Origin of the sequence: Vibrio sp. Isolate30 (assembly GCF_022397975.1) — a bacterium.
GTDB lineage: Bacteria > Pseudomonadota > Gammaproteobacteria > Enterobacterales > Vibrionaceae > Vibrio > Vibrio fortis.
The window spans coordinates 288,358-346,028 of the sequence record NZ_JAKEUS010000003.1; the positions used below are offsets into that span (position 1 = coordinate 288,358).

Genomic DNA, 57,671 nt, shown 5'->3' on the forward strand with positions numbered 1-57,671 from the left:
CAAGTAATGATACGTTAGAGAACAGCCACTTAGAGGCATTGAACAAGATTCTAACTACACCTCTATTAAGCCAACAAGGCTAATTGTTAAGTCATTTTCAAGCACATACAAAAAAGCCCGCAGATTAAGCGGGCTTTTTGATAATTCGAGTTGCTCACATCGACCGTAGCGACGATTACTCTTGAGGTACAACCTTACCGATGTATGGTAGGTGACGATATTTCTGAGCGTAGTCGATACCTACACCCACAACGAACTCATCAGGGATCTCAAAACCAATCCAGTTCACTTCTACGTCAACTTCGCGGCGAGATGGCTTGTCTAGTAATGTACAGATTCGTACTGACTTAGGCTCACGTAGGCTTAGGATCTCTTTTACCTTGTTTAGCGTGTTACCTGTATCGATGATATCTTCAACTAGCAGCACGTCTTTACCTTTGATGTCATCATCTAGGTCTTTTAGGATGCGCACGTCACGTGAGCTTTCCATGGTGTTGCCGTAGCTAGAAGCCGTCATGAAATCTACTTGGTGCGTTAGGTTAATCGCACGTGCAAGGTCGGCCATAAATACGAATGAACCACGTAATAAACCTACCAATACAAGATCTTCGCTGCCTTGGTAATGTTCAGTGATCTGTTTGCCTAGCTCTTGCACTCGATCTTGAACTTCTTGCTCAGAGATCATGACTTCAACTGTATGTTTCATACTGCTCTCATTTTATTTGGTGACTGCGACAAGTGTAGATCGTTTCATCAATAGTGCCGCTGATTTTCGAGCGTAAGTCTAGCATTGCTCAAATACCCACACCACCTCGTGTATCAATTTAAATCACAGTTCTCGCATCAAGAGTCGTATTCTCGGGTTTCGAGTTAGATCGCATTACAACGCCCTATACGGATCACGATTTATGTATCAAGTTTGATGTAATTGTCCATAAAACAAGCACAAATGATTGACCATTTGCATATGCACCATTACACTCATCTTGGCTTAAATAATAATAAAATCATTAATATAATATTTCGTTGGCAAGGAAAACATTATGGACTCAATATCTAAGAGACCTAGAACTAGGCTTTCACCCCTAAAAAGAAAACTTCAATTGATGGAGATCGCTCTTGAAGTATTCTCTCGCCGTGGCATTGGCCGAGGCGGACATGCGGATATCGCGGATATCGCTCAAGTATCTGTAGCAACCGTATTTAACTACTTTCCAACGCGTGAAGATCTGGTCGACGAGGTTCTAAACCATGTTGTTCGTCAGTTCTCAAACTTTCTTTCAGACAATATCGACCTTGATCTGCATGCGAAACAAAACCTAACTAACATCACCAACCAAATGGTTGCGCTTGTTGAGCAAGATTGCCACTGGCTCAATGTTTGGTTCGAATGGAGTGCTTCGACTCGTGATGAAGTATGGCCATTGTTCGTAACAACCAATCGCACCAATCAAATGCTGGTGCAGAATATGTTCGTGAAAGCGATTGAACGTGGTGAAGTTTGTGATCAACATGAACCGAAACACTTGGCGAACCTATTCCACGGTATCTGTTACTCACTGTTTATTCAGGCGAAACGTGCAAATTCAACCGAAGAACTGCACACGCTAACAGAAAGCTACCTAAATATGTTGTGTATTTATAAGTAGATTCGAGATTCGAGATTCGAGATTCGAGATTCGAGATTCGAGATTCGAGATTCGAGAAGAAGTATGAAGGGTTGGCCTAATGGGTCAGCCCTTTTTATTTTTATATACGCGCTCTTCGTATCTCGGAGCGAAGCGTACTCGCATCTCGAAGTGAAACGTTACTGCTCTTTACTTCAGGCATAAAAAAAACCGCTGACGAATCAGCGGCTTTCAAAAACATTAGCGAGTGGCTAAAGGAGAATTACTTCTTCTTTTTAACTGCTTTCTTGTTTGGAAGGTCAGTGATTGAACCTTCGAATACTTCCGCAGCTAGACCAACAGACTCGTGTAGAGTTGGGTGAGCGTGGATAGTTAGAGCGATGTCTTCTGCGTCACAACCCATCTCGATTGCTAGACCGATTTCACCAAGAAGCTCACCACCGTTAGTACCTACGATAGCACCACCGATTACACGGTGCGTGTCTTTGTCGAAGATCATCTTCGTCATACCGTCTGCACAGTCAGAAGCGATTGCACGACCAGAAGCCGCCCAAGGGAATGTAGCAACTTCGTAGTTGATACCTTCTGCTTTTGCTTCTTTCTCAGTCTTACCAACCCATGCTACTTCTGGCTCAGTGTACGCGATTGATGGGATAACTTTAGGGTCGAAGTAGTGCTTCTTACCAGAAATAACTTCAGCCGCTACGTGACCTTCATGCACACCTTTGTGAGCAAGCATTGGTTGACCAACAACGTCACCGATCGCGTGGATGTGTGGAACGTTTGTACGCATTTGCTTATCAACGTTGATGAAGCCACGCTCATCAACTTCGATACCTGCTTTTTCAGCATCGATAAGTGCGCCGTTTGGAACACGACCGATAGCAACAAGAACTGCATCGTAACGCTCAGCTTCAGCTGGTGCTTTCTTGCCTTCCATTGAAACGTAGATACCGTCTTCTTTCGCTTCAACTGCAGTTACTTTAGTCTCAAGCATTAGCTTGAACTTGTTCTTAATACGCTTAGTGAAGACTTTAACGATGTCTTTATCCGCTGCTGGGATAACTTGGTCGAACATCTCAACTACGTCTACTTTAGAACCTAGAGAGTGGTAAACCGTACCCATTTCTAGACCGATGATACCACCGCCCATGATAAGCAGTTTTTCTGGTACTTCTTTCAGCTCTAGTGCGTCAGTTGAATCCCAAATACGTGGATCTTCATGCGGGATGAATGGCAGTTTAATTGGGCGAGAACCCGCTGCGATAATCGCGTTGTCGAAGTTAACCGTTGTTGACTCGCCTTCACCTTCTACAAGGATAGAGTTAGGACCAGTGAACTTACCGTAGCCGTTAACTACAGTCACGTTACGCATCTTAGCCATACCACCAAGACCGCCAGTCAGTTGGTTTACAACTTTCTCTTTCCAGATGCGGATCTTGCTGATGTCAGTTTGTGGCTCGCCGAAAACAACGCCGTGCTCTGCCATCGCTTTCGCTTCTTCAATTACTTTTGAAACGTGAAGAAGTGCTTTTGATGGAATACAACCAACGTTTAGACATACACCGCCAAGAGTGCTGTAACGTTCAACTAGTACTGTTTCTAGACCTAAATCCGCACAACGGAATGCAGCTGAGTAACCAGCAGGACCTGAACCAAGTACAACAACTTGGGCTTTAATTTCTTTGCTCATTGTGACCTCTTGTAGTCATTATCCCTAACAGGCTTGAGAAGATGTTCTTAAATTATTGGGCTTTCAAACAGCCAACATTTTACAGAGATGTTAACAGTGTGAAAGTAGCTTTAAGTTAGCCTGTGAGCTAGACAACACTTCCCTTTCGCTTTCTGAGAAAAGCGGGAACTGTTCTCTAAAAAATACTTTATATAAAGAATTAAGGTGACCCGAAAGCCACCTTAATATTTACTTTCTCAATTACAGTACTAGACGACGAATGTCAGATAGTGCGCTGTTTAGGAAAGTAATGAAGCGTGCACCTTCAGCACCATCGATCACACGGTGGTCGTATGATAGAGACAGTGGAAGTTGTAGGCGTGGTTCGAACTCTTTACCGTTCCACACTGGCTTCATTTCAGACTTAGATACACCTAGGATACCTACTTCTGGAGCGTTTACGATTGGCGTAAATGCAGTACCGCCGATGCCACCAAGGCTAGAGATTGTGAAACAACCGCCTTGCATGTCAGCTGCAGTTAGCTTACCAGCACGTGCCTTCTTAGACACAGCCATTAGCTCTTCAGATAGCTCGTAAATGCCTTTCTTGTTCACGTCTTTGAATACAGGAACAACTAGACCGTTTGGCGTATCTACTGCGATACCTACGTTTACGTACTTCTTAAGAATGATGCTTTCGCCATCTTCAGATAGAGAAGAGTTAAACGCTGGGAACGCTTCTAGCGCTTTAGCAACAGCTTTCATGATGAACACAAGAGGAGTGATCTTCATACCAGTGTCTTTCTTCGCTTCGATTGCGTTCTGCTCTTTACGGAATGCTTCTAGCTCAGTGATGTCTGCGTTGTCCCACTGTGTAACGTGAGGGATCATTACCCAGTTACGGTGTAGGTTAGCGCCAGAGATCTTCTTGATCTTAGAAAGCTTCTGAACTTCAGTTTCGCCGAACTTGCTGAAGTCAACTTTTGGCCAAGGTAGTAGACCAAGAGCAGAGCCGTCACCGCCTTTGCCAGATGCCGCAGCACCAGACTCAAGACGCTTAAGTGCATCTTTAACGTAAGACTGAACGTCTTCTTTTAGGATACGGCTCTTACGACCAGTACCTTTAACCTTAGATAGGTTAACGCCAAATTCACGAGCAAGACGACGAACAACTGGAGACGCGTGCGCGTAATCGTTGTTTTCTTGGAAGTCGTTCGCTGCAGGTGCCGCCGCTGGAGCTTCAGCTTTAGGAGCAGGTGCTGCTGCAGGTGCCGCCGCTTGAGCTGGTGCTGCAACTGGAGCCGCTGCTGGAGCTGCGCCTGCTACTTCAAATACCATGATTAGAGAGCCAGTTGACACTTTATCGCCAGCTGCAATCTTGATCTCTTTTACTGTACCAGCGAATGGTGCAGGAACTTCCATTGAAGCTTTGTCGCCTTCAACAGTAATTAGAGATTGCTCTTCTTCTACTGTATCGCCAACCGCTACCATTACTTCAGTAACTTCTACTTCGTCACCGCCGATATCTGGAACGTTTACTTCTTTGTCAGCTGCTGCCGCAGGAGCCGCCGCAGGTGCTGCTGGCGCTTCTACTGCTGCAGGAGCTGGAGCCGCTGCGCCTGAGCCCACTACTTCGAATACCATCACTAGAGAACCAGTTGTTACTGAATCGCCTTCAGCAATCTTGATCTCTTTAACCGTACCTGCGAATGGTGCTGGTACTTCCATAGAAGCCTTGTCGCCTTCTACAGTTAGAAGTGATTGCTCTTCTTCTACTGCATCGCCAACTTTAACCATGATCTCAGTAACTTCTACTTCGTCACCACCGATATCAGGAACGTGAACTTCTTTTAGCTCTGCCGCTGCTGCCGCTGCTGGAGCAGCTACTGGAGCTGCCTCTGCTGCTGGAGCAGGTGCAGCAGCTGCTGCACCTTCGGCTTCGAAAATCATGATAAGAGAACCAGTTGTAACAGAATCGCCTTCCGCTACTTTGATTTCTTTAACGATACCTGCTTGAGACGCTGGAACTTCCATAGAAGCTTTGTCGCCTTCAACAGTGATCAGAGACTGCTCTTCTTCAACCTTGTCGCCAACGCTTACAAGAATCTCAGTAACTTCAACCTCATCCGCACCGATGTCAGGTACATTAATTTCGATTGCCATTGCTTATTTACCTTCTAGTTAAGCGCTGTATTAAGCGTATTGTGGGTTTGTTTTTTCAGTGTCGATGTTGAACTTAGCAATTGCTTCAGCAACTACTGACTTCTCAACATCACCACGTTTAGCCAGTTCAGTTAGCGCTGCAACTACTACGTAGCCTGCGTTAACTTCGAAGTGACGACGTAGGTTCTCACGGCTGTCAGAACGACCGAAGCCATCAGTACCAAGTACTTTGTAAGACTCAGTTGGCATGAACGCACGTACTTGCTCAGCGTAGTTCTTCATGTAATCCGTTGCAGCGATTGCTGGCTCGTTACCTAGAACAGTCGTGATGTAAGGTACTTTCGCTTCAGCTTCTGGGTGAAGCATGTTGTAACGCTCTGCGTCTTGACCGTCACGAGTTAGTTCGTTGAACGATGTTACAGAGAATACGTCAGATGCTACGCCGTACTCTTCGCTTAGGATAGTCGCTGCTTTGCGCACTTCGTTCATGATAGTACCAGAGCTCATTAGCTGAACTTTACCCTTAGCACCTTCATGAGATTCAAGCTTGTAGATACCTTTACGGATGCCTTCTTCAGCGCCTTCTGGCATTGCTGGCATTGCGTAGTTTTCATTCATTACTGTTAGGTAGTAGTAAATGTTTTCTTGCTCAGGACCGTACATACGACGGATACCGTCTTGCATGATTACTGCTAGCTCGTAAGCGAATGTTGGATCGTAAGAGATACAGTTAGGGATAGTGTTCGCTTGGATGTGCGAGTGACCATCTTCGTGCTGTAGACCTTCACCGTTCAGTGTTGTACGACCAGCTGTAGCACCTAGTAGGAAGCCACGCGCTTGTTGGTCACCTGCTAGCCATGCCATGTCACCAATACGTTGGAAACCGAACATAGAGTAGTAGATGTAGAACGGGATCATTGGCAGATCGTTTGTGCTGTAAGAAGTAGCAGCAGCAACCCAAGATGCCATTGAACCTAGTTCGTTGATACCTTCTTGAAGAACTTGGCCAGATGTTGCTTCTTTGTAGTAAGAAACGATGCCTTTATCTTCAGGTGTGTATTCTTGACCGTGTGGGTTGTAGATACCAACCTGACGGAACAGACCTTCCATACCGAACGTACGTGCTTCATCACAGATGATAGGAACGATGTTCTTACCAATGTTCTTGTTCTTAAGAAGAATGTTCAACGTACGAACGTATGCCATTGTCGTTGAGATTTCACGCTTCTGTGCACCTAGTAGAGGAGCGAACTCTTCTAGCTCAGGAACTTTGAACTCTTGAGTGAAGTTAGGAAGACGAGCAGGCGTGTAACCGTGTAGAGCTTTACGACGAGCGTGCAGGTATTCGTACTCAGCAGAACCTTCTTCCAGTTTTAGGTAAGGAAGTTCAGCTACTTTCTCATCAGAAAGGATGTCTTGTAGACCCAGACGATCACGTAGGTATTGTACGTGAGTCATGTCCATCTTCTTAACACCGTGAGCGATGTTCTTACCTTCTGCAGCTTCACCCATGCCGTAACCTTTAACAGTCTTAGCTAGGATTACAGTCGGCTTGCCACCTGTCTCTTTTGCATTGTTGAATGCAGCGAACAGTTTAGAAGAATCGTGACCACCACGCTTCAGTTCGAAGATTTGGTCGTCAGTCATGTCTGCAACTAGTGCAGCTGTTTCTGGGTACTTACCAAAGAAGTGCTCACGTACGTATGCGCCATCTTTAGATTTGAATGTTTGGTAGTCACCGTCGATAGTTTCGTTCATTAGTTGAAGAAGCTTACCAGTCGTGTCTTTAGCTAGTAGAGAATCCCAGTTGCTACCCCAGATAACTTTAACAACGTTCCAACCTGCGCCTTTGAATAGACCTTCAAGTTCTTGGATGATGCTACCGTTACCCATAACAGGGCCGTCTAGACGCTGTAGGTTACAGTTGATTAGGAAACATAGGTTGTCTAGCTTCTCACGCGCAGCGAAAGAGATAGCACCACGTGATTCTGGCTCATCCATCTCACCGTCGCCTAGGAAAGCGTATACGCGTTGAGCTGAAGTATCTTTAAGACCACGGCCTTCTAGGTACTTAAGGAAACGAGCTTGGTAGATCGCAGAGATCGGACCTAGACCCATAGATACTGTAGGGAACTGCCAGAACTCAGGCATCAGTTTAGGGTGTGGGTAAGATGGAACACCTTTGCCATCTACTTCTTGACGGAAGTTATCTAGCTGCTCTTCAGTTAGACGACCTTCAACGAATGCACGAGAGTAGATACCTGGAGAGATGTGACCTTGGTAGTAAACCAGATCGCCACCGTCTGTCTCGTTTGGAGCGCGGAAGAAGTGGTTGAAACATACTTCGTAGAACGCCGCTGCAGACTGGTAAGAAGCCATGTGACCACCAAGGTCTAGGTCTTTCTTAGAAGCGCGCAATACGATCATGATTGCGTTCCAGCGAATAATCGAACGAATACGACGCTCAAGAGTTACGTCACCAGGGTAAGCCGGCTCTTGTGCTGCTGGAATGGTGTTGATGTAGTTAGTGTTGATACCAGTTGGCATATCAACGCCGTCTAAACGTGCCTTTTCTAGAACTGTTTCTAGTAGGAACTGTGCACGTTCTACACCTTCTTCACGTACTACTGACTCAAGAGCTTCTAACCAATCTTGAGTTTCCAGAGCATCAACGTCATGCTTCATGTCAGACATGGCGATCTATCCTTTTTGTTAGTTGGATTCTACTAAACACGTAAAAAGCCGTAGGATTACGACTCTTTACCCTGTTGAATTCGACGAAGTGAACGCTCGCGACGCGACTCTTCTCTTGTCAAATCCAACAATGTTTCTTCGATATAAGCTAAATGAGAATGTGACATTTCACGCGCCTTTTCAGGCTGGCCAGAAACAATCGCATCCACGATGTTAGCTCGATGTATACTCACTTTTTCCACAACGTCTTTTCGACGATGCAACAGCTTTAGATTTTCTAAGACATTTTGCTCAAGTAACGGAGCTAAACTGCGAACGATATGCAAAAGCACTACGTTATGAGCAGCTTCCGTTAAAGCGATAAGGAAAGCCATCACAGCTGCCGATTCAGCTTCAATATCCGCCTTTTCTTGCGCACTTCGAATGTTATCTTGGCACGCTTGAATTCGAGCAAAGTCTTCCTCGGTACCACGCAGCGCAGCAAAGTAAGCAGAAATTCCCTCCATCGCATGACGCGATTCCAACAAGTCTAGTTGGGTTTCAGAGTGAGTGGACAACAAATTCAGGAGCGGATCTGAAAAGCTCTTCCAGATATTTTCACTGACAAACGTTCCCCCACCTTGACGGCGAGTCAGCAAGCGCTTGGCTTCTAAACGTTGTATAGCTTCTCGGATCGAAGGACGAGACACATCGAACTGCTTAGCCAGTTCACGCTCTGGCGGCAGTTGCTGCCCGGGCGCCAGTGTTCCTTCCACAATCAACCTTTCCAACTCTTTTTCGATAACATCGGAGAGTTTTGGCTGACGAATCCTTTGATAAGCCATAGTTTGCTGTTCTTCTTTTTATTTGCTGGTAATTGGTAATACCAATTTTAATTGGTGCAGAAATTAACATAATTAAAACGCCACTGTCCAGCTCAAAATTGACCTGAATCATAGAACACAGTGTGAATTAACCATGATTTAACAAATGAAATTTAAAACAGCAACCAAATTGGTCTTACCATTTACAGCGTTAATACTTTTGGGGAGTGTTCGTGCTAGAAAGTTTCAGGATAAAAATGAAATATTTCAGATTGATTAGATTGCCTTGATTAAAATTCAAACCAAGCGCACAGATTGGGAATAAATCCTATTAATAAATAGTCACATCTGACCTTTTGAAAGATTCATCACACTCTTGAAGAAATAAAAAAGGCTCGCATCCAGAACGGTTACAAGCCCTTAACAATGACGTAAAAACCCATATGCCAACATATGATTATCAGCAAAACTACAGATTTAAGTGTTGACGGTACTTTACCCAGTCAAATGAGAGCCCTGGATCGGTTTTCCTTAACGGGGCAATATATTGATGGCCGGTAATACGCTCAGCGGTGATCTGTGGAAAGCGCTGCGTAATCGCCTTGGTTAGCTCCGCGAGTGCGCGATATTGAGACTCGCTATAGGATACAAAATCTGTCCCCTCAAGTTCGATACCAATCGAGTAGTCATTACACCGCACTCGACCAGCAAAACTGGATTGTCCTGCATGCCAAGCTCGGTCGTGAAAAGAGACAAACTGCACAACCTCTCCATCCCTACGAATCAAACAGTGTGCCGATACACCCATGTTATGAATCACTTTAAAGAAAGGGTGTTCGTCTGGATGAAGCTTACCAGTGAAAAATTGCTCGATATAAGGACCACCAAACTGCCCCGGCGGTAAACTGATGTTGTGAACCACCAGCAAAGAGACATCATCTTGTTGAGGGCGCGCATCATAAAAAGAAGAAGGCACGTGCTTCGCAGCGCTATACCACCCAGTTTCGCTGATCATCATAAGTGCCATGCTCCTTACTTTTTCATTACTCAATGTATTATGGCTATCAGTGTGAGCTCAACCAACCTCAAGGCGGGCTCAACCCTTTAATTTGCGATGAAGCAAGAGTATCATTCCTACCCCACTCCCTTTCAAGATTAGATTTGCGATGAAAAACACACATAACAGCCAGCAGCGCCTTGACTACTTAAAAGAACAACTTCCATTAGAGATCTCTCGTGCAGTTGCAGAGACCATTAAAGAAGACCTAGGCGGTACACTGGATCCAGCGGCTGATATCACTGCAAGTCTAATTCCTGCTGATGCAGTAAACAGCGCAACCATCATCACTCGCGAACACGGTATTTTCTGTGGCCAAGCTTGGGCTGACGAAGTGTTTAAGCAGTTAGGTGGCGAAGTGACTATCGAGTGGCATGTGCAAGATGGTGACAAGGTTGAACCGAACCAAACCCTTTGCACACTGTCTGGCCCAGCTCGCGCACTGCTTACGGGTGAACGTAACGCAATGAACTTCATCCAGACGCTATCAGGTTGTGCAACAGCAACGGCGATTTACGCAGAAAAAATTGCGCACACAGAGTGTCGTCTACTTGATACACGTAAAACCATCCCAGGTCTGCGCAGCGCACTAAAATACGCAGTCGCATGCGGTGGCGGTTTCAACCACCGTATCGGTGTGTTTGATGCCTACCTAATCAAAGAGAACCACATCATCGCTTGTGGTGGTATTGAGAAGGCGATCTCAACCGCTAAAGAGCTTAACCCAGGTAAACCCGTTGAGGTTGAAACGGAGAGCCTAGAAGAGCTTGAGCAAGCGATCAGCGCGGGTGCAGACATCATCATGCTAGACAACTTCACCACCGACATGATGCGTGAAGCAGTTAAGATCAATGCAGGTCGTGCTGCTCTAGAAAACTCTGGCAACGTAACTCTAGAGACGATTGCTGAGTTTGCAGAAACAGGTGTTGATTACATTTCAGTGGGCGCACTGACCAAGCATCTAAAAGCGATGGATCTTTCGATGCGCTTCAAAGCTTAATCTATTGATTAAAAACACATTTAATATTATGGGCATCGTTTTCTACGGTGCCTTTTTTATGTTCGCAATTCCATTATTGAGACACTCTATTTAACTTGGTCGCATAATCTTATGCAGCATATGAAACAAGTTACCAATAAATTCAAAGCGACTCGCGACCTGCTCTGAACGTCATTCCACACGTAGATATCGACTCTTATTCTCTAATTCATCTGGTGCTTGCACTGTAACTAACAAGAAATGGATTAGAACAATGAAAAGAAAACAAACAAAGCAGAAAGGTTTTACGTTAATTGAGTTGATGATTGTGGTAGCGATTATTGGAATCTTATCGGCTTTTGCAGTTCCCGCTTATCAAGACTATACAAAAAAAGCGACTCTAGCCGAGTTTCCAAAAGCAGCAGCTGCAGTAAAACTAGCAGTCGAACTTTGTGCTCATGAAAATGGACAATCAAATTTCGCTAGTAGCTGTATAAGTTCAACGTCATCGGCGGTAACAACAGTTCCTGCGGAACTAGTTCTAAACGACATCAAGATCTATGCTCAGGTTGGTACTTTAACCTCTGGTGCAGTAGAGGTTATCGCTGAAGCCAATAGTGCAAAAGGGCCAATAGCTGCAGCAGAGAAGTATGTTATGTCTGCTGACTTCCAAGATGAAGGCATTGTTTGGACAAACACCTGCTTTGACAAAAATGATGCTTCACAAACCATATACTGCCCATAATGCTAACCAATCTCCCCACAGTTCTACGTCAGGCTAACCAGCTTAGTCTGACTCAAGAACAAGTTGTCGTGGAACATTTGCAAGCTTCTGGTGGTTCAACCCCAGAAGCTTTGATTGCTCACGGTTTCTTGAACGCAGAAACCCTTGCCGAACACACTTCTCATATCTTCGGCTTACCTTTGATTTCGCTTGCCGACTACGATTATGAGCTGTTGTGTGAACAGCTTGGACTGCGCGAACTTATCACCCAATATCATGCAATACCCGTCGCGAAATCAGCGTCAACACTCACGTTAGCCTCCGCCGACCCAACCGACCTACAAGCTGAAGACGATTTTCGTTTTGCTACTGGGCTGCAAGTTGAGCTAGTGGTAGCAAACTATCGCACACTGGAAGGTGCTATTCGGCGACTTTATGGCAAAGCGATTACTCATGGCGAGAGCAATCGTAAAGAGATCACGCAGGATGAACTCGCTCACTTGGTAGAGGTTTCAGATGATGAAGTGAGTACCGTCGAAGACCTTAGCCAAGACGAATCGCCCGTCAGTCGCTTTATCAATCAAATCCTAGTTGATGCTGTGCGCAAAGGGGCGTCTGATATCCATTTCGAGCCCTATGAAGAGTACTACCGAGTTCGCCTGCGCTGCGATGGCATCTTAGTCGAAACCCAACAGCCCGCAGCCCACCTGAGCCGGAGACTCTCGGCACGCCTTAAAATTCTAGCCAAGCTTGATATTGCTGAGAGACGTTTGCCTCAAGACGGTCGAATTAAGCTAAAACTCAATCAAGAGATTGCCATTGATATGCGCGTCTCTACCTTACCGACACTGTGGGGCGAAAAGATTGTGCTTCGTCTACTCGATAGCAGTACAGCCAACCTTGATATCGACATCCTTGGTTACAGCGAACAACAGAAGACACTCTACCTGAATGCTCTGAAACGCCCACAAGGCATGATTCTTATGACTGGACCGACAGGTAGTGGCAAAACCGTATCGCTCTACACAGGCCTTCGTATTCTTAACACCTCGGAAAGAAACATCTCCACCGCCGAAGATCCTGTTGAGATTAACCTATGTGGTGTCAATCAAGTGCAAGTACGGCCCAAAATAGGCTTTGGGTTTGCTGAGGCGCTACGCTCTTTTTTACGCCAAGATCCCGATATCGTAATGGTTGGTGAAATTCGCGATATTGAAACCGCCGAGATAGCGATTAAAGCCTCTCAAACGGGGCACTTAGTTCTTTCAACACTTCATACAAATTCTGCAGCGGAAACTGTCACGCGCCTTGCACACATGGGCATAGAACCCTTTAATCTCGCTTCATCATTAAGCCTCATCATCGCTCAACGCCTCGCTCGACGACTATGCCCACACTGCAAAATGGCAGATGACGACCAAACCATTTATCACCACCATGGCATCAGTGCTCACCATACCTTCTACAAAGCAAATCCTGACGGTTGCAACGAGTGCAATCAAGGTTATTCCGGTCGTGTGGGTATTTATGAAGTAATGCCGTTCACAGACAAGCTGAAAGCAAGCCTCATCGCTCACCCAAATGCTATCGAGATAGAAAACTTAGCTAAGCAGGAGGGTATGCAAACCCTACGAGACTCAGGGTTAGAAAAACTGCTATCAGGTGTGACTAGCTATCAAGAGCTGCAACGTGTTCTCTATATCTAACCCTCTACATATCTAACCCTTTACCAACATCAATGTGAACCCTATGGCGATCAAACCGAAACAATCACAATTAAAGAACTATCACTGGAGAGGAATTAACAGCTCGGGAAAGAAGGTGTCTGGGCAAACCTTGGCGCTCACTGAGCTTGAAGTCAGAGACAAACTTCGCGATCAGCACATTCAGATTAAGAAGATAAAGAAAAAAAGTATTTCAGCATTCACTCGCCTGACTCATCGAGTCAAAACAAAAGACATCACCCTGCTGACCCGACAATTGGCAACCATGCTGGCAACCGGCGTTCCCATCATTCAAGCCATCAAGTTAGTTTCAGATAACCACAGAAAAGCAGAAATGAAATCGATTCTGTCGCAGATATGCAAAGGTGTAGAAGCGGGTACCCCATTATCAAAGGCGATGAGAACCGCGAGCCGTCATTTTGATGACTTGTATACCGACCTTGTCGCGACAGGAGAACTATCGGGAAACTTAGCTGAAGTATTTGAAAGACTGGCCAACTATCGGGAAAAGAGTGAACGCTTAAAATCCAAAGTCATAAAAGCGCTTATCTATCCGGTGATGGTGGTCGTCACCGCCTTAACGGTCTCATTCCTAATGCTAACCATGGTGATCCCTGAGTTTGAATCCATGTTCTCTGGCTTTGGCGCTGATCTGCCTTGGTTCACCGCCAAGGTGATGTCGTTGTCGCACTGGATGCAAGCTTATAGTCTCTATACCCTGCTTGGCTTGGTTGGCATCGTGCTATTCGTGATTCAAGCTCGCAAACGGTCCTATTCCATAAGGCTCACCATCAGTCGGCTAGGATTAAAACTGCCGATTATCGGTGGCGTTATTGCTAAAGCCTCAATTGCTAAGTTCAGTCGCACGCTATCAACCAGTTTTAGCTCAGGTATCCCAATTTTAACCAGCCTCAGAACCACGGCCAAAACCACTGGCAACGTACACTTCGAATCCGCCATTACTGAAGTTCATAAAGAGACTGCGGCAGGGGTGCCTATGTACATCGCAATGCGCAACAGCCAAGCCTTTCCAGAGATGGTGCTGCAAATGGTGATGATAGGTGAAGAGTCTGGCAATCTCGATGAAATGCTCACTAAGGTCGCCACCATTTATGAGTTCGAAGTAGACGATACCGTAGATAACTTGGGTAAAATCTTAGAGCCGGTCATCATTGTTTTCCTTGGTTCTGTCGTCGGTGGTTTAGTGGTTGCGATGTACTTACCGATCTTTAACCTAATGAGTGTGTTAGGATAGGCGATAATCAATGACACACTCATGGCACTCGCCAGTTAGATCCCAGTGGACAGGACACTATGGAAGTATTTCACTACTATCCTTGGCTATTCCCCGTATTAGCTTTTATCTTCAGCCTACTTATCGGTAGTTTTCTCAACGTTGTTATCCATCGCCTACCCATTATGATGGAGCGAGAATGGCAACAAGAGTGCTCAGAAAGCTTTCCTGACTACAAAATCCCAATGCCAGAAGGAACGTACAACCTTAGCGTGCCTCGCTCGACATGCCCAAAGTGTGAAACACAGATTCGAGCTATCGATAACATCCCTGTGCTCAGTTGGCTACTCCTGAAAGGCAAGTGTCGAAAATGTTCGAATCCTATCAGCCCACGTTACCCTTTTGTTGAGTTGCTAACTGCTGTGATGTGTAGCTTCGTTGCTGTTCATTTTGGCTTTAGCTACTACGCGCTGGCTCTGATCTTTTTTACCTTTGCCCTGATTGCCGCGACCTTTATCGATCTTGATACCATGTTACTGCCCGATCAAATCACCTTACCGTTAGTCTGGTCGGGGATTGCGCTTGCATTGTTTGGTATTAGCCCTATCTCCCTTCAAGACTCCATCATTGGGGCAATGGCAGGCTACTTAGCTTTGTGGTCTGTCTATTGGCTATTCAAGCTAGTTACAGGCAAAGAAGGCATGGGCTATGGTGATTTCAAACTTCTTGCGGCAATAGGCGCTTGGCTTGGTTGGCAGCACTTACCTATGATCATATTGATCTCTTCGCTTGTTGGTCTAGTGTTTGGCTTGATCCAACTGCGACTGAAACAGCAAGGCATCGATAAAGCCTTTCCTTTTGGTCCTTACCTCGCCATTGCTGGTTGGATAAGTCTGATTTGGGGCGAGAACATTATGGCTTGGTATTTTACTTCGGTTTTAGGAATTTAATTTATGGCAACCATTATTGGCCTCACTGGTGGTATTGCTAGCGGAAAAACCACCGTAGCAGACCTGTTTCAAGAGCATTTCAACATCGATATTGTCGATGCCGATATCGTGGCTCGTGAAGTCGTAGCCGTTGGCAGTGACGGACTCCGTCAGATCGCTGAACAGTTTGGTGAAGCGATCCTTTTAGAAGACGGAACTCTCAATCGAGCCAAACTCCGTGAACAGATCTTCAGTAACCCAGAAGATAAAGCGTGGTTAAATGCACTACTTCATCCAATGATCCGCAACAAGATTGAAGAAGGGCTGACAAACATTCGCTCTCCTTATGGTTTACTCGTTGCACCTTTACTGATTGAAAACCAGATGCAAGGTATGGCAGATCGCGTTTTAATTGTTGATGTTCCTACAGAAGTTCAGATTCAACGAACCATGAACCGAGACAATGTCTCTGAAGAGCAAGTGAAAGCGATCCTCAAATCACAAGCTTCAAGAGAACAACGCTTAGCTATTGCGGACGACGTGATTAAAAACCATACTAAAAACCAAGATCTTTTGCCTCAAATCACAGATTTACATCAAAAGTATCTAGCAATAAGCACACAAGATCGGTAAAAATAGTCTTATGTTGAATGAAGGTTTGCTTGATGATCACTCATAAATTTGAACATCCTCTAAATGAGAAAACACGTATCTACTTAAGAGTGGAATCCCTCTTGAGACAGCTCCACTTGTCTTCGACATTTTCAGATGCTCAGCAGTACCAACTGTTCTTTCGCTCAATCTTCGATCTGATCGAAATCTTTGAGCAAATTCAGCTAAAGAGTGAACTGGCAAAAGACATTGAGAAACAGCGTGTGACTTACAAGAGCTGGCTCAATGTTGAGGGCGTCGATCAAGAGATGCTTACTTCATTGCTAGAAGACATCAGCAATATCTACCGTGAATTAATGCTGGCTGAACGTTTTGGTCAATCTCTCAAAGAAGATCGCTTCCTGAGTGCCATTCGCCAACGCTTTAATCTTCCAGGTGGCTCATGTTGCTTTGACTTACCCGCGCTGCACTACTGGCTGCATCTCCCTATCGATAAGAGAATGAACGATGCAAAAGCTTGGATGGATAGCCTACAGCCTCTGTATGACGCGCTAACCCTATGGTTAAAGCTAACTCGTGAAACCGGTCACTTCCAGCCGCAAATCGCTCGTGCGGGCTTCTTCCAGAGCGATGCAGAGGAAGCCAACATCTTACGCCTCTCGATTCCAATGCAGTATGGCGCGTATCCAATGATCTCTGGACATAAAAACCGCTTTGCCGTGAAGTTTATGTGTTTTGAGAGTGGTCAGGCGTGTACTCAGGACATCGAGTTTGAATTGGCTGTCTGCAGTTAAATACCGTATTAAATTGGCTTGAGTCTCGCTCAGGCCTACAATTCTAAAATCACACCCAACTAAGAAACATTATGTCTAAAAAAGTCACCATCGTTAAATGCCCACAATGTCAGAGTGATGTTGAGTGGGGTGAACAGAGTCCACACCGCCCTTTCTGTAGCAAACAGTGCCAGATGATTGATTTTGGTGAATGGGCAGACGAAGAGAATAGCATCGCTGGTGCTCCGGATATGTCTGATAGTGATGGGTGGTCAGAAGACCAGTACTAGATTCGAGATTCGAGATTCGAGATTCGAGATTCGAGATTCGAGATTCGAGATTCGAGATTCGAGAAGAATTATTAAGGGTTGGCGTTTTGCGTCAATCCTTTTTTATTGCCGGTGAATTAGTGTTGGCTGAAAGAGATTCCCTACTCCTTCCTTCGTCAGCCTAGGGAATGACAGTTATACTCAGGCTTGTTCTCTAATCGTCATCAAAAAACTAGATTTCTGATATCGCTGTCTGGAATGACGGCAAAAGTAGTCCCATTGTCAGCTCCTTTAGTTTTAGCTACTAACCTCGCAACTCAAACCTCCCCGTCATCCCCAAGAGTGAGGGGCGAGCGAGTTGGGGAGCTCTTGCTTTCGAAAATCGATATAACACGCACAAAAAAGCGGAGCCAAATGGCTCCGCTTTTATCGATAGAATGCAAAAAGAATTACTTCTTAGCAAGCTTCTCTTTAATACGAGCAGACTTACCAGAACGCTCACGTAGGTAGTACAGCTTGGCACGACGTACTGCACCGCGGCGTTTAACTTCAATGCTATCAACCATTGGAGAGTGAGTTTGGAACGTACGCTCAACACCTTCACCGTTCGAGATCTTACGAACTGTGAATGCAGAGTGAAGACCACGGTTACGAATAGCGATTACAACGCCTTCGAAAGCCTGTAGACGCTCACGGTCACCTTCTTTTACCTTAACCTGAACTACAACAGTGTCACCTGGTGCGAATTTAGGAAGGTCTGATTTTAGTTGCTCTTCTTCAAGAGCTTTAATGATGTTGCTCATTTGTATAAATTCCTAGAATAAACTGATACTAAATTTAATAGGTTACTGCTTGCTTTTCGTTTCAGAGCGATGCTCTTTAATGAATTCAGCCAGTAATTGTTCCTGTTCGTCAGTCAGAGCTAGGTTTTCCAGGAGTTCTGGTCTTCTTAGCCAAGTACGGCCTAGCGATTGTTTTAATCGCCAGCGACGAATGTCCTTATGGTTTCCAGACTTGAGTACCGAAGGCACTTCTTTATCGTCTAGCACCTCAGGGCGCGTATAGTGAGGGCAATCTAACAAGCCATTTGCAAAAGAATCCTCTTCTGCTGACGCGAAATCGCCTAGGACTCCCGGAATAAACCGTGAGACCGAGTCAATTAACGTCATGGCTGGCAGTTCGCCACCCGTCATCACAAAATCGCCAATCGACCATTCTTCGTCGACTTCAGATTGTATGATGCGCTCATCTACCCCTTCGTAGCGACCACAGATAAGAAGTAAATTCTCATTTGTTGCCAACTCCTCAACACCTTTCTGGTCGAGCTTGCGACCTTGAGGTGAAAGGTAGATAACTTTCGTCTTCCCCGGTGATGCTTGCTTGGCAGTATGGATAGCGTCGCGCAAAGGCTGAACCATCATTAACATGCCAGGACCACCACCGTAAGGTCTGTCATCAACAGTGCGATGTTTATCGTGAGTGAAATCGCGAGGATTCCATGTCTCAATCGATAAAAGACCTTTTTTAACCGCTTGACCTGTTACTCCAAAATCAGTAACAGAACGGAACATTTCAGGAAAAAGGCTAATTACGCCAACCCACATGTGTTCTCTCGCTCTGTAATTTTGGAATTAGAATCCAGGATCCCAGTCAACTTCGATCCGTTGAGCTTCGCGATCAACTTTTTTGATCACTTGCTCTTCAAGGTACGGGATTAACCGTTCCTTTTGGCCAAAAGCATCTTTAAGATTTGCTTTCACCACTAGAACATCGTTTGAGCCAGTTTCTAATAGGTCAGTGACCTCACCAAGGGAATAGCCCTTAGTGGTAACAACTTGCATACCAAACAATTCACGCCAGTAGAATTCATCTTCTGACAATTCAGGTAGTGATGCCGGGTCTACAGCGATTTCAAAGTTAGTCAGAGTATGAGCTTCTTCACGAACCTCAAGCCCTTCAAGCTTACACACCATACCTTTGTTATGGCGCTTCCAGCTTTCAACATTGAACTCAACCCACTTACCCTTTTGGTTAATATACCAAGGGGTGTAATCGAATATGCTTTCAGCATTGTCTGTGTAGGAAAAAACTTTCAGCCAGCCGCGAATGCCATAGGTAGCACCAAACTTGCCCATAACAATTTTTTCGTCTTGCTTGCTCATCGTTTCTTTATCCTTCATCGACATAAGCTATGTCTTCTACTTAAAGTAAAATTAAGCCGCTTTTTGAGCGTCTTTAACTAGCTTAGCTACGCGGTCAGATAGAGATGCGCCTTGACCAACCCAGTGGTTAACGCGATCTAGGTCTAGACGTAGACCTTCTTCTTGACCTTGAGCAGTAGGGTTAAAGAAACCTACTTTCTCGATGAAACGGCCAGTTGCTGCATTGCGGCTGTCCGCTACTACGATTTGATAGAATGGACGCTTCTTAGCGCCGTGACGTGCCAAACGAATGGTTACCATGTCGTCCTCTTTGCTTTCTTAATAAATAAATTAACCCCAGAAGCTATTTATCAATAAATAACTTGGGGTCTCGTGCCAAATTAAAGCCCCGGAATTTTACTCTTATTCCGGGGCAATGCAAGGGGTTTAGCTATTTTTTCACCAACAGAGTCTCTGTACACTTTCTGTGACAGAGCTAACACTCTGAAAAGTAACGTAGCGAGCATTTCACTGACTACGCAAACTTAAGCTGTAATAGCTCAAACTTAATAGGAAGAAGAACTTAACGACCGAATGGGTTGAAACCGCCACCCATGCCGCCACCGCCCATGCCACCCATCATGCCTTGCATGTTACGCATCATGCCTTTCATGCCACCTTTCTGCATTTTCTTCATCATCTTCTGCATCTGGGTGAACTGCTTAAGCAGACGGTTAACATCTTGTACCTGAGTACCAGAACCTGCCGCAATACGTTTCTTGCGTGAGCCTTTTATAAGCTCTGGGCGCTGACGCTCTTTCATGGTCATTGAGTTGATGATCGCTTCCATTTGCTTAAACATCTTGTCATCAACTTTATCTTTTACGTTGTCTGGTAGCTGAGACATGCCTGGAAGCTTATCCATCATGCCCATCATGCCGCCCATGTTTTGCATCTGACCTAGTTGCTCGCGGAAATCTTCAAGGTCGAAACCTTTCTTCTCTTTGAACTTCTTAGCCAGTTTCTCTGCTTTATCTTGGTCTACGTTCTTCTGTAGGTCTTCGATAAGAGACAGAACGTCACCCATACCTAGGATACGAGAAGCAACACGATCTGGGTGGAACGGTTCTAGTGCATCGGTTTTTTCACCCACACCCAAGAACTTGATTGGCTTACCTGTGATATGACGAACAGACAGCGCCGCACCACCACGAGCATCACCATCGACCTTAGTTAGAATCACACCTGTTAGCGGAAGTGCATCACCAAAGGCTTTTGCTGTGTTCGCCGCATCTTGACCTGTCATTGCATCAACAACAAACAGCGTCTCAACTGGGTTAATAGCGGTATGTAGCTCTTTGATTTCGCCCATCATCTCTTCATCGATGGCTAAGCGACCTGCGGTATCGACAAGCAGCACGTCATAGAATTTCTTCTTCGCGTGGTCAATCGCTGCATTCGCAATATCGATAGGCTTTTGATCTGCAGACGATGGGAAGAAATCCACACCAACATCGGCGGCTAACGTTTCAAGCTGTTTGATCGCTGCTGGACGGTAAACGTCGGCGGAAACAACCAGTACTTTCTTTTTATCGCGCTCGGTTAAGAGCTTAGATAGCTTACCTACCGATGTGGTTTTACCCGCACCTTGTAGACCAGCCATCAAGATCACTGCTGGCGGCTGCGCAGCAAGGTTCAGAGCCTCATTCGACTCACCCATTACCGATTCAAGCTCAGCTTGTACGATCTTAATAAATTCTTGGCCAGGAGTTAGAGATTTAGAAACCTCAACACCTACCGCGCCTTCTTTAACGCGCTTTACGAAATCACGGACAACCGGTAATGCAACGTCGGCTTCCAGTAGCGCCATACGTACTTCACGTAGCGTATCCTTGATGTTGTCTTCGGTCAGACGACCTTTACCGCTGATATTCTTCAGCGTTTTGGATAGACGATCCGTTAAATTATCAAACATAGTTTTCTCTTCGCTCAATCCTGCGACTATTACCGAGAGTATACATTAGCGTGGAATAGAGTCACACCCGTTGTCTGCGGTTAATAATGACGGTGTGTGATATAGGGCGCTGTTCACTAATAAATGAGTGAGGTTCACCATAGCCCAAAAGGGCGATGCAGGGTATAATTCGTGAATTAGTAATCATTTAAATGGATACCATGGACAGTCTAATTGCGATCGCAGCAGCCTTTCTATACATAATGGCCATATCCACGATCATCCCAGGTCTTGTACACCAAACAGGAATCCGTGCCAAAACGGTACTGGTGAGCGCGTTTCTTGCTATCGCTTTTCATGCTTGGTTGCTGGGCGACTTAATCTTTAACGCCGGCGGTCAAAATCTCAGTATTCTCAATGTTGCCTCATTGATCAGTTTCATTATCTCGCTAGTCATGAGCGGGGCAATGCTCAAAAACCGTTTGTGGTTTATTCTCCCTGTCGTATACAGCTTTGCAGCCCTAAACTTGTTAGCCGCTGCGTTTCTCCCAAGTACTTTTATTAAGCATTTAGAGAACGACCCTAAACTGCTGATGCACATTTCTTTAGCGCTGTTCTCATACGCAACATTAACCATCGGTGCCCTGTACGCAATGCAGTTAGCATGGCTTGATTACAAGCTTAAGAAGAAAAAGGCACTAGTGATTAACCCAAACCTTCCACCACTGATGATGGTAGAGAGACAGCTGTTCAAAATCATTCTTATTGGTAACGGCCTACTGACGGGTACGCTATTAACTGGCTTTATTTTTGTTCAAGACATGTTTGCTCAAGGCAAAGCTCACAAAGCCGTACTCTCTTTTATCGCTTGGGTGATCTACTCGATTCTGCTTTGGGGTCACTACCAGAAAGGTTGGCGAGGCCAGAAAGTCACTTGGTTTGCGCTAGCGGGTGCAACCTTACTGACACTCGCCTACTTCGGTAGTCGCTTTGTTCAAGAAATCATTCTGAATTAATAGTTCGATATAAAAGGCAAGGTACACACCTTGCCTTTAATGTATGGCATACTTTACATTCAGTTGACATCTCGACCTGCATCGGTCATAAATTAATCAAGATACAAATTTAGGAAAGTAATAGTTTTGGACGACATATCTACGGGTATCTTATTTGCGCTACTCGCGTGTCTCATTGTAATTTCTGGTTATTTCTCAGGTTCTGAAACGGGCATGATGTCCTTGAACCGCTACCGTTTGAAACACCTATCCCAATCGGGTCATAAGGGTGCGCGTCGTGTAGAAAAACTTCTGAGCCGTCCTGACCGCCTCATCGGTCTTATCCTTATCGGCAATAACCTCGTTAATATTCTCGCTTCAGCCATTGCGACCATCTTAGGTATGCGTATCTATGGTGACCTTGGTGTGGCTATCGCAACAGGTGCCCTGACCTTAGTGGTTCTAGTTTTTGCTGAAGTCACCCCAAAGACCATCGCATCTCTTTACCCAGAGCGCGTCTCTTATGCCAGTAGTATTGTCTTAACGATCCTGATGAAGGTGCTATCGCCACTCGTCGTACTGGTTAACTTCATCACTAACGGTTTTATCCGCATCATAGGCGTCAAGGCAGATCACGATGCAACTGACCACCTGAGCTCCGAAGAATTAAGAACCGTAGTTAATGAAGCGGGTACTCTGATCCCACAACGCCACCAAGATATGTTGGTCTCCATCTTAGATCTTGAGCACGTAACCGTGAATGACATCATGGTGCCTCGTAATGAGATTACCGGTATCGACATCAATGATGACTGGAAATCCATCGTTCGCCAGCTGACTCACTCACCTCATGGCCGAATCGTGCTGTATCGCGATCAGATCGATGAAGTGGTTGGGATGCTGAGATTGCGTGAGTCATACCGCTTGATGCTAGAGAAGAATGAATTCAACAAAGAGACGCTTCTGCGCGCTGCCGATGAAGTCTACTTTATTCCTGAGTCGACACCGCTGAATATTCAACTACTCAAATTCCAACGCAATAAACAGCGCATCGGACTGATTGTGGATGAATACGGCGACATCAACGGCCTTGTTACTCTAGAAGATATCTTGGAAGAGATTGTGGGTGAATTTACCACCTCAATGACACCAAGCCTATCAGAAGAGATCACACCGCAGAGCGACGGCAGCTTCCTCATCGAGGGCAGCGCCAATATTCGAGACATTAATAAAGGTCTTCAATGGAGCTTACCTACTGACGGCCCAAGAACACTAAATGGTTTGATCCTTGAGCACCTAGAAGATATTCCAGAGAGCCACTTAAGTGTTCAAGTTGCACGTCACCCAATGGAAATTGTGGAGCTGGAAGAGAATCGTATTAAATTGGTGCGTGTTTTCCCGCAAATCATGCAAGAAACCACCAGCTTTAATACTTAGCCACAAAACAGGCTAACGTTATAATCCTTGCTGTCTCATCTGACACAAAAAAGCCCTGTTCTCGTTGAACAGGGCTTTTCATTTCAAGAGCGGTAATAAAACGAACTTAGTCGACCTTAAGCTCTTTTAGCATAGACTCAGGTAGAGCTAGCTCATCATTTTTGTTCACTGAAATACCTGCATCTAGAATGGCTTTCGCGATCTCTTTCGCTTCTTCTAGAGAGTGCATTGCTGCTGTACCACACTGGTATTCATTCAGCTCAGGGATCTTGTTTTGGCTCTCAACTTTAAGCACATCAGCCATTGCCGCTAACCAAGCATCAGCCACTTGCTGCTCTGAAGGTGTACCAATCAGGCTCATGTAGAAACCTGTACGGCAGCCCATTGGAGAGATGTCGATGATTTCAACTTGTTCGCCATTTAGGTGTGCACGCATGAAGCCAGCATAAAGGTGCTCAAGAGTGTGAATTCCTTTCTCTGACAGGATATCTTTATTGGGTGCAGTGAAACGTAAATCGAATACTGTGATCGTATCTCCTTTAGGAGTCTGCATGGTTTTTGCCACACGTACCGCTGGTGCATTCATGCGTGTGTGATCCACAGTAAAACTATCTAATAAAGGCATTCTTCTTCTCCATGACGGTCGGTTTAGAAAAACCAACTCCGGTTGTCTTCCAGTTCTTGGCGGCACTGCTTCAGTTGCCAACCATAATCTTTCGCTTGCTGCTCAACTTTGCGAGCCACCTTAATCAATGACGGCTTGCTGTTATAGGTTTTGCGTTTATAGCCACCACGACCTTCGTGATAAGCCAAATACTGATTGTATGGGTCCCATAAAGAGAGCCCTAATTGACGACGCGTTTCATTGGTATACCAGCCGATGAACATTAATGAGTCATCAAAATTCGTTCGAGAGCCACCATGTCCTGTCGCTTTTTGAAAGTCCTGCCAAGCCGGATCTTGCGCCTGAGCATAACCATACGCACTACTAACATGTCCCCACGGAATAAAACCTAATAAGTAGTCCTTCGGAGGGCGTGCATCATGTCGAAAGCTACTCTCTTGCTTAACAAAGGCCATCGCCACATTAATTGGCGTACCCCACTCTTCTTGCATATCGAGTGCATCGTCATACCAAGAAGGGTTCTCGCGGAAAATACTACACAAGTTGTCCTGTTTCTTAGGTGGAGGGGTTGCACAGCCGGCTAGTAGGCCTACCGCAACCCCAACAGAGATCCAAGATAACAATGGTCGACGCTTGTTTATTGATACAGGTTGATTCCTTTCCACCACAAACTCGCTATTCGCTACGCTTTAAGATACGAAAAATAATCGGCCAAGAAGCTATCAAAGTCTTGAGTGCTCACTTCTTCGACCTGTTTCTGGGCCATTACTGAGCGTGCAACCTCAGACTCCATTAACTCCGCAGAATAAACTTGGTATTGGTGCTCGCGGTGTGTCTGAGCATACTGTTTACCTAGCTCGCAACCAACCTTACCTAAGCCACCATGTTTCTTGGTTTCTTCTAAAAGTTGACCAGAAATTGTCAGTTCAGGATTATCAATCCAAGCTTCAAGGGTATCGCATGTCTCTTGATAAGCGCGACCGCCTTGCTCAGCATCCATCAACTCAGCAATCACTCGCAAGTCTTTAAACACGCGCTTAGCCCAGTCTTGCAGCGACAATTTCTCACCATGACAGCCGATTTGTAGCTCTAGGCCAACTTGACGACCTTCAAGGATCACCTTGTTCCAGTTATCACGCCAGCATTCCAGTTCACAGTTATCCATCTCTGCAGAATCAGAAAGAACGCTCCAAGTTAGGAATAGGTCTAGGAAGCGCACTTGCTGCTCAGTGATACCGATTGAGCTGAATGGGTTAACATCCAAGGAGCGAACTTCAATATACTCAACGCCACCGCGCGCCAGCGCTTCTGACGGTTTCTCACCACTCTTCGCCACACGTTTAGGGCGAATTGGTGCGTACAGTTCATTTTCGATCTGTAGAACATTGCTGTTTAGCTGACGGTATTCATCGTCAACCTTAATCCCAATTTCAGCAAACTCTTGCGATGGAGTACGAATCGCTTTATTCAGCCCTTCAAGGTATTGGTCTAAACTGTTGAAGCCAATCTTAAGGACACTTTGTGCACTGTTGGTGTAACCAAGGTCACTTAGACGCAGTGCTGTTGCTTTTGGTAGGTAAAGCGTGCCACCTAGCTGCTCGAAAGGCAGTTTAGTTTCACGGCCTTTAATGAATGACGAGCACAGGGCTGGTGACGCACCAAAGAAGTAAGGGATCAACCAACCAAAACGGTAGTAGTTACGAATCAAACCAAAGTACGCATCCGACTTAGCATCACTGCGCTCTTGTTCAGTTTGCTCACCAAACAGACTATCCCAGAAGCTTTCTGGGAACGAGAAGTTAAAGTGAACACCTGAGATGATCTGCATCAGGCTGCCGTAACGACGCTTTAGACCTTCACGATACAAGGTTTTCATTTTACCGGTATTCGACGAGCCATATTGAGCCAACTGAATGTCGTCTTCGCTACCTACGTAACAAGGCATCGACAGTGGCCACAATTTTTCACCATCTAACTTAGTTTGAGTAAAGTGGTGAATGTCTGATAACTGGTTCAGAAGTGTCGGAACGTCATTCGAGACCGGCGTGATGAATTCGAGTAACGATTCAGAAAAGTCCGTTGTTACCCACTCGTTGGTTAACGCAGAACCTAAAGCTTCAGGGTGAGGACCAGTCGCTAGACGACCATCTTCCTTGTAGCGGAGCGTTTCCCTCTCAACACCACGACCAAACTGAGAAAAGGTCTTTGGGTTGGTTGCAACTTGCTTCAGTCGCGCAGCAAAATCAGTCAAAATTCAGTTCACTTATCTTATATCGTTCTGATTAGAACTATCATAATTGGTTGGGAGAGAAAAACAGCTTCTCTCTTTTCTCTCCCATTAATGTGTACTCTAACGAATGATTTCAAGCTCTTCTATGGGAATATCTAACTTTTCTAGTTGTGGACGCAGTGAAGCTGCATCACCCACGACAATAATTTGATAATCATTCGGATCAAACCAGCGTTTAGCGAGTTCATTAAGCTGCTCTTTAGAGACGTTGTCGACAATCTCGTTGCGCTGCTTAAGGTAGTCCTCATCAAGCCCTAAGGTCACAATGTTACTCAATAGCCCCGCTTTCTGGCTTGGTGTTTCGTATTTGAGTGCATCTTGTTGACCGACGGCAAGGCGCATAAATTTCACCTCTTCGTCAGTTAATCCGCTTTGGCTAAACTCATTCAGCTCATTAACGAACTCTTCAATTGAAGCCACCGTCGCATTGGCACGTACTTGAGCACTGAATACCACAGCCCCTGTTTCACGATTACTTGCGAAGTAGCCGCTTGCCCCGTAGGTATAGCCTTTATCTTCACGTAGGTTCTGATTCACTCGGCTATTGAAGTTACCTGCAAGGTTGAAGTTCGCTAATTGAGCGAGGTACTGTTCACCAGTCGCGTCAAAAGGCAGACCTTTGCGTACTAAGCGAACAATACTTTGTGGCGCGTTTGGCTTATCGACCAAATACAGATGTTGGCCTTCCAACGGCGTAATGATCTGTGGGCGCGTCAGTGGTGCAGCATCGCCCTGCCACTCTTTAAAGAAGTTTAGCTGCTTTTCAGCCTCTCTTTTCGAGATGTTACCTACAATAACAATATTCGCCCCTTCAGGAGTATAGTGCTGATTGTAAAACTCTTTTACATCATCCAGTGTTAATGACTTCAGAGACTCTTCAGTACCATCACTTGAACGGGCAAACAGGCTATCACCAAACAACACTTCACGTGTAGCCTGGGATGCCATCCAGCTCGGTTGTTGATGTTGATACACTACACCCTCTAGCATCTGTCTTTTCACTCGTTCGAAGTCTTGTTCATCAAACTTAGGACTAAACAGCACCTCTTCTACAATCGCCAGTGTCTGTGCTAGGTTCTTCTCCAAAGAAGATACAGATATATCTGTGGTGTAACTGCCTGCACTGATGCTGACACTGCTACCCAGTTTATCGAGCGTCGCTTGCAGCTCTTCAACGGTACGTTGCGTTGAGCCCTCTTCCATCATCGCTGCCGTTAAGTTCGCTAAGCCTTCCTGTCCTTTTGCCACGTAACGCTCACCGGCTGGTAGCTGGAACTGTAGCTGCACCGTTGGTGTTTCAGTTGTCACTGTACCAATCAGTTCTGCGCCATTTTCATAGTGGACACGGTACAAATCAGGCATGGTAGCAGCGACACCAAACGTCACTTCAGGCATCACACTGCGATCAAAGGTATTCGGTGCTTTTCTAAACTCAAGCTGGTCTTCGGTTACCTTGGTATATTCTGGTAGCGTACGAGGTGGCGTTTCAAAGGTCGCTTCACGCACCGCTAAATCTAGCTGGCGACGAGGAACAACGCTTAACGTCACTTTGTGTTTGCCTTGGACAAAGTCTTGATAAGCTTTGGTCACGCTCTCTGGGGTCACTGCTCGAATCTGCTCTAGCTGAGACTCGATGCGATCTGGCTGGCCGTAGAAGGTTTCATTCGAAGCGAGTTGAGACACTTTTCCGCGAACACTTTGCAGAGCAAACACTGCGTTGGCTTCCGCCATGCCAGTAATTTGGTCAAGTCGCTCCTGATCTACACCCTCTTTAGAGAACTTATCCAGCGTATCCAAAAGCGCTTGGTTCAATACTGTTAGATCACCCTTCTTACCTGAGTCGCCCATCGCATACACATACAGGGTACATGCAAGCTCACCACAATCATGGAATGAACCCGCGCTGACCGCTTTCTGAGTCTTAACAAGGTTTTGGTACAAGTAGCTGTTGGTGCCTTTACCTAGAACATTAGACAAAGCATTTAGTGTTGCCTGCGTCTCTTCACCACGGTAGGTCGTAGGCCAACCAACCAAGACCATTGGCTGACGAATATTATCTTCTAGCGTGATGTACTTGTCTTCGGTTAAGACTGCGGGTTGCTTCTCAGCCTTTTCGACTTCTGGTCCTTTTGGAATAGGCCCAAAGTATTTGTTTACCCACTCAAGCGTATCCTCTACATCGATGTCACCACCAATGGTCAATACCGCGTTATTTGGGCCATACCAGCGCAGGAAAAAGGCTTTAAGGTCATTTACATCAACACGATCAAGGTCTTCGACATAACCGATAGGCTGCCAAGAATAAGGGTGTCCTTCAGGATACAGCGCTTCACCCATGCGTTCCCACATCAAACCATAAGGACGGTTTTCGTAGGTTTGAGCGCGCTCGTTTTTCACCGTATCTCGTTGGATCTCAAATTTTCGTTGAGAAACTGCATCCAACAAAAAGCCCATGCGGTCAGATTCCAACCACAGCATTTTTTCTAATTGGTTCGACGGCACAGTCTCAAAGTAGTTGGTACGATCTCGATTGGTGGTACCGTTCAGAGTACCGCCCGCTTCGGTGATGATCTTAAAGTGCTCTTGGTCACCCACGTTCTCAGAGCCTTGGAACATCATATGTTCAAAGAAGTGAGCAAATCCCGATTTACCAATCTCCTCTCGAGCTGAGCCAACATGATAGGTGACGTCGACATGTACCAAGGGATCGGAGTCATCTGGTGAAAGAATTACCGTTAGACCATTATCTAACTGATATTTAGTGTATGGAATAACCACTTTGTCGCTCGAAGGTTTCACCTCATCAACAAGAGTGACGCCTTCAGGCAGTGAAGAAAACAGGGAAGTTGAGCTAGGTACTTGATGAGAACACCCTGCGAGGGCAATAAGAGAAAATGTACCCAGTAAAACCTTCTTCATAGGTTCTCCTTAGAAAAAACCGAAATAGATGCCAGCCAATAAGCTGTAACGCGCTGCCTTGCCGATCGCAATCAATATCAGACTCGGTAAGAACTTCATTCGAAGCCAGCCTGCAGCCAGACACAAAGGGTCACCAATGATAGGCAACCAACTAAATAATAAAGTCCAATAACCATAGCGACGTAGCCAAGATATAGCTTTATGACCATGCTTCTCGGATTGAGTTCGATTAGGTAACCATAAACCAATCCAATAGTTGGTTAATCCACCGAGGGTATTCCCCAAAGTAGAGACCAAAATAATCGAGAAAGTAGAAAATTGATTGAGGCTCAAAGCCGCAATAAGACTGGCTTCTGAACCTCCGGGTAACAGTGTGGCACTGAGAAAACCACTAATGAACAGTACCCATAGCGCGGAATCAGAGAACCACAGCGCTATGGCTTCAAACATTGAATTAAATGATTCTAACACTTCATATCCAGTAGGACCTTGCCTCGTGTATGACCAGTTTCAACCTGTAAATGCGCCGCTTGTGCTTCGTCCATAGGAAAAATGCGTTGAACTTCCGTTTTCAATAAACCAACACTCACCATGTACAACATTGTATCCATCTGTTCTGGTTGTGGCTCAACAAGCATTCCACTTGCGGTGAAACCGAGCAGTTTAGCCTTTTCACAGATAAGCTCAGCCGAAAGCGTTGGCACGGTTACCACGCGCGCGCCATCTTTAAGACACTTAAGCGCATCAAGAGCTGTGTCACCACCAACTAAGTCAATCAGCACATCAACATCAGACACGCGTTCAGAAGCGGGAGCAAACTGATAATTAATGGCATGAGCGCCAAGTGTTGCTAGGTAGTCAAGGTTAGCCTCGCTGCAAGTGGTATAAACCTCAGCTTTTGCAGCAACTGCAATCTGCACCGCTAGGTGACCGACACCACCCGCACCGGCCAATATAAGAACGCGATCGCCCTCTTTGACCTCAGCTTTGTTTAGTGCCTGTGCAGCAGTTTGGCTAGCCAATGGCAGTGCTGCCGCGGCTTCTAGAGTGACAGAGTCTGGCACTGCGCTTAAGGCACTCTCTGGCACCGCAACGTATTGGCTATAGCCGCCACCTTGAAGAGGGAACCCAATAAAGCCAGCAACATTGGCTCCGACAGAGAATCGCTCCGCCGACTCGCCACATGCAATCACTTGACCCGAAATATCGTAGCCAGGCACCCAAGGAAGATTGTCTTTGTTCTGTGCAGCTGCCCAACCTAGTCCCGCTCGGGTTTTAACATCAATTGGGTTTACGCCAGAAAACGCAACCTTAACCACCACTTCACCCTCTTGAGGTTCAGGTATCGCACGGGTTTGAAGTACAAGGTTTTCTACCCCGCCAAATTCGGTAATCGCTATCTGTTTATTTTCCATTTCAACACGTCCCTAATTAGTTAAAACCTAACGAATAAAAGAAAGGGATGCACAAGCATCCCTTCGACTATAAACCATTTTGTTAGGCTAAGTTAACCACTGGTTTGAAAAATAACCACCAATTAACTCAACCGTTTGGCTAGATGTAACCCGGTTAACCAACCAGAGCCAACAAGATACCTGCGGCTACCGCACTTCCCAATACGCCCGCTACGTTTGGACCCATAGCATGCATCAGTAGGAAGTTTTGTGGGTTAGCCTCAAGACCAACCTTGTTCACTACACGTGCTGCCATTGGTACCGCTGATACACCTGCAGCACCAATAAGCGGGTTGATGTCTTCTTTAGAGAACTTGTTCAGTAGCTTCGCCATGAGTACACCACCTGCAGTACCAATACTGAAGGCAACTGCACCTAGGCCAAGAATACCAAGAGTCTCTAGATTCAAGAAGGTATCCGCTTGTAGCTTAGAACCCACACCTAGGCCAAGGAAGATAGTCACCACGTTGATCAGCTCGTTTTGAGCCGTCTTTGATAGACGATCGACCACACCCGCTTCACGCATCAAGTTACCTAGACAGAACATACCGACTAACGGCGTTGCCGACGGTAGGAACAGAATCGTCATCAGCAATACAGCAAGAGGGAAAAGAATCTTCTCACCCTTACTTACGTGACGCAGTTGAGCCATCTGAATCTTACGCTCTTCTGGAGACGTTAGTGCCTTCATGATTGGCGGTTGAATAATTGGAACCAGTGCCATGTAGCTGTATGCCGCTACGGCGATCGCACCCAATAGATCAGGTGAGAGCTTACTCGCCAAGAAGATCGCAGTCGGGCCATCGGCGCCACCAATGATCGCAATGGATGAAGCATCTGCCATCGTAAATTCCATACCTGGAATGTAGTTAAGCAAAATCGCACCAAATAGAGTCGCAAAGATACCAAACTGCGCAGCTGCACCAAGCCATAGTGTTTTCGGGTTAGCAATCAAAGCACCGAAATCGGTCATCGCGCCCACACCCATAAAAATCAATAGTGGGAAGATCCCAGTCTCGATCCCGATGTAGTAAACGTAGTACAGCAGACCACCCGGCTCAGTAAAGCCAGCGTTTGGAATGTTCGCCAGCACGGCACCGAAACCGATAGGCAACAGTAGTAGTGGCTCAAATCCTTTACGAATTGCCAAGAACAGCAGTAAGCAGCCAACCAACATCATACAGATTTGGCCAAACTCAAAGTTGGCAATACCCGTTTCAGACCATAAGGTCATCAATCCTTCCATGGTACTCCCTTACGCCAAGCTTAGTAATGGAGCGCCTACAGAAACTGCATCGCCTTCTTTAACATTTAGCTCTTGTACGATACCACCGCGTGCCGCACGAACTTCTGTCTCCATCTTCATCGCTTCTAGGATCAGTAGAACATCACCTTCAGCCACTTGAGCACCCGGTTGTACGTTTACTTTGAAGATGTTGCCAGCCAGTGGTGCTGGTACAGATTCAGCATTCGACGCCGCAGGCGCAGCCGCTGGTGCACTTTGCTGAGCAGGTTGTGCTGCTGGTGATACCGACGTTAATTGACCTTGAGGACCAACTTCAACATCGTAAACTTGACCGTCTACTTTTACGCTGTAGCTTTCAATGCCACCCGCTGCTGGTGCAGGGGCTGCAGTTGTAGGAGCTTCAACTTCAGTACCTGGTGCAGGCTCAAAGGCTTCAGGGTTATGACGGTTCTTCAGGAACTTAAGGCCTACCTGTGGGAAAAGCGCGTAAGTTAGAACATCATCAACCGTATCTTCAGCCAAAGAGATACCCTCTTCTTTTGCTTTTTCAAGAAGGTCTGTAGTTAACGTATCCATCTCAGCCTTCAGCAGGTCTGCAGGGCGACAAGTGATAGGCTCAGCACCATCAAGAACCTTAGCTTGCAACTCTGCATTAAGCTCAGCTGGTGCTTGGCCGTATTCGCCTTTTAGAACACCTGCAGTCTCTTTGGTAATGCTCTTGTAGCGTTCGCCAGTTAGAACATTGATCACCGCTTGTGTGCCCACGATCTGAGACGTTGGAGTTACTAGTGGAATGAAACCTAGGTCTTCACGTACGCGTGGGATCTCTTCCAATACTTCATCTAGACGATCAGCAGCACCTTGCTCTTTCAGCTGGCCTTCCATATTCGTCAACATGCCACCTGGTACTTGCGCAATAAGGATACGTGAGTCGACGCCCTTCAATTGACCTTCCCATTTCGCATACTTCTTACGAACTTCACGGAAGTAAGCGGCGATTGGTTCGATTTGGTCAAGCTTAAGACCGGTTGCGCGCTCTGTACCTTCAAGCATTGCGACAACTGTCTCTGTTGGGGTGTGACCGTATGTACAACTCATTGAAGAGATGGCGGTATCTAGAATATCGATACCAGCTTCAACCGCTTTCACTGCCGTTGCTGTTGATAGACCGGTTGTTGCATGGCTGTGAAGCGCTAGTGGAACATCACACGATGCTTTAATACGAGTAATCAGCTCTTCCGCTTCGTAAGGCTTCAATAGACCTGACATGTCTTTTATACACAGTGAGTGACAGCCAAGATCTTCTAATCGCTTAGCGAGATCAACCCAAGTGTCAGCGTTGTGAACTGGGCTTGTGGTGTACGACAGTGTGCCTTGAGCGTGTCCGCCAACGTCAACCGTTGCTTTTACCGCTTTCTCAAAGTTACGTACGTCATTCATTGCATCAAAAATACGGAATACATCCATCCCGTTTTTATGTGCACGCTCTACAAATTTCTCTACCACGTCGTCTGCATAATGACGGTAGCCTAAAAGGTTTTGACCACGAAGTAGCATTTGCATTGGGGTGTTTGGCATCGCTTTTTTAAGCTCACGTAGACGCTCCCAAGGATCTTCTCCAAGAAAACGGATACATGAATCAAAGGTTGCCCCGCCCCATGTTTCAAGTGACCAGTATCCAACTTTATCCAGTTCAGCTGCGATTGGCAGCATATCCTCGATACGCATTCTCGTAGCAAATAGTGACTGATGGGCGTCACGAAGTACCACGTCTGTGATAGCTAGTGGTTTAGACATGCTCATTAACTCCTTTTAATCCTTTTTAATTGCTACTTAGCAGTCGATACACGGTATTGATGAACCGCGGACGATATTGCTGCCACAACCTGTGGACTAACAGCAGAAGGGGTTGATTGTGATTTTTGAATTGTTTTTGGTGCAGCGATCGGCTCGGGTACTTCTTCTGGTACCAGTTTCGACATTAACCGAACGAGATAAACGAGAATAGTTAAGAAGATAAAGACGACAGACATACCTGTCACCATTAGGGTTGCCGCATCTCCTAGCAGGCTTCCTATATTAGTCATGTTGCTTCCTTTCTTTGTCATCCTGACATGTGTGCAGGATTTCAGCGAATAATGATCCCGACCCTTGGATTATCTCGATTGGTAAAAGTTTGTCAATTTTGTTTAAGGCTGTGTTACGGATAACACACAGATCAGGTTAATTATTCGCCATACAGATCACATAAATCTGACAAATTAATGATTTTCAGATGAATAAACTGCGACTTAATTAGGCTTTTTTCTGCAAATGATATGAGTAAGGTGGAATAAACAGTTGGGAACAGCTAAAGCTAATAAATACAATAGGTTAGGAAAAACCAAATATTAACATTTAATTAACAATAAAAGCTACAGACGAAAAAAAACCTCGTATAAACGAGGCTTTTTTAAGGAAGTGGCGCGCTCTGGAGGATTCGAACCTCCGACCGCCTGGTTCGTAGCCAGGTACTCTATCCAGCTGAGCTAAGAGCGCGCGGTTTTCGCGTTAAATAACTATTCTAGAGAGCTAATTAACACAAGGATTTCTGTTCTTGTCAGAAAGAAAGCCTTTAAATAGTGGCGCGTCCTGGAGGATTCGAACCTCCGACCGCCTGGTTCGTAGCCAGGTACTCTATCCAGCTGAGCTAAGGACGCACGGTTTTTGATATCGGTTTTCCAATATCAGGAGTTCACTAGGAAACCCTAAATAGTGGCGCGCTCTGGAGGATTCGAACCTCCGACCGCCTGGTTCGTAGCCAGGTACTCTATCCAGCTGAGCTAAGAGCGCGCGGTTTTCGTATTAACCAACCATTCTAAATAAGCTAATTAACACAAGGATTTCTGTTCTTATCAGAAAGAAAGCCTTTAAATAGTGGCGCGTCCTGGAGGATTCGAACCTCCGACCGCCTGGTTCGTAGCCAGGTACTCTATCCAGCTGAGCTAAGGACGCACGGTTTTTGATATCAGTTTTCCAATATCCGGAGTTCACTAGGAAACCCTAAATAGTGGCGCGCTCTGGAGGATTCGAACCTCCGACCGCCTGGTTCGTAGCCAGGTACTCTATCCAGCTGAGCTAAGAGCGCACGGTTTCGATATTAATTGCCAAAGGCGTAATAATCAATATCAAGATTCTCATTCTTATAATGAAAGAAAACCTTTAAATAGTGGCGCGTCCTGGAGGATTCGAACCTCCGACCGCCTGGTTCGTAGCCAGGTACTCTATCCAGCTGAGCTAAGGACGCACGGTTTTTGATATCGGTTTTCCAATATCAGGAGTTCACGAGGAAACCCTAAGTAGTGGCGCGCTCTGGAGGATTCGAACCTCCGACCGCCTGGTTCGTAGCCAGGTACTCTATCCAGCTGAGCTAAGAGCGCACGGTGTTTCACTCTCTCGAATGAAGTTGTGAAATATATCACACTTTGCTTACAACGAAACAAAAAAAAGGCCATCGGCCTGTAATGAATGGCGGTGAGGGAGGGATTCGAACCCTCGATGCAGCTACAAACCACATACTCCCTTAGCAGGGGAGCGCCTTCGGCCACTCGGCCACCTCACCTAATTCATTATTATCACGCCTATCAAATGATAAGAGAGATAATGGCGCGCTCTGGAGGATTCGAACCTCCGACCGCCTGGTTCGTAGCCAGGTACTCTATCCAGCTGAGCTAAGAGCGCACATATTGTTGTCTAACTTGCTACGTTTAGACTCGCAAGAAATGGCGGTGAGGGAGGGATTCGAACCCTCGATGCAGCTACAAACCACATACTCCCTTAGCAGGGGAGCGCCTTCGGCCTCTCGGCCACCTCACCGTCTTGCGGAGGCACATATTACGTTTTACCGAAAATATGTCAAACACTTTATTGAAAAAAAATGGATAAAAACACTCAACCGTTTGCAATTTAATCAAAGCGCTTGCTATTTGAACTTATTAGTATCAAAAGGCTCTTTTTCCCTTAAAAATTAAGGTGAAAGATTAGCAAAATTACGCGCGGAATTAAGTTATCTAATTTTTAACAATGACATTGTCAGTGCATAAGCAACCATACTACGAGCCTAGAAATTTGGCTACATCTGTATGCAAGAAAAAAGGCGAACTCGTGACACAGATAAAGTGTTTATCGATGAAGTTGGAATGACAGTGAATACATCAATCACCAACTATCGTTTTTTCCTATAACCTAAACTCGGTTTCAAACGCCAGGATCAAAAAAGGCTAGCAACAGTGCTAGCCCTTTTTCTACGCGAAAGTATTAGTAGTTGCCAGATGCAACGTTACCATTACCTTTTTCAGCTTGAATGCGCATGTAGATCTCTTCACGGTGAACAGATACTTCTTTAGGTGCGTTAACACCAATACGTACTTGGTTACCTTTAACACCTAGTACAGTCACTGTTACTTCATCACCAATCATCAGTGTTTCGCCAACGCGGCGAGTCAAAATTAGCATTCTTTGCTCCTTGAGTAATCTCTAAATTTATCTAGCTACGAGAGCATTATCCAACAAAAGTTATATTTTCGTAAACTATCGAATGAGTTTATTTAACCAAAATGCACTTCTTTTTTAAGATAACCCTGTGTTTCACGCGCTACAATGTATGCTTTGTGTAGTATGTTAGCAGCTGTATCGACCTGGTCGGGAGAAACCACCAGGGTTAAAGACTGCTGCTGCAATAAGTGATGCTGTACATCAACCTCGCCTTCAGACAACAATCCATGTGAACTGACCACAATATCTTGTGTTCGACTACCTACTACAGTTAACAAACTAACTTGTTCACTATTACGGATTTTCTCAGCAAAAACTAGTTTTAATTTCGTACTTGCGTCGCGTTTAATCACCACTGCTGCTCGTTCTGTTTCCTCGATCACACTACACACTTCGATACCGAGTAATTGTGCCTGTGATATGAGAGATGACAGCTCTTCTACTGCGCATTCTATCAACACCATATCTTTCTGAATGGCGATGCCAGATATGTCATTCAAACACTCTTCGCCCGAGATTAAGGTACCCTCGCCCTTCTCAAAGCTTGATAACACTCGCAGTGGTACTTGATGCTTCCACGCAAATTGAACGCAAGGCAGGTGCAAAACCTTAGCCCCGCAACGTGCCATCTCTTCCATTGAAGGGAAATCAAGCAGAGGTAAGCGTTTGGAATCTTTAACCACTCTAGGGTCACAAGAGTAAACGCCATCAACATCGGTATAGATCTGACACTCTTGCGCATTGAGCGCACCAGCTAATGCAACAGCACTAGTGTCTGAGCCACCACGCCCCAGCGTCGTGATATCGCCTTTGTGATTAACGCCCTGAAAGCCGGCCACAATCACTATCTGTCCTTGTTCGAGCAGAGCTTTAATCGGAGCAGTATCAATATGAGTGATAGCGGCATTATTATGGTTTGAGTCGGTGTGAATCTTGGCTTGATAACCTGTCATCGATGTCGCTTCATAGCCCAATTTGTGTAACGTCATTGCTAATAAAGCCATCGAGACCTGTTCACCGGCTGTCAATAAGACATCCAATTCCCTCGCGTTTGGTACGCAATCTATCTGATTGGCTAAATCAACTAATCGGTTTGTTTCTCCTGACATTGCAGAGACCACCACCACGACCTGATTGCCGTCGTTTTTTGCTTCAATGATTTTCTCTGCAACTGAGTGGATTCTTTCAATAGAGCCCACTGACGTTCCACCAAATTTTTGTACGATAAGAGGCATTTTCACCCGTCCTCACCTTCCCAAGACCAATGTCTATATATGACAAAAAAACACACTTCGCGTCATAGCGAAGTCATAAAAATTAACCAATAGGTCGACTCTAAGTTCCAACCTCTTGGTTAATTTCAATACTTTTTATTAGCTTACGTAATTAACGATGATACAAAATAAAAGATGCCCAATCGGGTGATTGGGCATCTTTGGATCAAGAGATTAGTTTTATAGGCGCTCTTCTAGCCATGCTTGAACTGACTTCATCGCTTCAGGCAGTGCTGATACGTCTGTACCACCTGCTTGAGCCATGTCAGGACGACCACCGCCTTTACCACCAACTTGCTCAGCAACCATCTTAACTAGGTCACCCGCTTTTACTTTGCCGATAAGGTCTTTAGTAACACCCGCGATAAGACCAATCTTGTCGCCATTGATGTTAGCTAGCATCACAACGCCACTACCCATTTGGTTCTTAGCATTATCAACCATAGTACGTAGGTTCTTAGGATCAGCACCTTCCATACCTGCGATCAGTACTTTCACGCCGTTGATTTCTTGTGCTTTGCCCATGATGTTTGCACTTTCAGATGCAGCCATCTTCTCTTTCAGCTTTTGAATCTCTTTCTCTAGTGCTTTCGCCTTAGAAGTAGATTCAGCAATCTTCTCTTCATACTTAGCTTGTTGCTCTTCGATAGCATCCAGCGCAGCTTCACCCGTTACGGCTTCAATACGACGGATACCCGCTGCAATACCACCTTCAGAAGTGATCTTGAACAGACCGATATCACCTGTGTTTGAAGCGTGGATACCACCACAAAGCTCAGTAGAGAACTCACCCATAGACAGTACGCGAACTTCGTCATCGTACTTCTCACCGAAGAGTGCCATCGCACCTTTTTCCTTCGCTGATTCGATATCCATGATGTTAGTTTCAATCACATGGTTCTTACGAATTTGTGCGTTCACTAGACGCTCAACTTCTTTCAGTTGTGCTGGTGTTACCGCTTCAAGGTTAGAGAAGTCGAAACGTAGGTTGTCAGGCTTAACCAAAGAACCTTTCTGAGCAACATGCTCACCTAGAACTTCACGCAGTGCCGCGTGCAATAGGTGAGTTGCAGAGTGGTTTAGTGAGATAGCAGCGCGACGTTCAGCGTCTACTGTTGCTTCTACTTTATCGCCTTTAGCGAATACACCTTCAACTAGCTCACCGTGGTGTGCAAATGCGTTGCCTAGCTTCTGAGTGTCTTCAACTTTGAAAAGACCAGATGCAGTTTTTAGCGTACCTGTATCACCACATTGACCGCCTGATTCCGCGTAGAATGGTGTCTCTTCAAGGATGATGATTGCTTTATCGCCAGCAGACAGAGAAGCAACCTCTTCACCTTCAACGAAAAGTGCAGAAATTTCGCCAGCACCTTCTGTACCAGTGTAACCACAGAATTCAGTATTGGTTTCAACTTTGATCGTCGCGTTGTAGTCAGTACCGAATTGACCTGCTTCACGTGCACGCTGACGTTGAACTTCCATCGCCTTCTCGAAGCCTTCTTCATCAATAGTGAAGTCACGCTCACGAGCTACATCGTTAGTTAAGTCAGCTGGGAAGCCGTAGGTATCGTAAAGTTTGAATACGGTTTCACCGTCTAGCTCTTTACCTTCAAGTGCATCTAGTGCTTCGTTCAAGATAACCATGCCGCGCTCTAGTGTGCGACCGAAGTTTTCTTCTTCGATACGAAGTACTTTTTCAACAAGTTCTTGTTGCTTCTTCAGCTCGTCTGCTGCGCTGCCCATAACTTCAGCCAGCACGCCTACAAGTTTGTGGAAGAATACGCCTTGTGCACCAAGCTTGTTACCGTGACGAACTGCACGACGAATAATACGACGTAGAACGTAACCACGACCTTCGTTTGAAGGCATAACGCCATCAGCGATCAAGAATGAACAAGAACGAATGTGGTCAGCAATAACGCGTAGCGACTGGTTTGATAGGTCTTCGTAACCGATCGTTTCAGCTGTCGCTTTGATTAGCTTTTGGAATACATCGATTTCGTAGTTTGAGTGTACGCCTTGCATGATTGCAGAGATACGCTCAATACCCATACCTGTATCTACAGCAGGCTTAGGTAGCGGTTCCATTGTGCCGTCTGCATGACGGTTGAACTGCATGAATACGTTGTTCCAGATCTCGATGAAACGGTCACCATCTTCTTCAGGAGTGCCTGGACGGCCGCCCCAAATGTGTTCACCGTGATCGTAGAAAATTTCAGTACATGGACCACAAGGACCTGTGTCACCCATTGTCCAGAAGTTGTCAGACTCGAACTGTTTACCACCTTCTTTGTCGCCGATGCGAACGATACGGTCAGCAGGTACACCTACTTTCTTGTTCCAGATATCGAATGCTTCGTCATCTGTCTCGTATACCGTTACCAGTAGACGGTCTTTTGGTAGTTGTAGAGTTTCTGTTAGGAATTCCCAAGCAAACGCAATCGCGTCTTCTTTGAAGTAGTCACCAAAGCTGAAGTTACCAAGCATTTCAAAGAATGTGTGGTGACGAGCCGTGAAACCTACGTTTTCAAGGTCGTTGTGTTTACCACCAGCACGTACACAACGTTGAGCCGTAGTCGCTCGAGTGTAGGCACGCTTTTCGGCGCCTAAGAAACAATCTTTGAATTGGTTCATACCTGCGTTAGTAAATAGCAGGGTTGGATCGTTATGTGGAACTAACGATGAACTGTCTACGATTTGGTGTCCTTTGCTCTCAAAGAACTTAAGGAACGCGTTGCGAACCTCATCAGTGCTCATGTACATGCAGCTCTTCCTGAAAATAGTCGAGTTAGAATTTTGCCGTATTGTAGATCATGGTTAAGGCTTCGACTAGTTTTCTTGTACAAAAGAGCCATTGGGATAGAATTTAGGCCGGAATTCTTCAAAATCGAGAGTAATAGTCACCAAACGGCGCACAAAATAGCGCAGCATCATGCTCAAGATCGACAATCGAAATAGAGTAAGCAAACTCATCCATAAAATGAAAAAACCTCAAGACTAGAAGCCTTGAGGTTACAATCAAAAACGAATTAGCCTTGAATAGCTTCAACAACAAGGTTGAAATTTGGTGCTTCGGTGATCTCACTAACCAGTTCACTGTGAATCACGTTATTTTCGCTATCCAATAAGATAACCGCACGTGAAGCAAGACCAGTTAGAGCGTGGTCTTTTATTTCAACACCAAATGTGTTCAGCGCAGTTACGTCTTTAAACACAGAAAGGTGCTCAACGTTGGCAATTTCAGACGCTTCATTGTAACGCGCCAACGCAAATGGTAGGTCTGCTGATACGGTATAGATCGACACATCTTTCAGGTTTAATTGAGCCAGTTCAGACAAGCTCTTAGTCGTTGCAGCACACACTGGTGTATCGATGCTTGGGAATAAGTAAATCAGCTTGTACTTGCTGTCTACATCAGAGATTGTCAGTGGGTTAAGCGACAGAGTACACAGCTCAGGTGTTACTAGTTGCTCGCCTTTACCTGGAAAATGACCTGCTAATGCGACCTGCTCACCAAGAAACGTAACTTTATTCATGATTTATCCTTTTGATTTCCGACGACTCAAAAGCCATCTGTTTTATTTTTCTAGTGCTATTTAAATGACGTTAATAACAGTTTTAAATTCGGTCAGCTTTGGTAAAGCGTCATCGAAGCCTGCAGATTGTGAGAAATCCATCTCTACATCGAGATTCTGCTTGGCAAGATTCAGTAAGACGTTACGGTCATTACTATCCAATGACTTGATGTTTGCAGACAGCACTTTTACTAGGCTTTGCAGCACATCCAGTTGAAAGGACTCTATCGATGTCATCGTTCGATACTCCTCTAGTAAATGCGTCGCTAACTCTGCGTCTTTTCTCTTAATCTTTGACATTCTCTTACCTATTCACAAAACCAAATTAATAACTTAACTATCAGTAACCTCAAATCGTGGGAAAAATTTATCACCCGACATAACACCGAGCCACAAACCTTTCTCAAACCAAAATGTAATGACGGATAAAACTTCACACCAAACCAACACATCAGCGTATAAAGAATGTAACGACGAACAAAGACATCAATATAAGCAATTGATAGAAAATGAAATAAACTCACACCCCGCTCTAATATCAGTGTTTTGTCATGATTAGAACTTTCCGAGAAAAAGAACGAAATTAGACTTTTTCTACAGCTAGTTCAGTGTGGACAGGGAAAGCAAATCGTAGCAAGACATCACCCTTGATTGCAGCACTGGAGTCAGTAAACCAAGAGTCGTTCAGCAGTGAAGAAGAAAGTGACCTTCCGAAGGGGATAAGAAATAACAGCTAGGATAGTAGGAACAAAAAATAGTGGGTACAAAAAAGCCCCGCAAGTGCGAGGCTTTCCAATCAGAGCGAGTTAATTATAACTCTTCTTGCGGCATTTCACCTGTCTCTGGCTCTTCAGCTTGAGCTGGAGTCAGTAGCATTTCACGAAGCTTAGCATCGATAGTTTTCGCTGCTTCTGGGTTCTCACGAAGGAACTTACCAGCGTTCGCTTTACCTTGACCGATCTTATCGCCGTTGTAGCTGTACCAAGCACCCGCTTTTTCAATCAGCTTATGCTTAACACCTAGGTCGATTAGCTCACCCTCACGGTTAAAGCCTTGACCGTATAGAATTTGAGTTTCAGCTTGCTTAAATGGTGCAGCAATCTTGTTCTTAACAACCTTAATGCGAGTTTCGTTACCTACAATCTCGTCACCTTCTTTGATAGAGCCAGTACGACGGATATCAAGACGAACAGATGCGTAGAACTTAAGTGCGTTACCACCCGTTGTTGTTTCTGGGTTACCAAACATAACACCGATCTTCATACGGATTTGGTTGATGAAGATACACATACAGTTAGATTGCTTCAGGTTACCTGTTAGCTTACGCATTGCTTGAGAAAGCATACGCGCTTGCAGACCCATGTGGCTATCACCCATCTCACCTTCGATTTCCGCTTTCGGTGTCAATGCTGCTACAGAGTCGACAACAAGAACATCAATCGCACCTGAACGCGCTAACGCATCACAGATTTCTAGTGCTTGCTCACCGGTATCAGGCTGAGAAACAAGAAGCGCATCGATATCAACACCCAGCTTTTGAGCATAGATAGGGTCTAGTGCGTGCTCCGCATCGACGAATGCACATGTTTTACCTTCACGTTGAGCTGCTGCGATAAGCTCTAGTGTTAGGGTTGTTTTACCTGATGATTCTGGACCATAGATCTCAACGATACGACCCATTGGCAGGCCACCAGCACCTAGTGCGATATCCAGAGATAGCGAGCCAGTAGAAATGGTTTCTACATCCATTGTGCGGTTGTCACCAAGACGCATGATAGAGCCTTTACCAAACTGCTTTTCAATCTGACCAAGGGCTGCGGCTAACGCTTTTTGTTTATTCTCGTCCATTACTATCTCCACATAATCGGTTGTCTATAACAAGCGATTTAGAATCTGTTTCTAACCCACATAGGGGTGACTAATTGGTGTTTATTATACTGTTGATTCATACAGTGTCCATACCTGTATGAAAATTATTTGTACAATTGTTACTTCTCTTCCAACAGGTAATCATAAATAACCTTAAGCGCGCAGGCGGTCGCTTGTTGCCGTACTTGTGATCGATCACCCGCAAATACATGCGTTTCTACTTTTTGCCAGCCACTGTTTGTAGCCCACGCAAAACAAACGGTGCCGACAGGCTTCTCTTCACTGCCACCACCAGGGCCAGCAATACCACTGATCGATACTGCGATCGTGCCATTTGAGTGCACCAATGCGCCTTGAGCCATTTCAATCACCACAGCTTCACTTACCGCTCCATGTGCTTCGAGTGTTGAAGCTTGTACATCAATCATCTCTTGTTTGGCTTCATTACTGTATGTGACAAATGCACGATCAAACCATGCAGAGCTGCCTGCTATGTCCGTGATTGCGCTTGCAACCCCACCACCTGTGCACGACTCTGCCGTCACTAACACGTGCTGGTTTTCTAATAGAAGTTGGCCAAGTTTTTCGCTGAGTTGTTGAATCGATGACATGGTGACAAACTCCGTTGTTTTTGCATGAGTGAATTTGAATCTTTATCGCTTGCGCCGCTTTTCGCAGGTATCGCTTTCACGTATCCTAAGCCGCAATAGAAATAAACGAAAGAAGTTAACTGTGAAAGCCGATCAAAAACATACTCCCATGATGCAGCAGTACCTAAAACTCAAAGCAGAGAATCCAGAGATCCTGCTTTTCTACCGCATGGGAGATTTCTACGAGCTTTTCTATGATGATGCCAAAAGAGCATCTCAACTCCTCGATATTTCCCTAACTAAACGCGGTTCATCAGCAGGCGAACCTATCCCGATGGCAGGTGTTCCTTTTCATGCAGTAGAAGGCTACCTTGCGAAATTGGTTCAATTGGGTGAATCTGTGGCGATCTGCGAACAGATTGGTAACCCTGCGACATCGAAAGGCCCAGTAGAACGTGCCGTTGTTCGTATCGTGACACCGGGTACAGTGACTGATGAAGCCCTTCTTTCTGAGCGCGTTGATAACCTCATTGCTGCGATCTACCACCATAACGGTAAGTTTGGCTACGCAACGTTGGATATCACCTCGGGTCGATTCCAGCTTTCAGAACCAGAGACTGAAGAGTCAATGGCGGCAGAACTGCAACGCACTTCTCCTAGAGAGCTACTCTTCCCTGAAGATTTTGAACCTGTAGAGTTAATGGCGAACCGTAACGGTAACCGCCGTCGCCCAGTATGGGAATTTGAACTAGATACGGCTAAACAGCAGCTCAACAAACAATTCGGCACTCGCGATCTGGTTGGCTTTGGTGTGGAACATGCCAAGCTTGGTCTGTGTGCTGCAGGTTGTTTGATCCAATATGTAAAAGACACCCAACGTACCGCGCTGCCGCATATCCGCTCACTGACTTACGATCGTCAAGATCACTCGGTGATCTTAGATGCCGCAACTCGTCGTAACCTAGAGATCACCCATAACCTAGCCGGTGGTACAGACAATACACTAGCTGAAGTGCTTGATCACACAGCAACGCCAATGGGCAGTCGTATGCTTAAACGTTGGTTACATCAGCCGATGCGTAACATCTCTGCACTCGATCAACGCCTAGATGCAATTGGTGAAATGAAAGACGTTGCGCTGTTTACTGAACTACAGCCAACATTAAAACAGATTGGTGATATTGAGCGTATCTTGGCACGTCTAGCACTTCGCTCAGCACGCCCACGTGATATGGCACGCTTACGCCAAGCGATGGACTATCTTCCAGAACTTGCAGATACATTAGAGCAAGTCTCTCACCCATATCTAAGCCAGCTTGCACAATACGCCGCGCCTCTTGAAGAAGTGTCCGAGCTACTGACTCGTGCAATCAAAGAGAACCCTCCGGTTGTGATCCGTGACGGTGGCGTTATTGCAGCAGGATACAGCGCTGAATTGGATGAGTGGCGTGACCTTGCAGATGGCGCAACAGAATACCTAGACAAGCTCGAGGCTGAAGAGCGTGAACGTCACGGTATTGATACGTTAAAGGTTGGCTACAACAACGTACACGGTTTCTTTATTCAGGTGAGCCGTGGTCAAAGTCACTTGGTGCCACCTCATTACGTGCGCCGCCAAACGTTGAAGAACGCTGAGCGTTACATTATTCCTGAGCTAAAAGAGCATGAAGATAAGGTTCTAAATTCTAAGTCTAAAGCGCTGGCGATTGAGAAACAGCTATGGGAAGAACTATTCGACCTACTGTTGCCACATCTAGAGCAGTTACAAAACATCGCCTCTTCAGTATCTCAATTAGACGTACTACAGAACCTAGCTGAGCGCGCAGATACATTAGATTACTGCCGCCCTACTCTAACCAAAGAACCTGGGGTACACATTCAAGCAGGTCGTCACCCTGTAGTTGAACAGGTTATGGACGAACCTTTCATTGCTAACCCAATTGACCTAAATGATCAACGTAAGATGCTGATCATCACAGGTCCAAACATGGGTGGTAAATCGACCTATATGCGTCAAACCGCGTTGATCGCACTAATGGCTCATATTGGTTGTTACGTTCCTGCCGAGAGTGCAACGATTGGCTCTATCGACCGTATCTTCACTCGAATTGGAGCATCCGACGATCTTGCATCTGGTCGCTCAACTTTCATGGTCGAGATGACGGAAACAGCCAACATTCTGCATAACGCAACACCAAGCAGTTTAGTTCTAATGGATGAGATTGGTCGCGGTACCAGTACTTACGATGGCCTGTCACTGGCTTGGGCAAGTGCAGAGTGGCTAGCAAACCAAATCAATGCGATGACACTGTTTGCGACGCACTACTTTGAACTGACCGAGTTACCAAACCAAATTCCAACTTTGGCGAATGTCCATTTGGACGCCGTTGAGCATGGTGACAGCATTGCCTTCATGCACGCAGTTCAAGAAGGTGCCGCAAGCAAATCTTATGGTCTTGCCGTAGCTGGGTTGGCCGGTGTACCAAAAGCGGTGATTAAGAATGCGCGAGCTAAGCTTACTCAATTGGAAGCGCTGAGCGCTGAGACACCGACAGCTAAGCCAAGTGGCGTTGATATTGCCAACCAACTGAGCTTGATCCCAGAGCCAAGTGAAGTAGAGCAAGCACTAGCAAACGTAGATCCTGATGATCTAACACCACGCCAAGCTCTAGAAGAGTTGTATCGTTTGAAGAAGCTTCTTTAGCTATAGAGCAGACTTCTAAAGCCCGATAAAAACAAAAAACGCTGACGATATATCAGCGTTTTTTTGTTTTTTCTAACCCAAGATTAGTCATTTTCAACGTTGAATAGATTTTCCATATTCAAACCTTGCTTGATAAGGATCTCTCTTAAACGACGTAGACCTTCTACTTGAATCTGACGCACACGTTCGCGAGTTAGGCTAATTTCACGCCCTACTTCTTCAAGGGTCGATGGCTCATAGCCAAGAAGACCAAAGCGGCGTGCTAGCACCTCTTTCTGCTTAGGATTCAGTTCATCTAACCAGTAGATCAGTGACGTTTTGATATCACTATCTTGAGTTGAAACCTCTGGATCAGAGTTATTTACGTCTGGGATGATGTCCAGTAGTGCTTTCTCACCATCACCACCAATCGGCGTGTCGACCGAGCTTACGCGCTCATTAAGGCGTAGCATTTTACTTACATCGCTCACCGGCTTATCTAGCTTAGTTGCGATCTCTTCGGCTGTTGGTTCATGATCAAGCTTTTGCGATAGTTCGCGAGCAGTACGCAGGTAGATATTGAGTTCTTTCACTACATGAATTGGTAGACGGATAGTACGCGTTTGGTTCATTAACGCACGTTCAATCGTTTGACGAATCCACCATGTTGCGTAAGTAGAAAAACGGAAACCACGTTCTGGATCGAACTTCTCAACCGCACGAATCAGACCTAGGTTGCCTTCTTCAATAAGATCAAGCAGAGCCAGGCCGCGATTGCTATAACGACGAGAAATTTTTACCACAAGACGTAGGTTACTTTCGATCATGCGCTTGCGAGCTGCTTCGTCTCCGCGTAATGCACGACGAGCATAAAGCACTTCTTCTTCTGCGGTTAAGAGTGGTGAGAAGCCAATTTCACCCAAATACAACTGTGTTGCATCTAGGCTCTTCGAAGTCACTTCGACTTCTTCTTTTACTTCTGCTTTTTTAGTGACGGTTTGTTCGCCTTGCTCAACATTTGCCAACTCCGTGGTCTCTTGATCAAGTTCGAACTCTTCTTTAATAACTGCATTGCTGATACTCATAACGCCTCCCCCTGGCGATATTAGCAAGACATTACAACTTCAAATGTCGCTAAATGACTATGTCACTGTATACAAGTACCGTTGCGGCACCCGTATTAAGGCAAATAACGTTTTGGATTAACGGATTTACCTTGGTAACGAATCTCAAAGTGCAGCCGAACGCTTTTGGCTCCAGAACTTCCCATTGTGGCAATTTTCTGTCCTGGTTTAACACTTTGCCCTTCAGATACTAATAGTCGATCGTTATGCGCGTATGCACTTAAGTAGTTGTCATTATGCTTTACAATCACGAGATTGCCGTAGCCTCTGAGTGCATTACCCGAATAAACAACCGTTCCCCCTGCAGTAGATACGATAGGCTGACCACGCTGTCCTGCTATGTCGATGCCTTTATTTCCTTGTTCACCTACAGAGAAATTCTTGATTACTCTCCCTTTGGTTGGCCATAACCATTTCGATACTTTATCGTTAGTTGGCTTGCTGGCGGTTGTAACATTCTGTTTACCTTTAGAACCAACATACTCCTTTGGCTTCGATTGTTCAACCTTCTTTGGTGGATCTTTTTTAACCGTTTTCGCCGTTGACTGCACAGGTGCCGGTTTAGAGTTTTTGCTCTTCACAGGCTCAGCTTTGGTCGTCGCTGGCTTAGAGGATTTTGAACTGGTAGAGCTTGGAGTACTCGCAACTGGAACCACTGGCGCAGGTTTAGGAGCCGGAGTCGCCGCCGCAACTGCAGTGGACTTGCCATAAGCAGGTGCCTTGTACGATGGACGCCATAACTTAAGCTTCTGCCCTGGGTGGATAGTGTAAGGCGCGGACAGATCGTTGTTGTGAATCAGATCATTAACATCTTTGTTGGTCAAATAGGCGATAAAGTAGAGGGTATCGCCTTTCTGAACTTCATAATAGCTACCACGATAACTGCCACGCTCTATGGTCGAGTAATCTTTGTTTAGGTTTGATACAGGTGCAGGGGAATTCGCTGCGCACCCTGCCAGTACGCAACTCAACAATATCGCTATCCCTTTTGAAAACTGTGAACGCATTCAGTTGTTATCCATCTACACCAATAGTTTTATTACGCCAGTTCACCCGGAACCAAAGGAACAAAGCGTACCATCTCAATCGTTTCTGAAAGGTACTCATCGCCTTGGCGGGTAATTTTTAACAGTTGTTGTTCATTGTCCCCAACAGGGATCAACAAGCGACCGCCATCACTCAATTGCTCTAAGAGCGCCTGAGGGATTGATTCGGCTGCCGCAGTTACGATGATGGCATCAAATGGACCTTTCGCAGACCAACCTTGCCAGCCATCGCCATGTTTCGTGGAAATGTTATAAAAATCAAGTTGTTTCAGTCTTCTCTTAGCATCCCACTGCAACGATTTAATACGTTCAACAGAATAAACATGATCAACCAACTGAGCCAATACAGCCGTTTGGTACCCCGAGCCAGTTCCAATTTCTAAGACGCGGCTGCTTTGTTGAAGTTCCAACAATTCCGTCATTTTTGCCACAATGTAAGGCTGAGAAATTGTCTGACCTTGCCCAATAGGCAATGCGTTGTTGTCGTAGGCTTGGTGATACATCGCCTGCGATAAAAAACGCTCTCTAGGCAAACGAAAAATCGCATCCAAAACCTTTTGGTCTCGAATACCACTCTCAATCAGAAAACTGACTAAACGGTGTGCATGGGGATTCGTCACTGGCGCTCTCCTAGCCACTGCGACATGGCACCTAGAGATTCATGGGCAGTTAGATCAACTTGCAACGGCGTAACTGAGACGAAGCCATGCTCTATCGCATAAAAGTCCGTTCCCTGCCCGGCATCTTGTTCTTTACCTGGAGGACCTAACCAGTAGATATCGTGACCTCTTGGGTCTTTCTGCTTAATCATGTCTTCAGAGTGATGACGAGCGCCAAGACGTGTCACCTGCGTTCCCTTAAGATCACCAATAGCAACGTCTGGAACATTCACGTTCAACAAACGATTGGTTGGGATCGGTCGAGCTAAATGCTGTTCGACGATTTGGCGTGCAATAAGAGCGGCAGTTTTAAAGTGTTGTTTGCCCACCAAAGAGAATGCGACTGATTGTACACCTAGAAAGTGCCCTTCCATCGCAGCGGCAACAGTACCTGAATAGAGTACGTCATCACCTAGATTCGCCCCATGATTAATGCCAGTCAGCACTAAATCAGGCATGTCATCCTTAAGCAACTCATTCAATGCAAAGTGCACACAGTCCGTAGGCGTACCTTGTACTGAGTAGGTGTTCGCTGCAATTTCTTGAACACGCAAAGGCTGCTCAAGCGTTAATGAATTCGACGCACCTGAGCGGTTCCGGTCAGGTGCAACGATAATAACGTCAGCAAGATCGCGTAGCTCATCAGCTAGGGCATGAATACCCTGAGCATGAACGCCATCATCATTGCTGAGTAAAATCTTCATTTTGTATCCTTTCTTATATCCGTCCAATTTACGCCTTTATTGCGCGTATTGTCGCTCAACAGCCACTTCTTCCACTAACTCACGAACAATTGCAGTCGCGAAGCAACCTGCATCCAGCGAGAACTTAAGAGTGATGTTGTCGCCATCCACTTCCCATGAAAGCTGTTGTGGCTTTAAAGAGGCTTCACGACGGTCATGACGCATACGGTTACCGCGGATCAGTGCCATCAAATCTGGCTCATCATCAAGGTGTTTCTGTTCAAGAGCAAGCGCACTATCTTGTGTCGGTAGAGCATTATCTCCGGCCATCGCCACAGAAACCTGCGCTTCGCCTTTCTCAATCGCCACGTTCACCGCTTCAATATTTTCAGCCGTGACCAACTGCTGCTCACCAGCATTGAAAATCACATCACCCAGAACTGCAGCGTTAAACACATTCTGTTCAATACGCTCAGACAAAATGCGATTGAAGATCCAAGAGCGAGCAGCTGATAGATACAAACTGCGCTTATTCTGGTTACGTGTACGTACGTTATCACGCCCCCAACGACGAGCTTCAGATAAGTTATTCCCTTCATTACCAAAACGCTGTGCACCAAAATAGTTTGGCACACCGAGCTTCGCGACTTGCTCAAGTCGGTTTACCACATCAGCGGTGTCAGTCACTTCCGACAGAGTCAGTTCAAATTGGTTACCCACCAGATCACCAGGACGTAGCTTTTTGTTGTGACGCGCCGTTGCTAGGATCTCAATGCTTGGGTATTGCGCCAAGAAAGCAGTAAAGTCTGGCGTATCACCTTTAGGTAGGTGAACACTTAACCATTGCTCAGTCACGGCGTGGCGATCTTTTAAGCCTGCCCAGCTGACATCTTTGGATTTTACGCCACACGCCTTTGCTAATTCATTGGCAACAAAGCTCGTATTCTCACCGGTTTTACGGATGCGTACCATTAGGTGCTCACCTTCTCCCGAGAATTCGAAACCTAAGTCTTCGATAACCACAAAATGCTCGGCCTTTGCTTTCAGTTTAGCTTGTGCCGTTGGCTTGCCATTTAAATAGGCAAATGAAGATAGAATATCTGACATGCTGTTCTTTTCGTTTTGGTGCTTATGCACTTTTAGTAATTAGGACGACTGCTTCGCTTGCAATGCCCTCTTTACGCCCGGTAAAACCAAGACGCTCAGTTGTTGTCGCTTTTACATTCACGTTGCCAATATCTGTTTCAAGATCTTCAGCAATCGCTTGGCACATTGCATCAATATGTGGAGCCATTTTTGGCGCTTGTGCCATGATGGTCACGTCCACATTACCGATTTGATAACCTTGCTCTTTAACGCGGCGATAAACGTCTTTAAGTAGCTCTCGGCTATCTGCTCCCTTCCACTCATCATCAGTATCAGGAAAATGACGACCAATATCACCCGCGGCGATCGAGCCTAATAAAGCATCGCACAAAGCATGCAAAGCCACATCACCATCGGAGTGCGCAACCAGCCCTTGCTCATAAGGGATGCTCACGCCACCAATAATCACAGGGCCTTCACCACCAAACTTATGAACATCAAAACCGTGGCCAATACGAATCATCATTATTCCTTATTCTGACTTAAATAGAACTCAGCCAATGCTAAATCTTCTGGCTGAGTTACCTTAAAATTATCTGAGCGCCCAGCAACCAGAGCTGGAGATGCGCCTTTCCACTCAAACGCAGACGCCTCATCAGTAATCGACACGCCTTGTTCAAGAGCCTCTGTTAGAGCCTGTTGCAGCGGTAAAGTTCGAAACATTTGCGGTGTCAATGCGTGCCATAAGTTTGCACGCTCTACCGTGTGATCAATCTGTCCATCAACACCACGTTTCATCGTATCTCGAACCGGTGCAGCCAAAATGCCACCAACTGGATGAGATAGTGCCGCTTCAATGAGCTTATCGATGTCATCCTGTTGAATACATGGCCTAGCAGCATCGTGCACCATGACCCATTCACCCAGATGACTCTCTTGAATATAGTTTAGAGCAGATAAAACCGAGTCGGCACGTTCGCTGCCGCCTTTAACGCGCACCACGTCAGGGTGCTGGCTTAAACTTAGCTCAGGAAAGTATGGGTCACCTTCACTTACAGCGACCACAACTTTACTCACTCGAGGGTGAGCAAGCAGCTTGTTAACGGTGTGCTCTAAGATGGTGGTCGCGTTAATCGTCAGATACTGTTTCGGGCGGTCGGCCTTCATTCTGCTGCCAACACCCGCCGCTGGTACAACAGCGACAATACCTTGTTTACTAGTCGACATTAATGCGATTCCTCACCAACTATTCGATAAAACGTTTCGCCTTCTTTTACCATTCCCAACTCATGTCGAGCGCGCTCTTCGATAGCATCCAGCCCTTGGCGGAGGTCATCGATTTCAGCAAACATTTCTGCATTTCGAGTATGAAGCTTCTCGTTCACTTGTCTTTGAACTTCGATTTCGTTGTTCACTGTGTAGTAATCAGAAATGCCATTTTTACCGAGCCACAATGTGTGTTGCAGCCAGCCAAGTAAGATCAGCAGGACAAGAGCAAAGATTCGCATAACACCTTTCGCCGGTTAGAAAAGAAGGAACTAGAATAAGGCACATATATACCATAATGCGCTTATTGGTGCGAGATATGTGGTGTAAGGGAATCGATAAGTAGAAGAATTATCGGGCAGAATCTTTAATGGTAGTAACCCAATCGCCTTCCACTCTCGTCACTCCCCAAAAGGAGGGACGACTAACTTGGAATCTATTGAAGTTAACATTGGAAGAGATTCCCTACTCCTTCCTTCGTCAGTCTATGGAATGACAGATACAAAAACGCCCCCGAGATCGGAGGCGCTTTTTAAAGCTTTAAGCTAACAATTCGCTATGAATTATTGACCTTTAACTTCTTTAAGACCGCTTTCGTTGTAAAGGGGGGGAGCTTTAAAACCTAGAGCTTCTTCCCGCTATTTTCTACAAACATAAAAAAACGCCCTACCGAAGTAGAGCGTTTCAAAAGCTATAAGCTAACAATTCGCTATGAATTATTGACCTTTAACTTCTTTAAGACCGTTGAAAGGAGCTTTAGAACCTAGAGCTTCTTCGATACGGATTAGTTGGTTGTACTTAGCAACACGGTCAGAACGGCTCATAGAACCAGTCTTGATTTGACCTGCAGCAGTACCTACCGCTAGATCAGCGATAGTTGCATCTTCAGTTTCGCCAGAACGGTGAGAGATTACAGCTGTGTAACCTGCGTCTTTAGCCATCTTGATTGCAGCTAGAGTCTCAGTTAGAGAACCGATTTGGTTGAACTTGATAAGGATAGAGTTAGCTACGCCTTTCTCGATACCTTCAGCAAGGATCTTAGTGTTAGTAACGAATAGATCGTCACCTACTAGTTGAAGCTTGTCACCTAGTAGTTCAGTTTGGTGCTTGAAGCCATCCCAGTCAGACTCGTCTAGACCGTCTTCGATAGAAACGATTGGGAATTGGTTAGCTAGCTCAGCTAAGTAGTGGTTGAACTCTTCAGAAGAGAAAGTCTTACCTTCGCCTTTCATGTTGTAGATGCCAGTTTCTTTGTCGAAGAACTCAGATGCAGCACAGTCCATAGCTAGAGTAACGTCTTTACCTAGTTCGTAACCAGCAGCTGCAACAGCTTCTGCGATAACTTCTAGAGCTTCAGCGTTAGACTTAAGGTTAGGAGCGAAACCACCTTCGTCACCAACTGCAGTGCTGTAGCCTTTAGACTTAAGAACTTTAGCTAGGTTGTGGAATACTTCAGCACCGATACGTAGACCTTCTTTAAGAGTCTTAGCACCAACTGGTTGGATCATGAACTCTTGGATGTCAACGTTGTTGTCTGCGTGCTCACCACCGTTGATGATGTTCATCATTGGTAGAGGCATAGAGAACTGACCAGCAGTACCGTTTAGCTCAGCGATGTGCTCGTATAGAGGCATGCCTTTAGCTGCAGCAGCTGCTTTAGCGTTCGCTAGAGAAACAGCTAGGATTGCGTTAGCACCGAACTTAGATTTGTTCTCAGTACCGTCTAGCTCGATCATTACTGCGTCGATTGCAGCTTGGTCTTTAGCGTCTTTACCAGTTAGAGCTGTAGCGATTTCGCCGTTTACAGCTTCAACAGCTTTAAGAACACCTTTACCTAGGAAACGTGCTTTGTCGCCATCACGTAGCTCAAGAGCTTCGCGAGAACCAGTTGATGCGCCAGATGGAGCAGCAGCCATACCTACGAAACCGCCTTCTAGGTGTACTTCAGCTTCTACAGTTGGGTTACCACGTGAATCGATGATTTCACGACCTAGAACTTTAACGATCTTAGACATTGAATGTTTCCTTCTCGTTGAATATATAATGTCAAATTAAAGGCAGCAGCACTGCAAACGCTACTGCCGGTATTCCTTACTTCTCTAATTCGTCACGCTGGTTTTGACCAGCCGCTTTAACGAAGCCTTCGAACAATGGGTGACCATCGCGAGGCGTAGAAGTGAACTCTGGGTGGAACTGAGCTGCAACAAACCATGGGTGGTTTGGAATCTCGATAACTTCAACCAGTTTCTTGTCCGCAGACAGACCCGATACTTTTAGGCCCGCTTTTTCGATTTGTGGACGAAGATTGTTGTTCACTTCGTAACGGTGACGGTGACGTTCATGGATCGTCGCGCTACCGTATAGTTCACGAGCTTTTGTCCCTTTCTCTAGGTGACACAGCTGTGAACCTAGACGCATAGTACCACCTAGGTCAGATTTTTCAGTACGTTCTTCAACTTTACCTTCACCATCTACCCATTCAGTAATTAGACCAACTACTGGGTACTTCGTGTCTTTGCTAAATTCTGAAGAGTGTGCACCTTCCATGCCCGCAACGTTACGTGCGTACTCGATAAGTGCCACTTGCATACCAAGACAGATACCTAGGTAAGGTACTTTGTTTTCACGAGCGTATTGCGCTGCGAAAATCTTACCTTCAACACCACGGTCACCGAAGCCACCTGGTACTAGGATTGCGTCAAGGCCTTGAAGTGCTTCTTCGCCTTTCGCTTCTACTTCTTGAGAGTCAACGTACTTGATCTTAACGCTCAGACGGTTCTTCAGACCCGCGTGCTTAAGTGCTTCGTTCACTGACTTGTATGCATCTGGTAATTCAATGTATTTACCAACCATACCGATGGTTACTTCACCAGTTGGGTTCGCTTCTTCATAAATTACCTGTTCCCATTCTGATAGGTCAGCTTCTGGAGCGTTGATACCAAAACGAGTACACACTAGGTCATCAAGACCTTGTGATTTAATTAGTTGAGGGATCTTGTAGATTGAATCTACGTCCTTCATTGAGATTACCGCTTTTTCTTGTACGTTACAGAAAAGTGCAATCTTCTTACGCTCGTTCGCAGGGATCATGCGATCAGAACGACAAACTAGGATATCTGGCTGGATACCGATAGACAGTAGCTCTTTAACAGAGTGCTGAGTCGGCTTAGTTTTCACTTCACCAGCTGCCGCTAGGTAAGGAACTAGTGTTAGGTGCATGAACATTGCACGCTCACGGCCTAGCTCTACTGCTAGCTGACGAATCGCTTCCATGAATGGTAGAGACTCGATATCACCAACCGTACCACCAACTTCAACGATCGCAACATCGTGGCCTTCAGCGCCAGCGATTACACGGTCTTTGATAGAGTTAGTGATGTGAGGGATTACTTGGATAGTTGCACCTAGGTAATCACCGCGACGCTCTTTCGCTAGAACGTCTGAGTAAACACGACCCGCTGTGAAGTTGTTACGCTTAGTCATCTTGGTGCGAATGAATCGCTCATAGTGACCAAGGTCAAGGTCAGTTTCAGCGCCATCTTCCGTAACGAACACCTCACCGTGTTGAGTTGGGCTCATAGTGCCCGGATCAACGTTGATGTAAGGGTCAAGCTTCATCATAGTCACTTTAAGACCACGAGCTTCTAAAATAGCTGCAAGCGATGCCGCTGCAATACCTTTACCTAGAGAGGATACAACCCCGCCAGTAACAAAAATGTAATTTGTCGTCATGTTTAACCTGAAATTGGTTGAATGAGGGAAAATGGATTTCTTCTGGACGGGATGAAAATATACCAGAAGCCCCTTATCGCCACAACGTGAAATCTATCACACTGCTATTTTTTATTTTTTGCTTCAAATCAAATCAGCACAAAAGCTTTGTTCAACTTTTCTCCGCCAACTTGACTTCATCCCACATAGAATCGAGCTCAGAGAGCGAAAAATCGTTCAAAGTTTTACCTTTTTGACGAACTTTTCCTTCCACTCCTTTAAAGCGACGCTCAAATTTTACGTTTGCTTTACTCAATGCCGATTCTGGATTTTTCCCTAGATGCCTCACTAGATTCACAGTCGCGAACAGTAAATCACCCAATTCTTCCTCTACCAAATCCTCATTTGGCGTAATTTGTAGTGCCTCTTCCAGCACTTCATCAACCTCTTCTCGGACCTTATCGACAACCGGGCCGATCGAGTCCCAATCAAAGCCATATTTGGCTACCTGTTTTTGCACCTTTGTAGCACGCAAAAGTGCAGGTAGAGAGTTTGGTATTGAGTCTAGAATACTTTCCTGAGTTTTGCCTGCTTGAGCTTTTTCTTTGGCTTTTTCCGCTTCCCAATTGGCATTGATTGCTTCTTCATCATCAAACTCAACATCAGAGAAAACATGAGGATGACGACGAGTGAGCTTTTCATTCACACCATCAACCACATCGGCAAACTCAAACAGCCCTTGCTCTTTCGCGAGTTGACTGTAAAAAATCACTTGAAACAGTAGATCGCCTAATTCCTCTTGCAGATTCGACCAGTCTTTGTTGTGAATCGCATCCACCACCTCATAGGTCTCTTCGATAGTATGCGGGACGATTGTTTCAAAATTTTGTTTCAGATCCCAAGGGCAGCCACCTTCTGGATCGCGCAGCTTTGCCATTATTTGTTCTAGTTGTTCAATCGGGTGGCTCATGGTGCTTTCCTATTATTCTGTTTGATTGTTTTAATCTAATGCTTTTCTTAAAACTAAAAAAGGTGAGCAGTTAAAACCACTCACCTTTGTCTTTATCTGTCATCCCCAAGAGTGAAGAATGAGCGAGTTGGGGATCTCAAACCGCATAGCGAGATTCCCTATCACGTTCGTCCCTCACTGTAGGGAATGACGAGGATAATACCAAATATCACCCCAACCTCTTGACGCTCATGACATCTTTAATCTGCTCAACGCGGCTTGTTACGCGGCTGAGAATTTC

Annotated in this window: 52 protein-coding genes and 10 tRNA genes (2 of these 62 only partly in view); 13 read left to right on the forward strand and 49 right to left on the reverse strand. The window is 45.6% G+C overall.

All coding sequences use genetic code 11. The annotated features are described in order from the left end of the window. Nucleotides 1-83 carry the 3' end of a carbonate dehydratase gene (can, locus tag L1D60_RS11465; protein WP_239841197.1) on the forward strand. 586 nt of this gene lie to the left of the window's left edge, so the window shows 83 of its 669 coding nt (coding positions 587-669); its start codon lies beyond the left edge, outside the window; its stop codon occupies nt 81-83. 92 nt (nt 84-175) lie between these two features. Here can and hpt read toward each other — a convergent pair whose 3' ends face one another. Next, nucleotides 176-706 carry a hypoxanthine phosphoribosyltransferase gene (gene hpt / locus L1D60_RS11470; protein WP_032551494.1) on the reverse strand — a complete coding sequence of 177 codons (531 nt, stop codon included), beginning with the start codon at nt 704-706 and terminating at the stop codon, nt 176-178. 337 nt (nt 707-1,043) lie between these two features. Between hpt and L1D60_RS11475 the strand changes: the two genes are divergently transcribed. Continuing rightward, entirely contained in the window at nt 1,044-1,649 is a 606-nt protein-coding gene (locus tag L1D60_RS11475) for a LuxR/HapR/OpaR family quorum-sensing transcriptional regulator (protein ID WP_239841198.1), read from the forward strand. Nucleotides 1,650-1,890: 241 nt separating this feature from the next. On the opposite strand, the gene lpdA is transcribed toward L1D60_RS11475, so the two are convergent. From lpdA to ampD, 5 genes are all read right to left on the reverse strand, one after another. Beyond that, nucleotides 1,891-3,321, reverse strand: a complete 1,431-nt coding sequence (lpdA, locus tag L1D60_RS11480; protein WP_032550144.1) for a dihydrolipoyl dehydrogenase — start codon at nt 3,319-3,321, stop codon at nt 1,891-1,893. 240 nt (nt 3,322-3,561) lie between these two features. Continuing rightward, nucleotides 3,562-5,463: a pyruvate dehydrogenase complex dihydrolipoyllysine-residue acetyltransferase gene (aceF, locus tag L1D60_RS11485; protein ID WP_239841199.1), complete on the reverse strand. Its 1,902-nt coding sequence runs from the start codon at nt 5,461-5,463 to the stop codon at nt 3,562-3,564. A gap of 30 nt (nt 5,464-5,493) precedes the next feature. Further along, nucleotides 5,494-8,157 carry a pyruvate dehydrogenase (acetyl-transferring), homodimeric type gene (aceE, locus tag L1D60_RS11490; protein ID WP_239841200.1) on the reverse strand — a complete coding sequence of 888 codons (2,664 nt, stop codon included), beginning with the start codon at nt 8,155-8,157 and terminating at the stop codon, nt 5,494-5,496. Between the two features lie 56 nt (nt 8,158-8,213). Then, a complete protein-coding gene (pdhR, locus tag L1D60_RS11495; RefSeq protein ID WP_239841201.1) occupies nt 8,214-8,981 on the reverse strand; it encodes a pyruvate dehydrogenase complex transcriptional repressor PdhR in 768 nt (255 codons plus the stop codon). A gap of 448 nt (nt 8,982-9,429) precedes the next feature. Next, nucleotides 9,430-9,978, reverse strand: coding sequence for a 1,6-anhydro-N-acetylmuramyl-L-alanine amidase AmpD (ampD, locus tag L1D60_RS11500; RefSeq protein WP_239841202.1), 549 nt, complete (start codon nt 9,976-9,978; stop codon nt 9,430-9,432). Nucleotides 9,979-10,126: 148 nt separating this feature from the next. On the opposite strand from ampD, the gene nadC reads away from it, so the two are divergent. From nadC to yacG, 8 genes are all read left to right on the forward strand, one after another. Next, nucleotides 10,127-11,017 carry a carboxylating nicotinate-nucleotide diphosphorylase gene (gene nadC / locus L1D60_RS11505; protein ID WP_239841203.1) on the forward strand — a complete coding sequence of 297 codons (891 nt, stop codon included), beginning with the start codon at nt 10,127-10,129 and terminating at the stop codon, nt 11,015-11,017. 253 nt (nt 11,018-11,270) lie between these two features. Next, nucleotides 11,271-11,741: a prepilin-type N-terminal cleavage/methylation domain-containing protein gene (locus L1D60_RS11510; protein WP_239841204.1), complete on the forward strand. Its 471-nt coding sequence runs from the start codon at nt 11,271-11,273 to the stop codon at nt 11,739-11,741. Then, nucleotides 11,741-13,426, forward strand: coding sequence for a type IV-A pilus assembly ATPase PilB (gene pilB, locus L1D60_RS11515; RefSeq protein ID WP_239841205.1), 1,686 nt, complete (start codon nt 11,741-11,743; stop codon nt 13,424-13,426). Before L1D60_RS11510 ends, pilB begins: the two co-directional genes overlap by 1 nt. A gap of 43 nt (nt 13,427-13,469) precedes the next feature. Continuing rightward, nucleotides 13,470-14,699, forward strand: coding sequence for a type II secretion system F family protein (locus tag L1D60_RS11520; RefSeq protein WP_239841206.1), 1,230 nt, complete (start codon nt 13,470-13,472; stop codon nt 14,697-14,699). A 59-nt stretch (nt 14,700-14,758) separates the two neighbouring features. Further along, complete coding sequence (locus L1D60_RS11525; protein ID WP_239841207.1) at nt 14,759-15,628, forward strand: A24 family peptidase; 870 nt, start codon at nt 14,759-14,761, stop codon at nt 15,626-15,628. 3 nt (nt 15,629-15,631) lie between these two features. After that, nucleotides 15,632-16,240 carry a dephospho-CoA kinase gene (gene coaE / locus L1D60_RS11530; protein WP_239841208.1) on the forward strand — a complete coding sequence of 203 codons (609 nt, stop codon included), beginning with the start codon at nt 15,632-15,634 and terminating at the stop codon, nt 16,238-16,240. Between the two features lie 32 nt (nt 16,241-16,272). Then, a complete protein-coding gene (gene zapD / locus L1D60_RS11535) occupies nt 16,273-17,013 on the forward strand; it encodes a cell division protein ZapD (protein ID WP_239841209.1) in 741 nt (246 codons plus the stop codon). A 71-nt stretch (nt 17,014-17,084) separates the two neighbouring features. Beyond that, nucleotides 17,085-17,282, forward strand: a complete 198-nt coding sequence (gene yacG / locus L1D60_RS11540) for a DNA gyrase inhibitor YacG (RefSeq protein ID WP_239841210.1) — start codon at nt 17,085-17,087, stop codon at nt 17,280-17,282. Nucleotides 17,283-17,710: 428 nt separating this feature from the next. Here the strand turns inward: yacG and rplS are convergent, their stop codons facing one another. From rplS to ffh, 5 genes are all read right to left on the reverse strand, one after another. Continuing rightward, a complete protein-coding gene (gene rplS, locus L1D60_RS11545) occupies nt 17,711-18,064 on the reverse strand; it encodes a 50S ribosomal protein L19 (protein WP_032549758.1) in 354 nt (117 codons plus the stop codon). Between the two features lie 42 nt (nt 18,065-18,106). After that, complete coding sequence (gene trmD / locus L1D60_RS11550) at nt 18,107-18,865, reverse strand: tRNA (guanosine(37)-N1)-methyltransferase TrmD (protein WP_239841211.1); 759 nt, start codon at nt 18,863-18,865, stop codon at nt 18,107-18,109. A 27-nt stretch (nt 18,866-18,892) separates the two neighbouring features. After that, nucleotides 18,893-19,447, reverse strand: a complete 555-nt coding sequence (gene rimM, locus L1D60_RS11555; protein ID WP_032549760.1) for a ribosome maturation factor RimM — start codon at nt 19,445-19,447, stop codon at nt 18,893-18,895. A gap of 27 nt (nt 19,448-19,474) precedes the next feature. Then, on the reverse strand, nt 19,475-19,723 hold the full coding sequence (rpsP, locus tag L1D60_RS11560) for a 30S ribosomal protein S16 (RefSeq protein ID WP_004410028.1): 249 nt from the start codon (nt 19,721-19,723) through the stop codon (nt 19,475-19,477). 262 nt (nt 19,724-19,985) lie between these two features. Next, the gene (gene ffh, locus L1D60_RS11565; RefSeq protein WP_239841212.1) at nt 19,986-21,377 is read right to left on the reverse strand and encodes a signal recognition particle protein; all 1,392 of its coding nucleotides are present in this window, start codon (nt 21,375-21,377) and stop codon (nt 19,986-19,988) included. A 200-nt stretch (nt 21,378-21,577) separates the two neighbouring features. On the opposite strand from ffh, the gene L1D60_RS11570 reads away from it, so the two are divergent. Further along, nucleotides 21,578-22,372, forward strand: coding sequence for an inner membrane protein YpjD (locus L1D60_RS11570; RefSeq protein ID WP_239841213.1), 795 nt, complete (start codon nt 21,578-21,580; stop codon nt 22,370-22,372). A gap of 126 nt (nt 22,373-22,498) precedes the next feature. After that, the gene (locus L1D60_RS11575) at nt 22,499-23,788 is read left to right on the forward strand and encodes a CNNM domain-containing protein (protein ID WP_239841214.1); all 1,290 of its coding nucleotides are present in this window, start codon (nt 22,499-22,501) and stop codon (nt 23,786-23,788) included. Nucleotides 23,789-23,894: 106 nt separating this feature from the next. On the opposite strand, the gene luxS is transcribed toward L1D60_RS11575, so the two are convergent. The 26 genes from luxS to pncC all read right to left on the reverse strand — a co-directional run bounded on the left by luxS (nt 23,895) and on the right by pncC (nt 44,184). Then, nucleotides 23,895-24,413: an S-ribosylhomocysteine lyase gene (luxS, locus tag L1D60_RS11580; RefSeq protein ID WP_032549766.1), complete on the reverse strand. Its 519-nt coding sequence runs from the start codon at nt 24,411-24,413 to the stop codon at nt 23,895-23,897. 23 nt (nt 24,414-24,436) lie between these two features. Continuing rightward, nucleotides 24,437-25,054 carry a hypothetical protein gene (locus tag L1D60_RS11585; RefSeq protein ID WP_239841294.1) on the reverse strand — a complete coding sequence of 206 codons (618 nt, stop codon included), beginning with the start codon at nt 25,052-25,054 and terminating at the stop codon, nt 24,437-24,439. Nucleotides 25,055-25,095: 41 nt separating this feature from the next. After that, nucleotides 25,096-26,664 (reverse strand): glutamate--cysteine ligase, encoded by a 1,569-nt coding sequence (gshA, locus tag L1D60_RS11590; protein ID WP_239841215.1) that lies wholly within the window; start codon nt 26,662-26,664, stop codon nt 25,096-25,098. A 99-nt stretch (nt 26,665-26,763) separates the two neighbouring features. Then, nucleotides 26,764-29,622, reverse strand: coding sequence for a pitrilysin family protein (locus L1D60_RS11595; protein WP_239841216.1), 2,859 nt, complete (start codon nt 29,620-29,622; stop codon nt 26,764-26,766). 9 nt (nt 29,623-29,631) lie between these two features. Then, nucleotides 29,632-30,093, reverse strand: coding sequence for a YqaA family protein (locus tag L1D60_RS11600; RefSeq protein WP_239841217.1), 462 nt, complete (start codon nt 30,091-30,093; stop codon nt 29,632-29,634). Next, a complete protein-coding gene (locus L1D60_RS11605) occupies nt 30,087-31,037 on the reverse strand; it encodes an NADP-dependent oxidoreductase (RefSeq protein ID WP_239841218.1) in 951 nt (316 codons plus the stop codon). The genes L1D60_RS11600 and L1D60_RS11605 overlap by 7 nt, the downstream gene beginning before the upstream one ends. Before the next feature lie 154 nt (nt 31,038-31,191). Beyond that, nucleotides 31,192-32,322, reverse strand: coding sequence for a sodium ion-translocating decarboxylase subunit beta (locus tag L1D60_RS11610; RefSeq protein ID WP_239841219.1), 1,131 nt, complete (start codon nt 32,320-32,322; stop codon nt 31,192-31,194). 9 nt (nt 32,323-32,331) lie between these two features. Next, nucleotides 32,332-34,119: a sodium-extruding oxaloacetate decarboxylase subunit alpha gene (gene oadA / locus L1D60_RS11615; protein WP_239841220.1), complete on the reverse strand. Its 1,788-nt coding sequence runs from the start codon at nt 34,117-34,119 to the stop codon at nt 32,332-32,334. Between the two features lie 32 nt (nt 34,120-34,151). Then, entirely contained in the window at nt 34,152-34,409 is a 258-nt protein-coding gene (locus L1D60_RS11620; RefSeq protein ID WP_032549775.1) for an oxaloacetate decarboxylase subunit gamma, read from the reverse strand. Nucleotides 34,410-34,783: 374 nt separating this feature from the next. Further along, nucleotides 34,784-34,860: transfer RNA gene (locus tag L1D60_RS11625), tRNA-Arg, on the reverse strand. Nucleotides 34,861-34,944: 84 nt separating this feature from the next. Then, nucleotides 34,945-35,021 (reverse strand) — tRNA-Arg (locus L1D60_RS11630). A gap of 56 nt (nt 35,022-35,077) precedes the next feature. Next, nucleotides 35,078-35,154, reverse strand: a tRNA-Arg gene (locus L1D60_RS11635). Between the two features lie 85 nt (nt 35,155-35,239). Next, nucleotides 35,240-35,316 (reverse strand) — tRNA-Arg (locus L1D60_RS11640). Nucleotides 35,317-35,372: 56 nt separating this feature from the next. Further along, nucleotides 35,373-35,449: transfer RNA gene (locus tag L1D60_RS11645), tRNA-Arg, on the reverse strand. 82 nt (nt 35,450-35,531) lie between these two features. Further along, nucleotides 35,532-35,608: transfer RNA gene (locus tag L1D60_RS11650), tRNA-Arg, on the reverse strand. A gap of 56 nt (nt 35,609-35,664) precedes the next feature. After that, nucleotides 35,665-35,741, reverse strand: a tRNA-Arg gene (locus L1D60_RS11655). 89 nt (nt 35,742-35,830) lie between these two features. Then, a tRNA-Ser gene (locus L1D60_RS11660) sits at nt 35,831-35,923 on the reverse strand. Between the two features lie 42 nt (nt 35,924-35,965). Further along, nucleotides 35,966-36,042, reverse strand: a tRNA-Arg gene (locus tag L1D60_RS11665). A 42-nt stretch (nt 36,043-36,084) separates the two neighbouring features. After that, nucleotides 36,085-36,177 (reverse strand) — tRNA-Ser (locus L1D60_RS11670). 441 nt (nt 36,178-36,618) lie between these two features. Continuing rightward, a complete protein-coding gene (gene csrA / locus L1D60_RS11675; protein ID WP_004415691.1) occupies nt 36,619-36,816 on the reverse strand; it encodes a carbon storage regulator CsrA in 198 nt (65 codons plus the stop codon). 92 nt (nt 36,817-36,908) lie between these two features. Further along, nucleotides 36,909-38,090, reverse strand: coding sequence for an aspartate kinase (locus L1D60_RS11680; protein WP_239841295.1), 1,182 nt, complete (start codon nt 38,088-38,090; stop codon nt 36,909-36,911). A 219-nt stretch (nt 38,091-38,309) separates the two neighbouring features. Continuing rightward, nucleotides 38,310-40,892, reverse strand: a complete 2,583-nt coding sequence (gene alaS, locus L1D60_RS11685) for an alanine--tRNA ligase (protein WP_239841221.1) — start codon at nt 40,890-40,892, stop codon at nt 38,310-38,312. Between the two features lie 266 nt (nt 40,893-41,158). Then, nucleotides 41,159-41,665: a thiol peroxidase gene (tpx, locus tag L1D60_RS11690; protein ID WP_239841222.1), complete on the reverse strand. Its 507-nt coding sequence runs from the start codon at nt 41,663-41,665 to the stop codon at nt 41,159-41,161. A 60-nt stretch (nt 41,666-41,725) separates the two neighbouring features. After that, nucleotides 41,726-42,004 (reverse strand): hypothetical protein, encoded by a 279-nt coding sequence (locus L1D60_RS11695; RefSeq protein WP_239841223.1) that lies wholly within the window; start codon nt 42,002-42,004, stop codon nt 41,726-41,728. Between the two features lie 510 nt (nt 42,005-42,514). After that, nucleotides 42,515-43,552 carry a recombinase RecA gene (gene recA, locus L1D60_RS11700; RefSeq protein WP_239841224.1) on the reverse strand — a complete coding sequence of 346 codons (1,038 nt, stop codon included), beginning with the start codon at nt 43,550-43,552 and terminating at the stop codon, nt 42,515-42,517. A gap of 140 nt (nt 43,553-43,692) precedes the next feature. After that, the gene (pncC, locus tag L1D60_RS11705; protein ID WP_239841225.1) at nt 43,693-44,184 is read right to left on the reverse strand and encodes a nicotinamide-nucleotide amidase; all 492 of its coding nucleotides are present in this window, start codon (nt 44,182-44,184) and stop codon (nt 43,693-43,695) included. A 121-nt stretch (nt 44,185-44,305) separates the two neighbouring features. On the opposite strand from pncC, the gene mutS reads away from it, so the two are divergent. Beyond that, the gene (gene mutS, locus L1D60_RS11710; RefSeq protein WP_239841226.1) at nt 44,306-46,867 is read left to right on the forward strand and encodes a DNA mismatch repair protein MutS; all 2,562 of its coding nucleotides are present in this window, start codon (nt 44,306-44,308) and stop codon (nt 46,865-46,867) included. Nucleotides 46,868-46,950: 83 nt separating this feature from the next. Here mutS and rpoS read toward each other — a convergent pair whose 3' ends face one another. From rpoS to relA, 12 genes are all read right to left on the reverse strand, one after another. Beyond that, nucleotides 46,951-47,931: an RNA polymerase sigma factor RpoS gene (rpoS, locus tag L1D60_RS11715; protein WP_239841227.1), complete on the reverse strand. Its 981-nt coding sequence runs from the start codon at nt 47,929-47,931 to the stop codon at nt 46,951-46,953. Nucleotides 47,932-48,026: 95 nt separating this feature from the next. Beyond that, entirely contained in the window at nt 48,027-48,977 is a 951-nt protein-coding gene (gene nlpD, locus L1D60_RS11720) for a murein hydrolase activator NlpD (RefSeq protein WP_239841228.1), read from the reverse strand. A 32-nt stretch (nt 48,978-49,009) separates the two neighbouring features. Next, a complete protein-coding gene (locus L1D60_RS11725; RefSeq protein WP_239841229.1) occupies nt 49,010-49,636 on the reverse strand; it encodes a protein-L-isoaspartate(D-aspartate) O-methyltransferase in 627 nt (208 codons plus the stop codon). Next, nucleotides 49,633-50,379, reverse strand: coding sequence for a 5'/3'-nucleotidase SurE (surE, locus tag L1D60_RS11730; protein ID WP_239841230.1), 747 nt, complete (start codon nt 50,377-50,379; stop codon nt 49,633-49,635). Before surE ends, L1D60_RS11725 begins: the two co-directional genes overlap by 4 nt. Before the next feature lie 36 nt (nt 50,380-50,415). Further along, nucleotides 50,416-51,465, reverse strand: coding sequence for a tRNA pseudouridine(13) synthase TruD (gene truD, locus L1D60_RS11735; RefSeq protein ID WP_239841231.1), 1,050 nt, complete (start codon nt 51,463-51,465; stop codon nt 50,416-50,418). 22 nt (nt 51,466-51,487) lie between these two features. Next, complete coding sequence (gene ispF, locus L1D60_RS11740) at nt 51,488-51,967, reverse strand: 2-C-methyl-D-erythritol 2,4-cyclodiphosphate synthase (protein WP_239841232.1); 480 nt, start codon at nt 51,965-51,967, stop codon at nt 51,488-51,490. A gap of 2 nt (nt 51,968-51,969) precedes the next feature. After that, a complete protein-coding gene (gene ispD, locus L1D60_RS11745; protein ID WP_239841233.1) occupies nt 51,970-52,671 on the reverse strand; it encodes a 2-C-methyl-D-erythritol 4-phosphate cytidylyltransferase in 702 nt (233 codons plus the stop codon). Continuing rightward, the gene (gene ftsB, locus L1D60_RS11750) at nt 52,671-52,952 is read right to left on the reverse strand and encodes a cell division protein FtsB (protein WP_239841234.1); all 282 of its coding nucleotides are present in this window, start codon (nt 52,950-52,952) and stop codon (nt 52,671-52,673) included. Before ftsB ends, ispD begins: the two co-directional genes overlap by 1 nt. A 474-nt stretch (nt 52,953-53,426) precedes the next feature. Further along, on the reverse strand, nt 53,427-54,725 hold the full coding sequence (gene eno, locus L1D60_RS11755; RefSeq protein ID WP_239841235.1) for a phosphopyruvate hydratase: 1,299 nt from the start codon (nt 54,723-54,725) through the stop codon (nt 53,427-53,429). Between the two features lie 76 nt (nt 54,726-54,801). Next, nucleotides 54,802-56,442: a CTP synthase gene (locus tag L1D60_RS11760; RefSeq protein WP_004739047.1), complete on the reverse strand. Its 1,641-nt coding sequence runs from the start codon at nt 56,440-56,442 to the stop codon at nt 54,802-54,804. Between the two features lie 151 nt (nt 56,443-56,593). Continuing rightward, entirely contained in the window at nt 56,594-57,391 is a 798-nt protein-coding gene (gene mazG, locus L1D60_RS11765) for a nucleoside triphosphate pyrophosphohydrolase (protein ID WP_239841236.1), read from the reverse strand. 208 nt (nt 57,392-57,599) lie between these two features. Next, on the reverse strand, nt 57,600-57,671 hold the 3' end of the coding sequence (relA, locus tag L1D60_RS11770; RefSeq protein ID WP_239841237.1) for a GTP diphosphokinase. 2,151 nt of this gene lie beyond the right edge of the window; the window shows 72 of its 2,223 coding nt (coding positions 2,152-2,223); its start codon lies off the right edge, out of view; the stop codon is at nt 57,600-57,602.

Coding starts and splice junctions, on each gene's coding strand:
- hpt (WP_032551494.1), bottom strand. CDS start 706: ATGAAACATACAGTTGAAGTCATGATCTCTGAGCAAGAAGTTCAAGAT.
- L1D60_RS11475 (WP_239841198.1), top strand. CDS start 1,044: ATGGACTCAATATCTAAGAGACCTAGAACTAGGCTTTCACCCCTAAAA.
- lpdA (WP_032550144.1), bottom strand. CDS start 3,321: ATGAGCAAAGAAATTAAAGCCCAAGTTGTTGTACTTGGTTCAGGTCCT.
- aceF (WP_239841199.1), bottom strand. CDS start 5,463: ATGGCAATCGAAATTAATGTACCTGACATCGGTGCGGATGAGGTTGAA.
- aceE (WP_239841200.1), bottom strand. CDS start 8,157: ATGTCTGACATGAAGCATGACGTTGATGCTCTGGAAACTCAAGATTGG.
- pdhR (WP_239841201.1), bottom strand. CDS start 8,981: ATGGCTTATCAAAGGATTCGTCAGCCAAAACTCTCCGATGTTATCGAA.
- ampD (WP_239841202.1), bottom strand. CDS start 9,978: ATGATGATCAGCGAAACTGGGTGGTATAGCGCTGCGAAGCACGTGCCT.
- nadC (WP_239841203.1), top strand. CDS start 10,127: ATGAAAAACACACATAACAGCCAGCAGCGCCTTGACTACTTAAAAGAA.
- L1D60_RS11510 (WP_239841204.1), top strand. CDS start 11,271: ATGAAAAGAAAACAAACAAAGCAGAAAGGTTTTACGTTAATTGAGTTG.
- pilB (WP_239841205.1), top strand. CDS start 11,741: ATGCTAACCAATCTCCCCACAGTTCTACGTCAGGCTAACCAGCTTAGT.
- L1D60_RS11520 (WP_239841206.1), top strand. CDS start 13,470: ATGGCGATCAAACCGAAACAATCACAATTAAAGAACTATCACTGGAGA.
- L1D60_RS11525 (WP_239841207.1), top strand. CDS start 14,759: ATGGAAGTATTTCACTACTATCCTTGGCTATTCCCCGTATTAGCTTTT.
- coaE (WP_239841208.1), top strand. CDS start 15,632: ATGGCAACCATTATTGGCCTCACTGGTGGTATTGCTAGCGGAAAAACC.
- zapD (WP_239841209.1), top strand. CDS start 16,273: ATGATCACTCATAAATTTGAACATCCTCTAAATGAGAAAACACGTATC.
- yacG (WP_239841210.1), top strand. CDS start 17,085: ATGTCTAAAAAAGTCACCATCGTTAAATGCCCACAATGTCAGAGTGAT.
- rplS (WP_032549758.1), bottom strand. CDS start 18,064: ATGAGCAACATCATTAAAGCTCTTGAAGAAGAGCAACTAAAATCAGAC.
- trmD (WP_239841211.1), bottom strand. CDS start 18,865: ATGTGGGTTGGCGTAATTAGCCTTTTTCCTGAAATGTTCCGTTCTGTT.
- rimM (WP_032549760.1), bottom strand. CDS start 19,447: ATGTCGATGAAGGATAAAGAAACGATGAGCAAGCAAGACGAAAAAATT.
- rpsP (WP_004410028.1), bottom strand. CDS start 19,723: ATGGTAACCATTCGTTTGGCACGTCACGGCGCTAAGAAGCGTCCATTC.
- ffh (WP_239841212.1), bottom strand. CDS start 21,377: ATGTTTGATAATTTAACGGATCGTCTATCCAAAACGCTGAAGAATATC.
- L1D60_RS11570 (WP_239841213.1), top strand. CDS start 21,578: ATGGACAGTCTAATTGCGATCGCAGCAGCCTTTCTATACATAATGGCC.
- luxS (WP_032549766.1), bottom strand. CDS start 24,413: ATGCCTTTATTAGATAGTTTTACTGTGGATCACACACGCATGAATGCA.
- L1D60_RS11595 (WP_239841216.1), bottom strand. CDS start 29,622: ATGAAGAAGGTTTTACTGGGTACATTTTCTCTTATTGCCCTCGCAGGG.
- L1D60_RS11605 (WP_239841218.1), bottom strand. CDS start 31,037: ATGGAAAATAAACAGATAGCGATTACCGAATTTGGCGGGGTAGAAAAC.
- L1D60_RS11610 (WP_239841219.1), bottom strand. CDS start 32,322: ATGGAAGGATTGATGACCTTATGGTCTGAAACGGGTATTGCCAACTTT.
- oadA (WP_239841220.1), bottom strand. CDS start 34,119: ATGTCTAAACCACTAGCTATCACAGACGTGGTACTTCGTGACGCCCAT.
- L1D60_RS11620 (WP_032549775.1), bottom strand. CDS start 34,409: ATGACTAATATAGGAAGCCTGCTAGGAGATGCGGCAACCCTAATGGTG.
- csrA (WP_004415691.1), bottom strand. CDS start 36,816: ATGCTAATTTTGACTCGCCGCGTTGGCGAAACACTGATGATTGGTGAT.
- L1D60_RS11680 (WP_239841295.1), bottom strand. CDS start 38,090: ATGCCTCTTATCGTACAAAAATTTGGTGGAACGTCAGTGGGCTCTATT.
- alaS (WP_239841221.1), bottom strand. CDS start 40,892: ATGTACATGAGCACTGATGAGGTTCGCAACGCGTTCCTTAAGTTCTTT.
- tpx (WP_239841222.1), bottom strand. CDS start 41,665: ATGAATAAAGTTACGTTTCTTGGTGAGCAGGTCGCATTAGCAGGTCAT.
- L1D60_RS11695 (WP_239841223.1), bottom strand. CDS start 42,004: ATGTCAAAGATTAAGAGAAAAGACGCAGAGTTAGCGACGCATTTACTA.
- recA (WP_239841224.1), bottom strand. CDS start 43,552: ATGGACGAGAATAAACAAAAAGCGTTAGCCGCAGCCCTTGGTCAGATT.
- pncC (WP_239841225.1), bottom strand. CDS start 44,184: ATGTCATCGATTCAACAACTCAGCGAAAAACTTGGCCAACTTCTATTA.
- rpoS (WP_239841227.1), bottom strand. CDS start 47,931: ATGAGTATCAGCAATGCAGTTATTAAAGAAGAGTTCGAACTTGATCAA.
- nlpD (WP_239841228.1), bottom strand. CDS start 48,977: ATGCGTTCACAGTTTTCAAAAGGGATAGCGATATTGTTGAGTTGCGTA.
- surE (WP_239841230.1), bottom strand. CDS start 50,379: ATGAAGATTTTACTCAGCAATGATGATGGCGTTCATGCTCAGGGTATT.
- truD (WP_239841231.1), bottom strand. CDS start 51,465: ATGTCAGATATTCTATCTTCATTTGCCTATTTAAATGGCAAGCCAACG.
- ispF (WP_239841232.1), bottom strand. CDS start 51,967: ATGATTCGTATTGGCCACGGTTTTGATGTTCATAAGTTTGGTGGTGAA.
- ispD (WP_239841233.1), bottom strand. CDS start 52,671: ATGTCGACTAGTAAACAAGGTATTGTCGCTGTTGTACCAGCGGCGGGT.
- ftsB (WP_239841234.1), bottom strand. CDS start 52,952: ATGCGAATCTTTGCTCTTGTCCTGCTGATCTTACTTGGCTGGCTGCAA.
- eno (WP_239841235.1), bottom strand. CDS start 54,725: ATGTCTAAGATCGTTAAAGTTCTAGGTCGTGAAATCATCGATTCACGT.
- L1D60_RS11760 (WP_004739047.1), bottom strand. CDS start 56,442: ATGACGACAAATTACATTTTTGTTACTGGCGGGGTTGTATCCTCTCTA.
- mazG (WP_239841236.1), bottom strand. CDS start 57,391: ATGAGCCACCCGATTGAACAACTAGAACAAATAATGGCAAAGCTGCGC.